The following is a 57671-nucleotide window of genomic DNA, read 5'->3' as shown; positions in this document are numbered from 1 at the left end:
AGGTACTGAGAGATATTTTTGCTGCTATCTTTAACAAAAGCTTGGCTAAGCAAAGTGTTCTCTTTGTAGAATTTGTTCAATTTACCCATAGCGATTTTTTCAATCATCGCTTCAGGCTTACCTTCTGCAAGGGCTTGCTCTTTACCAACAGCAATTTCTCTTTCAACTACAGAAGCATCAACGCCATCTTTGTCAACAGCAACTGGATTCATGGCAGCAATTTGCATAGCTACATCTTTACCAGCTTCTTCAACATCAGCACCGCTAACGTTATTTAGTGCTACAAGTACACCCAATTTACCGTTAGAGTGGATATAAGGAACAACAGCTTCACCTTTAACTACTTCGAAGTTACTGATTTCGATCTTTTCACCGATTTTACCAGTCATTTCGATAATTTTCTCACCTACGGTAATGTTCTCGTATGGCAATGCAAGGATTTCTTCTTTATTAGCAGCTCCTTTTTCAACAGCTAGGTCAAGAATGGCGTTAGCAAAAGCTACGAATTCTTCATTTTTAGCTACGAAGTCAGTTTCGCAAGTAAGGGTGATAAGAACACCTTGAGACTTGTCAGCACTTACACTAGTAACTACTACACCTTCTTTAGTTTCGCGGTCTGCACGGGATGCAGATACTTTTTGTCCTTTTTTTCTTAAAATATCAACCGCTTTTTCAAAATCTCCTTCAGCTTCGGTAAGGGCTTTTTTACAGTCCATCATACCGGCACCAGTGCTTTGTCTTAGTTTGTTTACCTCTTGTGCAGTAATAGCCATTGTTAGATATTTTTAATTATGATAATGATGACGTTTAATTGAATATTTCGTTTCAGAGCGCTCTTGCACTGAAACGAATAGGCAATAACAAAAAAATTGAACATAGGTAATTTACCGTATGTTCAATTTTCTGTTATTATTAAATCATAGTGGATTACTCTTTGGTTTCGGCAGCGTCAGCAGCTTTTTTTGCTTCTTCTTCTTCAGAGAGTTTAGCCTCTTCCTTATCTTTCTTTCTTTCAGAAAGACCTTCTTCGATTGCTGAACCAACGGCTTTCACCAAAAGTGAAATGGATTTGAATGCATCGTCATTGGCTGGGATTGGGAAGTCCACCTCACCAGGGTTAGAGTTTGTATCTACCAATGCGAATACAGGGATACCAAGCTTTTTGGCTTCGGCAATTGCAATGTGTTCTCTTTTGATATCTATCACGAAAAGTGCAGCTGGAAGACGAGTTAGGTCAGCAATACCTCCCAATACATTTTCCAATTTTTGACGCTGTCTAGTGATCATCAAACGCTCTCTCTTAGCCAAGCTAGTATAAGATTCTTCTTTCATCAACTTGTCGATGGAAGACATCTTCTTCAATGACTTACGGATAGTAGCGAAGTTGGTCATCATACCACCTAACCATCTTTCCGTAACGAAAGGCATTTTCAATCTTGCAGCTTCTTCAGCTACCAAGTCCTTAGCTTGTTTCTTAGTCGCTACGAACATCACTTTTTTGCCGGAGCGTACGATTTGCTTGATTGCGTTGGATGCTTCTTCAAGGCAAACGAGCGTTTTGTTTAGATCAATAATGTGGATACCGTTCTTCTCCATGAAGATGTACGGCGCCATTCTAGGATCCCACTTTCTTGTTAAGTGTCCGAAGTGAACACCAGCATCCAGTAAGTCTTTATATTCGATTTTAGCCATTTAAATATGTATGTTTTATATAATATCTGAGTATGATCCAGATTAACGTTTAGAGAACTGGAATCTTCTTCTAGCTTTTCTACGTCCTGGTTTCTTACGTTCAACCATTCTTGGGTCACGAGTAAGGAATCCTTCTTTCTTCAATGCAGGTCTGTGCTCTTCATTGATTTCACAAAGGGCTCTTGAGATAGCCATTCTGGCTGCTTCAGCTTGTCCTTTGATTCCTCCGCCGTCTACATTGATTTTGATATCGTAAGCTTCACCTTCATTAACTAAAGTCAAAGGCTGCTTTACCACAATCTGATGCAGGTCAAACGGGAAATAAGATTCGATGCTTCTGTTATTTACAGTGATTTCACCTTTGCCCGGCTTCATATAGATCCTTGCAACAGATGTTTTTCTTCTACCGATTGTATTAATAACTTCCATGGAATGATCAAATTATAATTTAATTTCTTTTGGTTGTTGTGCTTCATGAGGGTGCTCTGCACCTTCGTACACATAAAGGTTGGTATACAACTTGTTCCCTAGTCTGTTTTTAGGTAGCATACCTTTAACTGCTTTCTCGATAAGGATAGCAGAAGACTTCTCCTTCAAAAGTTTAGGAGTAGAGATTCTTTGACCACCTGGGAAACCTGTGTGACGAACATAAACTTTCTCGTCCCATTTCTTACCGGTTAACCTGATTTTGTCTGCATTGATGACAATTACATTGTCTCCGCAGTCTGCATGAGGAGTATAGCTAGGCTTGTTTTTTCCTCTTAGAATTTTCGCTACCTCACTTGCAAATCTACCTAGTACCATAGATTGGGCATCCACTATTACCCAGTTCTTTTGTACTGTAGCACTGTTTGCTGATACGGTCTTATAGCTTAAAGTATCCACTGTGTAAACGTTTAATTATTAGCTTGTTAAATACATTTCACCCTCAAAAAGGGACACAAAGATAGAAGGTTTTCCATATATATGCAAAATATCTCAAGGTTTACTGCCTAATTTTCACAAGGATAGCTAATTATCTAGTCTAAATCCCTGGGAGTGTCCATGGTAATCAATGATTGACAAATTCCAGTTTTGATCTTTTTTAATCTAGCTGGTCTTTTCCAATTGTTTCATTAATACCGAATAGTCTTTAGGGTAAGGAGCAGTGATGTTGATCGTTTCTCCGTCCAATCCCGTAAAGGCTATGGAGTAGGCGTGTAGTGAAACCCGCTGCATAATTGGAAGCTCTTCAGTGCCTTTTTTAAGGTTAAATCTTCTTTTAAGATCTGATAGGTATAATGGCTTTCCTCCGTACATTACATCTCCACATATCGGTGAATTCAAATAGGATAAATGAATTCTGATTTGATGAAGACGGCCTGTTATGGGCTTGCACTCTATTAATGAGTGCGCATAAAAGGTCTTCAATGTGTTGAAGTGAGTGGTGGCTGGTTTTCCTTTGATACTGATCTTGGCTATCCCCTTATTGGTTGCGATCAGGTTTCTGTCCACAAGTAGATCTTTGTACTCATGGATTCCATCCACTACTGCATGGTAGACTTTTTCTACTTTTCTGTTTTCAAATTGGATCGCAATATTTCTATACGCATCCGGATTTTTTGCAATTACCAAACATCCTGAAGTTTCCTTGTCCAATCTGTGACACACCTGGGCATCTGGAGTGTGACTCTTGGCCAAATGGAGAATGTTTTGTCTTTCATGCCTATCGTCTAAGGTCGATAAGTATGGAGGCTTATTGATGACTATATAGTCTTCGTTTTGAAACAGAATAAGATCATTAAAATCTACTTTTTTCATACAGCCTGGCTTACACCTTCCAAATCAATGTGCAAAATTAGGTAAAAAATGGATAGGTAAAAAATACTGAGCCAAATATTATGCGGTTAAATTTAAGCTTTATTACTTATCTTCCTTTTTCTTCTTCTCTAGGGGGAGTGAAAAACTAAAGTTGGAGCCTTTACCAACTGTAGATGATACGGAAATTTTACTTTTATGCCCTTCTAGGATATGTTTAACAATGGCCAGGCCAAGCCCGGTGCCTCCCATTTCTCTTGAACGGCTTTTGTCCACCCGGTAGAATCTCTCAAATATCCTTTTGATATCCTCAGGGGGAATGCCTAATCCATTGTCCTGAATATCAACAGTGAGATTGTTTTTGGAGGTTTTTAGGGATATGATTGCTTCACCGCCTTCCTTGTTATATTTGATGGCGTTGGAAAGCAGGTTTTGACAGACACGATATATTTTGTCCTGATCTGCTTTGATGATGTATGATTTGTTTTGGTTGTAGAGGAACCGAAGGTTGATATGTCTTTTTTCTGCTTTATGCTCGAGTTCTTCTATTACCTCGTGGATGAGGCTTACCATATCAAATTCTTCAAAATTGAATTTTACTACACCGCTTTCCATATGGCTAAGCGTAAGTAAGTCCTGCACAAGGTTATCCAGCGCATTAAGGCTTTTTGCTGCTCTCTTTAGAAATTTGTCTCTTACCTTAACGTCTTCTACTGCACCATCCATTAAGGTGTGTACATAACCTTGAGCCGCAAATATAGGTGTCTTTAATTCATGGGAAATGTCAGCGATAAATTCTCTCCTGAATGCCTCATTACGTTGCAAGGTCTCAATTTCTTTGTTTTTTGCTATTGCATAAGAATTGATGGTGTTATTAATTTTCCTTAAAGGGGAAATGGAACTTTTTTTAGGCTTTTGGGCAATGCCCGAAAGGTCTTTCTTTTGGATTTTTTCGAGGGCAGCATAGATATTGCTGATTTCCTTGAAAATCAAGAATTCCAAAGTGACATTCATTAATAGGTAAGAGATGGACATGGTTAGTGCCCAAGCAACAGTCAATAACAATAAAGTCGCATCATCCAATAAGGATAAGAATGCGACTGTAAAGACTGAAATAGCAAATGCCAGTAAGAGGGCAATCCCTCTGGAAGTGGTAAGCATATTTTAATTATTGTCGAACTTATATCCAACGCCTTTTACGGTGGTGATATAGTTGTCTCCTATTTTTTCACGAACTTTTCTAATGTGAACATCTACTGTTCGGGCAAGAACGAAAACGTCAGACCCCCAGATGTTTTGAAGTAATTCGTCCCTGCTAAATACCATATTAGGGTTTTTAGCCAAGAAATACAATAACTCGAATTCCTTTTTTGGAAGGGTGATTGTTTTGCCTGACTGATCAATGGTAAAGCTGCTTCTGTCAATGACCAAGTCTTTGATGCGGATCTGTGATACATCTTGTTCCTTCTTTGATTCTCTTCTGAAGAGTGCAGAAATCCTGCTGACCAAAGCCCTAGGTTTAATTGGTTTTGTGATATAATCGTCTGCCCCAACATCAAATGCAGCAACTTCAGAGTATTCTTCAGAGCGGGCTGTTAAGAAGATGATGAAGGTGTTCTTCAGTTCTTCCATGTCCCTGATTTGTCTACAGGTTTCTACTCCGTCTTGATTGGGCATCATGATGTCCAATAGGATCACATCAGGTTTAAACTTAGAGGCTGTTTCTACAGCTTTGATACCATCGTTGGCAGATTTGACATCGTAGCCTTCTTTTTCTAAGTTGTAGGTTAGGATTTCAATAATATCTGGTTCATCATCTACTACCAGAACCTTGATTTTTGGTTTGTCACTCATTTGACTTTGCAAGTTATAATTGCTAAAAACAATGCTAATTTAGAAAAACTATGAAAAGAAATGACATGTGGGGGTGAAAATACCGTTTTGTCCAATACAATATTTTGTAAGAGTACACAAGTGTTAACTTAATGTTATTCAGATGTGATCTATTTGTTACGGAGTCCTTTTATTGATGTTATCTCCATGTTAAGTGCACCAACTACCAAATCTGCTTCAATTTTTACCGGTATTCTGTTTTTGTCATTGGTGATCCAGATTTTTATGGGGTTTTTTCCACTGAAAAGTTTATTGCTTGGCATAATGGGAGAGATGACAAAGGTGCTGAAGTCTCCTATTTTTGTGGAAATTTCATCTTTACCCTTGTATGTTAACTTTAGGTTATAAGTTTTTTCATCGAAGAAGCCTTTGATGCTTATTGTGTCACCTTCCTGGAATTCGTTAAGTTCTAAATGCCTCATATAGTAGAAACCGCTGACGATATCTTGGATACCTGGAACAATATCATGTTCCATTGTTTCTACTATTCTTTTGTTTTCCCTATCGTATAAATTTGTAGTTGCTTTTTCTTTTTCGTGGTCGATGTCAACTACCTCATGTTTTCGGTACCCGCCTTCTTCTATGTGCCGGTATGATCGGTAAGGGATGTTTTTGGTCGTGTCCATATAAGTTCCCCAATTGTCTTTGACTTTGAAGATGCTGAATATGCTTAGTGTTTTTCCATAAACATCTATTTTGTAGGTAGGATGGTCATCAATTTGGTGTATGTTCCTATCTATAATCATTTTTGCTTCGGCAGCATTGAAAAACAGGTACTTCACCTTAAAGGTTAGTTCTTCTCCTTCCTGATAAGGTTTTGTAGGATTATTTTGTCCAATAGCGGAGAAAGCTATCGCAAAAATCAAATAAAAAAAGATTAAAAATAATTTGGGTTTTATAGGCATATTCCATGCTAATTACTTGTGCATACGGTGAAGTTCAAAAGTTATACCAGTTTCACAATGATTGAATTTATGAATTTTCTAATTTATAAAAACGTCATTATAAAACAATGGTTGTTGGGAAAGTTGATATTAAAGCAACGAATGATTACTTTCACGTATTAAATTACACATCAAGTTTCTACCTTTTGATATATGAGTGAAAATACTGAAAAACTAAAAGCACTTCAGCTAACGATTGACAAATTAGAAAAAACCTACGGTAAAGGTACTGTCATGAAGCTGAGTGACAATACGGTCGTTGATATTCCATCGATTTCTACAGGTTCGTTGGGCTTGGATATGGCCTTGGGTATAGGAGGGGTGCCGAAAGGCAGAATTATTGAAGTGTATGGTCCTGAATCCTCTGGTAAGACTACTTTGACCATGCATTGTATTGCTGAGGCGCAAAAGCAAGGAGGCTTGGCCGCTTTCATTGATGCTGAACATGCCTTTGATAAAGTCTATGCTGAAAAATTGGGGATTGATACAGAAAACTTACTGATCTCTCAGCCAGATAATGGTGAGCAGGCCTTGGAGATTGCAGAACATTTAATCCGTTCTGGGGCTATTGATATTATCGTGATTGACTCCGTTGCGGCTTTGGTGCCAAAGGGTGAACTGGAAGGCGAAATGGGCGATAGTAAAATGGGCCTTCAGGCCAGGTTGATGTCCCAGGCTTTGAGAAAGCTGACAGGTGCTATCAATAAGACAGGTTGTTCATGTATCTTTATTAACCAGTTAAGGGATAAGATTGGGGTGATGTTTGGAAGCCCAGAGACTACCACAGGTGGTAATGCGCTTAAATTCTATGCTTCCGTAAGATTGGATATTAGAAGGATAGGTCAGATTAAGGAAAGTGCTGATAATATACTTGGTAACAGAACCAAGGTGAAGGTGGTGAAAAATAAAGTAGCCCCTCCGTTTAAAGTGGTAGAGTTTGATATCATGTATGGTCAGGGGATTTCTAAAGTTGGTGAAATTATTGACTTGGGTGTCGAGTTTGATATAATCAAAAAAGCGGGTTCTTGGTTCTCCTATGAGGGGAATAAACTTGGCCAAGGAAGGGATGCGGTGAAAAAATTGATCTTGGATAATCCTGAATTAATGGAAGAACTTGAAGTGAAAATTAAAACCAAAGCAGGTTTGAACGGAGCTGTAGAAGAAGAACTTGAAGAAAATTAATCGATCTATTTGTATAATTAATGAGAAAAGGAAGCGACAGCTTCCTTTTTTTTGTGCCTAATTTGTTCGGATAGCTTCTACAGGGTCCATTCTGGCGGCCATTGCTGCGGGAATTGAACCGGAAAGCATGCCTATACTTGAAGAAAGTCCAAGGCCTAAAATGATGTTTTTGGCTGATAGGAATACTTCCAGCGATCCCAAGGGCACGAAGGTGATGCCAAATACCAAGATTAATCCTGCCAAACCTCCAAACAAACTCAAAAAGGTGGCCTCGAATAAAAACTGTAAAAGGATGAAGTAATTTTTTGCTCCCAATGATTTTTGGATCCCTATGATATTGGTCCGTTCTCTGACAGATACAAACATGATATTGGCTATTCCAAATCCTCCGACCAAGATGGAGAATCCTCCTATTACCGCACCAGCAATACTGATGACATCAAATATTGCTCCGATGGCATTTTGGATAAATTCAGATTGATTCAAAGCAAAATTATTTTCTTCGATAGGTTTTAGGCCTCTTTTGGCCCTTAATAAGCCTGTCATTTCATTTTCCAATGAAACCAGGTTCCTGTCGCTGTCAAAGCCTTTTGCGGCAATGGTAGGTTCTATTCCCCAGCGCCCCAGGTAAAACATCTTTCCGAAAGCGCCATAGGGAATGAGGCAGGCATCGTCTTTTGAAGGGAGGTCGAATAATCCTTCTCCTTCTTCTTCAAGAATTCCGATGACGGTGAATTTTTCCCCTTTGATTTTTATTTCTTGTCCAATGATGTTTTGACCTTGAAAAAGTGCATCGACTATTTTTGCACCAATTACAGTCACATTCCTTGCTGCGGTAATCTCCATTTCCGTAAAGTAACGTCCCTCTACGACTGGAATATCATATACATTTTGATGTTCGTAAACCACGCCTTGGAGATTAGCGCCTTGAAAAGAACTACTTTCTCTTTTTATGGTGGTATTGGAAGAAGCTGAAATGGTTATTGCCTCTGCATTTTGAAGCCTTTCGTTTAGGAAGACAAACTCTGAATAGTTACCTGGAGGCCTTCTGAAATATTTCCACCATGGGTATTCTTCGCCTCCAGCAGCAAAAGGAAACCTGTCTACTCTTAATACATTTGTTCCCAAAAATGAAAAACTTGACTTGATGTTTTTTTCGAGGGAATCTACCAAGGTGAAGACAGCAATAATGGCAAAAATACCTATTGTAACCCCTAATAGGGATAATACTGTACGGGTTAGGTTCGATTTTAAAGCCTGAATGGCAAACCTGAAACTCTCCCAAATAAGTCGAAAAACTATCACCTGATTAATTTTGTTTAAAAACTATTTGTCAATATAAGTAGATTTAGCTATAATTCTTTATAACTTTGCGGTTTTTACGACTGTATCGTAAATCAAAATATTCATCGTATTTCTAAAATTATATATGAAATTATCAGATTTCAAATTCGAAGTTCCTAAAAAGCTTATTTCTTTATATCCATCAGAAAACAGGGATGAATCCCGTTTAATGGTCGTCCACAAGGATACCGGTGAAATAGAGCACAGGATTTTCAAGGACATCATTGAATATTTTGACGAAGGCGATGTCTTTGTTACTAATAATACTAAAGTATTTCCCGCACGTCTTTATGGTAACAAAGAGAAAACCGGAGCCAAAATTGAGGTATTCTTGCTTAGAGAATTAAACCAAGAGTTGAGGCTTTGGGATGTCTTGGTAGATCCTGCACGTAAAATCCGTGTTGGTAACAAACTTTATTTTGGAGATAGTGATTTGGTAGCTGAGGTTATCGATAATACTACTTCGAGAGGGAGAACAATCCGGTTCTTGTTTGATGGTACGGACGAAGAGTTTTATAAAACCATTGATGCGCTTGGTGAAACTCCAATTCTAAAGGATTTTATTGAGAGAAAAGTAGAAGAGGAAGACAGGGAAAGGTATCAAACCATTTATGCAGAACATGTAGGGGCTGTGGCAGCACCAACGGCTGGTTTACACTTTACTCCTCATTTGTTGAAGCGTTTGGAAATTAAAGGAGTAGAAGTAAGTCCTATCACTTTACATATTGGTTTGGGAACTTTCCGTCAAGTGGATGTGGAAGATTTGACCAAGCACAAAATGGATTCTGAGAATTATGATATTCCAGAACCTACTGTTGATTTGGTAAACAATGCTTTGGATGCGAAGAAAAGAGTGGTAGCAGTGGGGACTACTTCCTTGAAGACCATTGAATCTTCGGTTACTGCCAATAATAGGTTAAAAGCCTCCAGTGGATGGACAGATAAGTTTATCATTCCTCCTTATGATTTTAAAATTGCGAATGCCCTGATCACCAACTTCCATATGCCAGAATCAACCTTGTTGATGACAACAGCTGCTTTTGGAGGTTATGATTTGATCATGAAGGCTTATCAAGAAGCAGTTAAAGAAAAATACAAGTTCTTCTCCTATGGAGATGCCATGCTGATCATTTAAATATTTATAGGCTCTGAAAAGAGCCTTTTTTATTGAGTTTTTTCGTAAAGTAAACATAATCGGTTTCGGAGTTTCTATATTTTTAAAAGCCTTACTTTTGGGCAAAAATAATAAAGTGAATTATGAAAAAAGCAGCCATTATTGTAGCGGGCGGTAAAGGTGCCAGGATGGGGGCTCCTATTCCAAAGCAGTATTTGGAAATTGGAGGAAAGCCTGTTTTGATGCATACCTTGAAGGTTTTTTTTGATTTTGATCCCGAGATGAAATTGGTTCTGGTGATACCCGAAACAGATTTTGATTTTTGGAAAGAATTATGTGAAAAGTTTGATTTTAAAATTCCACATGATTTGGTTGAGGGTGGAATGTCACGTTTTCAATCTGTAAAAAATGGATTGGGAAGTATCGACTGGGCAGAAGGTTTGGTGGCAATTCATGATGGGGTGAGGCCATTTGTTGATGAAGCCGTAATAAGGAATTCATTTCAGGAAGCGGCCAGGAACGGCAGTGGAATAGCGGTGGTACCCTTAAAGGATTCCATTAGGAAGTTGACTGACGGCAACCAGTCATTTTTTCAGGAAAGGGAATACTTTAGATTGGTTCAGACTCCGCAGACTTTTGACTTGGCCAAAATTAAAAAGGCCTTTGATGTGACAGAACTTCATCACTTTACTGATGATGCAACGGTCTATGAACATCAAGGCTGGCAAGTAAGTCTGGTAGCAGGTAATTTGGAAAATATCAAGATTACTACTCCTGAAGATATGGACTATGCCAACTATTTGATTCAGAAAAAGAAGTCATGATCCTTTACCGATGAAAATATGCCGTTTACCGAGAAAATTTAGTGATCGGCCTATTTACTTTCCCATTTGAATATTGACTTTAGTAGTTTTATTTAATTAATAGTAGTAGGATAAAAAAATAAAGCTATGTCAAGAAGAATAGGAAATGCTGATGGAGGTAGGTTCACTACCGGTTTAATTGTGATTTCTGTTGGGCTAATTCTGTTGGTAAGGAAGTTAGGTATTGGGATTCCAGATTGGATTTTTTCCTGGCCGATGATCTTCATAGCTATTGGATTGGTGATCATGGCCAAACATAACTTTAGAAGCGGTTTTGGTGCTTTTATGTTGCTGTTTGGTGGATTTTTCCTTCTAAAAAATGAATTTCACTTCTTCCCAGTCGAGCTAGGGGCTTTTATAGTTCCTGTAGTCCTGATCTTGCTTGGTCTCTTTTTAATGCTTACCAAAAAGCAGTCAAGACTCAATGACTTTTCGAACTTTGGGAATATGAATAAAGAAGGACTAAAAGGGAAAGGAAAAGGTGCTGGAGAAACTTTTATGTCTGATAAGGATTTTAATTTCGGGTCAGGCTCGAGTAGTTTTCATTCGGATGATCTTGACATGTTGAATTCACAAGCATTGTTTTGCGGAATACAGAAACGAGTGCAGTCCAAAAAATTTAAGGGCGGTAAGATTTCTGCTATTTTTGGAGGGACAGAGATTGATCTTACTCAGGCAGACTTGGCTGAAAATGCAGTTTTAAACATTGAAGTTGCATTTGGAGGGGTAAAGTTATTGGTGCCCCCACACTGGGAATTGAGAATGGGAGTGAGTAATATTTTTGCTGGTGTGGAGGATAAGCGGATGTACCCTAAGGGAACAGAAGAGTCAGGTAAGGTGCTTACCATAACTGGGACTGTTGTTTTTGGTGGACTTGAGGTCAAGTCATTCTAGGAATTAAGCTGGAAATTATTAATTAAAATGAGTGGCATCCTATATCGTTTATTGGGGCACTTGGTCTAAAGTGTTGTTTTCATGTATAGCTTAAAAAGCATGTATAGATCTTTCCAAAACCAAGAGGTTAAATGATTGGTAAAATATTGAATTCCTCGCAGTATGGATGGCTAAAGCTATTGCCCCTTTTTTTGTTTTTTTTAGGGGGAGGATCTTTTCTGCTTTATTATTATGGCCAAGGGATTTCTCAGGCGCTGATTGATAGTGGGGTATTTACTGTTTTGTTATTTGTGGGTTTTTTGTTGTTGGAGAATGTCTTTAGGTATTATAAGCCTCAACAAGAAAATTTGTGGTTAGCATTCCTGTTGCCTCTGGTGATGGCTATATTGGTGGTTGTTACTGGAGGGTTTGTTTTGCCCTTTGTGATAGGTGACACGTTGTTTATAAAGCAGTCTATGATGCTGAGGGGCGCCTTGGTATTATTGGCCTTTATGGGCTATGTTCTGGTGTTAATTGTCAATGGAAAATTAGAAGATCAGCTGGAGGTAAGAAATAGGGAGGAGATGATCACAAAGATGGCAAAAGAGGCAGAGCTGTTTTATTTGAGACAACAATTACAGCCTCATTTTCTGTTTAATAGTCTTAATTCCATTAGTGCCTTGGTTAAAAGAAATCCGGACAAGGCAAGAGAAATGATTTTGCAGCTTTCCTCATTTCTACGGGGAACTATCCGGAAGGATGAAAACGAATGGGTAAGTGTAGGGGATGAAACGGAATTATTAAAGCTTTTTCTGGCAATCGAAAAAGTACGATTTGGCCATAGGTTGGATGTTAAATTTGAGGTAGATGAAAATAGTCTGGCCCTTAAGCTACCTCCATTACTTTTACAGCCTTTATTGGAAAATGCCGTTAAGCATGGCCTTTATGGGCTGGTTGAAAATGTGATGATAAGTCTGAAAATTGAAAAAGTTAATAATTACCTTGAAGTGAATATCTCAAATCCCTATGATCCGGAATCAGTAAGTGAGGAAGGTACTGGGTTTGGGCTTGAGTCTGTAAAGCGTAGGCTTTATTTGTTTTTTGGAAGGAACGATCTTTTGGGTTTTGTTAAGTCGGATAATATGTTCCATATAAAATTAAAACTGCCTTTATATAATGATTAAGACGGTTATTATAGATGATGAACCTTTGGCAGCTCAGCTGTTGGAAGAGTACCTCGAAGAGTTTCCTGATTTTCAAGTGTTGGAAATATGTTCGGATGGTTTTCAGGGACTCAAGGCTATTCAGGTTCATGAACCCGATATAATTTTTTTAGATGTTCAAATGCCAAAGATCAATGGCTTTGAAATGTTAGAGCTATTGGATCAACCGCCTGCGGTTGTGTTCACTACCGCTTATGATGAATTTGCCATGAAGGCTTTTGATGCACATGCGCTTGATTACCTTTTGAAGCCATTTTCGAAGGAAAGGTTTTCACAAGCCATCCAAAAGTTTCTTGTGATGGGGAATAGGGGGTATGTGGGTAAATTACAAGTTAAGGATATAATGGGAGGCTTTGCTCGCAGGATTGTTGTTAAAGATAAGGGGGAGATTCAGGTAATACCAGTAGGAGATGTGAGCTATCTGGAGGCTAATGATGATTATGTGAATATCTTCTTTGCAGGGAAGAAATATATGAAAAACAAACCCCTGAAATATTTTGAAGAGGCCCTTGATCCGAAATTCTTTGTTAGGGTTCATCGCTCTTATATTGTAAAAGTGTCGGAGATCTCTAAAATTGAAACCTACGAAAAAGACAGTCAGATACTAAAATTAAGAGACGGAAAATCCATTCCCGTTAGTAAAAACGGGATGCATAGATTGAAGCAAGTGTTGGGAATCTGAAGGCCATTGGCGATCAAAAAGAAAAAAAGGAGCCCTTCAAAAAGGGCTCCTTTTTTTAATATTCATCTTCATTGAAGAAGAAGTCATCCTTTGTTGGATAGTCAGGCCATATCTCTTCAATGTTTTCATACGGCTCGCCATCATCTTCAAGCTCTTGAAGGTTTTCGACTACTTCAAGGGGAGCTCCAGAACGAATAGCATAATCGATTAATTCATCTTTTGTTGCTGGCCACGGAGCATCTTCCAAGTAAGACGCAAGTTCTAAAGTCCAATACATAGTGTCAACATTTTTAGTTTTTCCGCCCAGTGCGGGGTGCAAAAATATAAAATCTTTTAAGTTTTAAAACCTTAACTTAATTTTTGTTTGAAAGTTCTTTTAAGATATGGTTTTTAACATCTAGTTTTCTTTTGTAAGCTCCGAGTTTTCTGTATAACATAGTCTCGAAGTCACTTTCGTGAGAGTGGAATTTTTCTGCGTTTTCTTTTACAGTGTTTAATTCCTTTTCATCACGTCCAATTAGGTCTTTGATGATATTGATCTTTATTTGATTCTTTTCCCTGTCGCTTAGATCATGGAAGTTGTCATACTTCGACCTGGCAAGTTTGTTGAGAAACGATTTTTCAAAAACCACATCAGTAAAGAAGACGAATAAACGCGAATATTGTTGTGCCTCTCTTGGCTTTTTCGGAGGAAGGGTTTTCCAATCGGCCTGTAATCTTTTGGCTTTGGAAATTTTTTCCGGAGTAGAATCCCCCTGAGCAAGATAGCTCATTTCTTCAGCGAGCTTTTCGATTTTCTTGACCACTTCAAATGGCCTTAATCTTGGAGCCCTGTCGTTTTGCATGGTTCTTTTAAAACGACTAAATATCCTGTTGTTCAATTTTGAAAATTCATCCCATAAAGGCTGCCTTCTTTCTGCAGGGACCTTTCCGGATTCTTTCCATTGTTTTTGGATTTTCTTACTGATTTCAAAGGCTTGTTTAGCATCGTGCATGGCAAAGGCTTCCCTTGCTTGAACTACCAATGCTTCATAAACCTTAATGTTTTCATCAGCCTGTAAGGCCAAACCCTCAAAATAATTTTTCCTGTTATCGAAAAATTCATCGGCACAATTCTGAAAAGCACTTTCGATCTCTTCTTTTAATTCAGGCGCGACAGGTCCTGTTTTTATCCATCGCATCTTTAAATCCTTGAATTTTTCTGAGGTCTCCTTCCAGTCGGTGCTGTCCTTTATAGCTTCAGCTTCTTTGATGAGTTCCTTTTTGATTTCGAGGTTTCTCTCCCTGTTGGTGTGGATGATTTCATTGAGGTATTTTTCTAATTGGTTTAGTTCTTCAATTAGAGGGACAAAATCTCCAAGGGCATCGTAAGTCATCAGGGCTTCTCTCAAGTGGATTAACTTCATAAGAAAAGAACCCTTGTTTTGGTTTTCTTCTATATCCTTCTTGAGATCAGCGACCTTTTTCTCCGCCAGAGCAAAGCGATCTTCAAAATATTTGATGGTGGAAGCTTCACTTTCTTTGACTTCACCGATCACTCTGTCTTCCTGATTCAAAAAACCCTTTAGATAAACTTTGCTGTCTTTAATGTATCCGTATGGATGCTCCATTTCGATTCAATAGGTTGGTGGTAAGTAGGCTAATTCTTGTTTTCTGCAAATTAATTAATTAAGATGCATTTATCCTAAGAAAGGCGATTATTTGCCATATTTGTTGATCTATTAAATATAAATCATAAGGTAATTTAAAAAAATATGAGTGACGAGAAAATTATATTTTCAATGGCGGGGGTGTCAAAAGTTTACCCTCCTCAGAAGAAAGTGTTGAAAGATATTTATCTATCGTTTTTTTACGGAGCCAAGATCGGGGTACTAGGTCTTAACGGCTCTGGGAAGAGTTCCTTGTTGAAGATCATTGCAGGGATGGATAAGGAGTTTTTAGGGGAAGTGGTCTGGTCTCCAGGTTATTCCGTGGGTATGCTGGAGCAGGAACCTCAGTTGGATCCCGATAAAACGGTTAAAGAAGTTGTAGAGGAAGCTGTTGCCGATACGGTTGGTTTGCTGAAGGAGTTTGAGGAAATCAATGAAAAATTCATGGACCCAGCCTTGATGGAGGATCCGGATGCTATGAATAAATTAATTGAACGTCAAGGTGAGGTACAAGAAAAGTTGGATGCGGCCAATGCTTGGGAACTGGATGTGATGCTAGACAAGGCGATGGATGCTTTAAGGCTTCCTCCTAGTGATGCCATTGTAAAGAATTTATCCGGTGGTGAAAAAAGAAGGGTGGCGCTATGCCGTTTGTTGCTGCAAGAGCCAGATGTGTTATTGTTGGATGAGCCTACCAACCACTTAGATGCTGAGTCCGTGCTTTGGCTAGAGCAACATCTTAAGCAGTACAAAGGGACAGTGATAGCAGTGACCCACGACAGGTATTTCTTGGATAATGTAGCTGGATGGATTTTGGAGCTTGACAGAGGAGAAGGTATTCCTTGGAAAGGAAATTATAGCAGTTGGTTGGATCAAAAACAAAAGAGATTACAACAAGAAGAAAAGACAGAGTCAAAGCGTCAAAAGACTCTTGAGAGAGAGCTTGATTGGATTAGAATGACTCCCAAGGCAAAGCAGGCCAAGGGCAAGGCCCGTTTGAATGCATATGAGAAACTCGTTGGAGAAGAAGCTAAAGAAAGGGAAGCCAAGTTAGAGCTATATATTCCGCCAGGGCCTAGGCTAGGGGCTAAAGTCATAGAAGTAAATGGTGTTTCGAAATCCTTTGGTGACAAGTTGCTTTTTGAAGATTTAGAGTTTGCTCTTCCACAAGGAGGTATTGTGGGGGTGATCGGTCCAAATGGAGCTGGTAAATCGACTTTGTTTAAATTGATCACAGGAAATGAAAAGCCTGATAATGGGAGTTTTGAAGTAGGAGAGACCGTGCAGCTTGCTTATGTAGATCAAGAACATGATACTTTGGATCCTCAAAAGACTGTTTATCAGACGATATCTGAGGGAAATGAAAATATTAAACTGGGAAATAGGGAAATGAATGCCCGGGCTTATGTGAGTAAGTTCAATTTCTCAGGTTCTGATCAAGAGAAGAAGGTAGGTGTTTTGTCTGGAGGAGAGAGGAACAGGGTGCACTTGGCCTTGACCCTAAAGGAAAATGGAAACCTATTATTGCTCGATGAGCCTACCAATGATTTGGATGTAAATACCTTGAGATCTTTAGAGGAGGCTTTGGAGAATTTTGGTGGATGTGCAGTGGTGATTTCTCACGATAGATGGTTTTTGGACCGTATTTGTACTCATATTTTGGCCTTTGAAGGAGACTCTCAGGTTTATTGGTTTGAAGGAAATTTTAGCGATTACGAGGAAAACAAAAAGAAGAGACTAGGTGATGTGACACCTAAAAGGATTAAGTATAGAAAAATAAAATAACCAAGTGTTTAATAGTTTGTGCTAAGAGAAAATCACCAAATTATATTAGTGGTGAATCAAGGTTGGGGAGTTAATTTTCCCTACCTTTGGCGGAAATTTGAAAATGCATTATTGGTATTGCTATGATCAGACAAATACTGCTTGCTCCGGGTGCTGATGAGTTAAATTATGAGATCAGGGGTATAGTTAAGAAGGCAAAGGTGATTGAAAGCCTAGGGCATGAAATTACTTGGGAAAATATTGGCGATCCTATCCAGAAAAGCAACACTATTCCTGCCTGGATGAAGGAAATCGTACAGGAATTGGTCAGTGATGATAAGACATACGGCTATGCTGATTCCAAGGGTATGTTGAAAACGCGTGAGTTTTTGGCTGGCCTTAATAACCAGCGTGATGGTGTGAAGATTTCTGCCGAGGATATTCTCTTTTTCAATGGATTGGGAGATGCGATAGCAAAACTCTATCAGTTTTTGATTCCTACTGCAAGGATAATTGGTCCTTCTCCGGCCTATTCTACCCATAGTTCTGCTGAAGCTGCTCATGCCAATACTCTTCCGATTACTTATAAATTGGATCCAGATAATAATTGGTATCCGGATATGGATGATCTATATAATAAGGTCAAGTATAATCCGAATATCGTAGGTTTGCTGATTATCAATCCTGATAATCCTACCGGGATGGTTTATCCAAGAGAAGTTTTGGAGCAGTTTGTGGAAATTGCCAGGGAATTTAATCTGCTTTTGATAGCTGATGAGATTTATCAGAACATAACCTATAATGGTTATGAGGCCATTTCCTTGTCGGAGGTAGTTGGAGATCTTCCTGGGATTTCCCTAAAAGGGATCAGTAAGGAGTTCCCTTGGCCAGGTTCAAGATGTGGGTGGATGGAGTTTTATAATAAGAATGCTTCGGTAGAGTTTAATAAGCTTTGTAATACCTTGGAAAATGCCAAAATGATTGAAGTGTGTTCGACCATGCTTCCGCAGTTGGCCATTCCAAAAGTAATGAGCCATCCGGAATATGCACCGTACCGTAAAGAGGCCAATGAAAGAATAGGTATGAGAAGTAGGATCATGGAAGAAGTGTTGTCGGATGTGCCAGGAATTAAATTCAATAAGACTAAAGGAGCCTTCTATAATACCATTGTTTTTGACGAGGAGATGCTCAATGAAAAACAGTATCTGCCTGTAGAAGATGAGAGGGTGAAAGGTTATCTAGACCAGTGGCTAAAAGAGGATGATATGCCAAATGATAAACGATTTGTTTATAATTTATTGGCTTCAGAAGGTATTTGCGTAGTTCCAGTGAGTTCCTTTTGCTCTAATTTAAGAGGGTTTAGGGTAACTTTGTTGGAGGAAAATGAAGATAAGTTTAGAGATACCTTTACAAGAATTGCCAACAGTATTCGCTTTTATCTCAAATCAGCTTAGGGCACGGAAAGTATTTTATTAAAAAAGCTGTCTCTATTTAAAGAGGCAGCTTTTTTAATGTTCATGCTTTCTGTTTTGATCGGTTTGGTGGCTTTGAGAAGGTGGGGACATTTGTTCCAGAGGAATCTTTTGATGGAGGAGAGGGGAGAGGTTCGGTTGGCCAGCGTCTATCCAGGCTGTAAACCAAAAACTAGCCACCATGATTATTGACCTTTTCATTTGGCGTTCAACTTGGCCAGCCAGCAAGTCGTTATAGGCCATGGTGAATTCTTTGGAATAAACCCTGGTGTTGATGGAACCACGTTCCTCAAAACTATATTTTTTGTCTGCCCTGAACTTCTGGCTCAGTGTTTTTTCAAAGGTCAGCACACTGTCCAGTGCAGCGTGGGCATCGATTATAGCTTGCCAAGCCGCCAGTTGAGTGTTTTCGATATAATAGGCCTTGCCTACAAATAGCTCAAAGTCCTCTGCAAGAAGTTCGGGGATCCTACTTTCCCAGAATCCGTGAATGCCATATTGGTCGGTCAGTTGGCCATTGTAGTTTTCTGTAGTATGCAAGGGTACATTTATGTCTCCAATATAATGGCCTAAATCCGCAGAAAGTCTAAGGATAGCTTCAGCATTTTTGTCCTTGAAAGCCTCGGTAAGGCTTTGTTTCACCCAATGCACATTCCAAGGAGCGATCCCATATTTTCTGAGGCTATCCTCACCAATTTGCGCTACTGCTTGATTCCAATATCTAGGGAGTTTGTAGATTGCGCTGTCACCATAAATGTCAGCATCGATATAATGTTTTTCTGCTTCTCCCTTTATGGCATATCTTCTCTTGTCGGGATTAACAGCATTCTCAGTGATATAATGGATGTTCTCCTTGTAGAACCCCAGCATTTCATAGGGCAAAGAAAAGACAGCAAGCTGGTTAATCTTCTTATGAGCATAAAATCCCCAGCTTCCAAAGCTTTGAAAATCAATTAAAAACAAAGTGCAAAAAAATAATAAACGCTTCATATTGAAATTTAGTCAAAAAAAACAAAATAATCGAAGATGAAATTACTTACCTTTGCATGTGATTAGGAGTATAACGAGTAGTTTAGTGTGATTATTTATAAAACTTTCTGATGTATAGTTTCTTATTCCTTTTGGGATTATAAATAAATCAGTTAACTTTGCACTCCTATTTAAGGGAAGAGTAGAAAAAAAGAAATTTAAGTAAAAATAAGATATGGCAAATCACAAATCAGCTCTAAAAAGAATTCGTGCAAACGAAGCCAAGCGTTTGAGAAACAGATATCAGGCTAAAACGACCAGGACATTTATCAAGAAGTTGAGACACACTACTGATAAAGCTGAGGCGCAAGAGCTATTAAAGAAAGTTTCTTCTATGATTGATAAGCTTGCTAAAAAGAACATCATTCATAAAAACAACGCTGCCAACAAGAAGTCTAGCTTGACCAAATTTGTTAACGCTATTGCTTAAGCAAAGTTGTATAAAGATTTTTAAAAGCTTCACCCTTATCGGTGGAGCTTTTTTTATTGCTTTATTTTTAATATTTTAAACGGTAGAGAATTAGCTGTTATTTTTTACCTTATAATATTTTTTCTATGGAAACTTATCAATCCATTAAGATATCCTCCTTGGCAGAAGAGGATAGGCCCAGAGAGAAGCTTTTGTTAAAAGGGAAATTGGCATTGTCTGATGCTGAGTTGATAGCGATTTTGATTGGTTCAGGTACCAAATCCATCAGTGCTGTTGATCTTTCAAAGAATATCCTATCAAGTACAAATTATAATTTGGCAGATTTGGCGCGATTGAGTGTAAAGGATTTGCAAAAGTTTAAGGGTATTGGCGAGGCCAAAGCGATTACAATTGTGAGTGCTATGGAACTAGGAAGGAGAAGAAAGCTGTCTGAGCCGCCTAAAAGAATAAAGATAACCTCATCCAATGACGTGTATGAATTGATGAAACCGGTTCTTATGGATGAACCTGTTGAGTATTTTTATATAATTATTTTGAATAGAGCCAATTATGTGATAAAAAAGCAAATGATCAGTCAAGGAGGAACAAGTGGTACAGTGGCAGATCCAAAGCTGATTTTTAAATATGCTTTAGAAAATAGGGCAGCAGCTATTGTTCTGGTTCATAATCATCCATCAGGAAACCGTAAACCGTCAAGAGCAGATGAGCAATTGACAAAGAAACTGGTGGATTTAGGAAGGAATTTAGAGTTACCTGTAATAGATCATGTGATTTTCACAGATGTTGGCTATTTTAGCTTTGCGGATGAAGCAATGATCTAATATAAAATGAAACAAAAACAGTTGTTCCTGGCACTTGTAGGCTTAGTGGCTTTAGCTACAGTAGTTTATATGTTTGCAGGGGGAGATAGTGAAAGGATCTATCAAGAAAAAATCAGTCAAGAACGAGAAAGGCAGTTTAAGTTTTTGAAATTTAACGAAGAGTCACCCCTCAGCAATGAGCAGAAATCAAAGCTTGATTCCTTGAATTGTTTTCCTATTGATGAAATGTTTAAAGTTCGGGCAAGGTTGATCCCTCTGCAAAATAAACAAACTTTGGAGATTGCCATGTCTGATGGTTCTCAAGAGTTATATACCAAACATTCCATTGCTGAATTTGAATTGGAAGGGAGTACTCATCGATTGCTACTACTTCAGTCTAAGGATGAGATAGATGGTAAGAACTTTTTTCTGACTTTTGCTGATGCGACCAGCGGGGAATCCACTTATGGTGGTGGGAGATATTTGAATTTGAGGCAGGATGGAATGAATTCAATCACCATTGATTTTAACTTGGCTTATAACCCTTATTGTGCTTATAACCCTGATTTTGCCTGCCCTATTCCTCCCAAAGAAAATATTTTACAGATTCCAATTAATGCAGGGGAGAAAAATTACATAGAATAAGCTTTTTGCCATTGGCAATTATCTTAAATTTGCTCCTTAATTCGAGAAAATCAGATTGAATACATGAAAGTTGCTATAAATAGATTAAAAGATTTTATACCCTTTGATGAACCTACCGAAAAAATTTCGGAACTACTTACCCAATCCGGCCTGGAAGTGGAGGGAGTGGAGACTTTTGAGTCCATTCCTGGAGGCCTAAAGGGGATAGTTATTGGTGAAGTGTTGACCTGTGTGCCACATGCCAATGCAGATCGACTAAGTGTTACCACTGTGGACGTTGGTAGCGAAGTGGTTCCTATCGTTTGTGGAGCACCTAATGTAGCTCAAGGACAAAAAGTAGTCGTAGCTACTGTGGGAGCAGAACTTTATCCTGAAGGTGGAGAAGCGTTTACCATCAAAAAAGCAAAAATCCGAGGAGAAGTATCTCAAGGAATGATTTGTGCCGAGGATGAATTGGGTTTGGGGAAGAGTCATGATGGTATCATGGTTTTAGATACTGATTTGCCAAACGGTACACCTGCAAGTGAATATTTTAATATCGATAGTACCGATGTGCTGGAAATAGGATTAACGCCAAACAGGGCAGATGCTGCTTCTCATATTGGTGTGGCAAGGGATCTTAAAGCTTTGTTGAAAAAGGACCTGATTCTTCCTTCTGTGGAAGGTTTTAAAGTAGATAATACTTCCCGCCCAGTTTCTGTTGAGGTGGAGGATGCCAAAGACTGTCCACGATATGCTGGTTTGACCATATCCAATATTAAGGTGGGGCCATCTCCTGAGTGGCTTCAGAATTATCTCAAAGCATTGGGTTTGGAGCCTATTAACAATGTAGTAGATATTACCAATTTCATTTTGCATGATTTGGGACAGCCTTTACATGCATTTGATCTGAACCAAGTTGCCAATGACAAAATCATTGTTAAAAAACTTCCTAAGGATACTGCTTTTGTTACGCTTGACGAAAAAGAAAGGAAGCTGACTGGCGAGGAATTGATGATCTGTGATGAAAATCATGGACTTTGCATGGCTGGTATTTTCGGAGGTCAGGGGTCAGGTGTCACAGAGGAAACTACTTCAATTTTTCTGGAAAGTGCCTATTTCTCTCCTGATGTAGTCAGGAAGGGAAGTCAGGTTCATGGATTAAAAACCGATGCTTCTTTTCGTTTTGAAAGAGGAACTGATCCCAATATGCCTGTATTTGCTTTGAAGAGAGCAGCTATTTTGATTAAGGAAATTGCAGGTGGAGAAGTGAGCTCTGAAATTGTGGATTTGTATCCGGAGCCAATTGCTGATTTTGAGATTGATGTAAAGTATGCCCATATAGATCGATTGATTGGAAAGCATATTCCAAAAGAATTGGTAGATGAGATCTTGGAAAGTCTGGAAATCAAGGTTACTAACAAAACTGATGAAGCTTTTAAAGCCATTGTAAAGCCCTACAGGGTGGATGTGACCAGGGAAGCGGATATTATTGAGGAAGTGCTTAGGATTTATGGTTTTGAGAATGTGTTGTTGTCTGATACCTATCAGGCTGGATTCTTAGCGGAACATCCTGCTAAGGACTCCAATAAACTGCAATACAGGACTTCTGAGTTGCTTTCAGGTATGGGCTTCCATGAGATCATGACCAATTCACTGACTAAGCCCGTTTATGCTGATAAGTCCGGATTCCTGAAAACTGAGGAAAATGTAGAAATTTACAATAAACTTAGTGAAGACCTTGGTGTGATGAGGCAAACCTTACTATTTACTGGTTTGGAGGTATTGGCTCATAATATTAACAGAAGGCAAAAGGACCTTAAACTCTTTGAGTTTGGGGCTACTTATTATAAAGAAGAGGAAGGTTATAGAGAAGAGAAGCATCTTTCATTATTTTTAACAGGGGACAAAGCTGCGGAAAGTTGGTTGGAACCTTCAAAACCTGTAAGCTTTCCTGATCTTTATACTGTGGTAGAGAGGTTGCTGGATAAGTTGAACGTGAGAATGCCAGATGTGGAGATAATCCATGAGGCACCTTTTGATTATGCGCTCAAACTAAGCTTGGGGCAAAAAGAAATTGGAAAAGTGGGGCTTCTATCGTCAAAAATCACCAAATTGTCAGATGTAAAGCAGGATGTGCTGTATGCTGAACTGAGATGGGATATTTTGGTAAAGAAGGCTGCAGGCTTAAAAAAGTATAGCGAGATATCCAAGTTTCCTGAAGTTAGAAGGGATCTTTCTTTGGTGATTGATAAGGAGATTTCTTTTGATGCGGTGAGAAAGGTTGCGGAAAAGTCAGGTGGAAAATTGCTTAAGCATATCGGGGTGTTTGATGTGTACCAAGGGGATAAAATAGACGCAGGAAAGAAAGCTTATGCTTTAAGTTTTTATCTTCAGGATAATACCAAAACTTTGACAGATAAGATCATTGACCAGTCGATGAACAGGCTGATGAAGTCTTTTGAAAAAGAGATTGGAGCATTGATTAGAAAATGATAAAATGATCCACGAAGAACTCCAGAATTTACGTCAATTGACCAATAAGGTCATGAGAAAAATCGAACAGCTTGAGCAAGAAAACCAGTCATTAAAAGATGAACTGGGAGGATTGAAAGCGGAAGTTGACGAGAAGGAGGCTGCCTTGGACCATTTTAAAAATCAAATTAAAATTAGTAAAATTGTAAACAACATACCGGTAGAAAATATAGCTTCTGCAGAATTGAGAAATAGAATCAATAATTATATTAAGGAAATCGATAAGATAATTACTTACCTGTCTGAATAATATGGATACGCTTTCTATCAGAATAAAAATAGGCGATAGGGAATACCCTATGAAGGTGAAAGCAGAGGATGAGGCGAAAATCAGACGGGCTGGTAAATTGATTAATGATAAATTAAAGAGATATAGAGAAGAATTTGGATTGGATGATAGGCAGGACCTGTTGGCTATGGTAGCTTTTGACTGCATGGTTGAGGCCATGGAAGCGAATGAGGTAAGTTCAGAAGACAGCGACCAAATTTCAGAGACCTTGTTGAATATCAATAACCAATTGAAATCAATCTTATAATTATTATTCACCCACTTTTCTGGATGAGTTATCCATGCCGGTAGGTCTTTTATTAACCTAAAAAACCTATGGGAGAATCACTATACATTATCGTAGCAGGCATAGTAGGCCTTATTCTAGGAGCAACTTTGGTTGGAATCTTTTTGAAGAAAAACAACCAAAAGCTAGAAGAAGAAGCCCAGGATAAGGCAAAGAGCCTTGTTAGAGAAGCAGAATTAACTGCTGAATCCATTAAAAAGGATAAGATACTGGAGGCTAAGGAGAAGTACCTTAAGCTGAAATCTGAATTTGAGGATGAAGTAAATAAGAAGAAGAATATCCTTATTACCAATGAGGGTAAACTGAAGCAAAGAGAGCAGATCCTTTCTAAGGAAATGGAGCAGATCAAGCGTAAAGAAGCTGAGCTTGATAGTAAGAAGGAAAACCTTAATGCCCAGCTACATTCTGTACAAGTTAAGAAGGAAGAGCTGGATAGGGTAACCAACCAACGAATCGCCGACCTTGAGAAAGTAGCTTTATTAACCAAGGAAGAAGCTAGGGATCAATTGGTGGTTATGTTGAAAGATGAAGCTCATACCAAGGCGTCTTCGCATATCAAGGATATTTTGGATCAGGCCAAATTGAGTGCCACCAAACAAGCTAAAAAGATTGTTCTTGATACTATTCAGCGAACTGCAACAGAACATGCTATAGAAAACTGTGTGTCGATCTTTAATATAGAAAGTGATGATATTAAGGGTAAGATTATCGGTAGGGAAGGACGTAATATCCGTGCACTGGAATCAGCTACAGGAGTAGAGATTGTGGTAGATGATACTCCGGAAGCAATTATTATTTCTGGATTTGATCCAGTAAGGAGAGAAATAGCAAGATTATCCCTGCACAGGTTGGTGCAGGATGGGAGGATTCACCCAGCTCGAATAGAAGAGGTAGTTGCTAAGACGGAGAAAAATATTGAAGAAGAGATCGTAGAAATCGGCGAAAGAACTTGTATCGATTTGGGCGTTCACGGTTTGCATCCTGAATTAATCAGGATGGTTGGAAGAATGAGGTTCCGTTCTTCATATGGTCAGAACTTATTACAACACTCTAGGGAAGTGGCGAAGCTTTGTGCTACCATGGCCGCTGAGATGGGGCTTAATGCTAAGTTGGCCAAGAGAGCAGGTTTGCTTCATGATATCGGAAAAGTATATCCTGAAGAGGCTGAATTACCTCATGCTATTTTGGGTATGGAGTTGGCCAAAAAATACAAAGAGCATCCTGAAGTTTGTAATGCCATCGGAGCTCACCATGATGAGATTGAGATGACATCAATGATCTCCCCAATCATCCAGGCCTCTGATGCTATTTCGGGTTCTAGGCCAGGTGCTAGGAGGGAAATCATGGACAGCTATATCAAGCGTCTCAAAGACCTTGAAGATTTAGCATTGAGTTTTGATGGTGTCAATAAATGTTTTGCCATGCAAGCCGGCCGTGAGTTGAGAGTGATGGTGGATGCGGAAAATGTCGATGATAATACAGCGGGTAAGCTTTCATTTGATATCTCTCAAAAGATTGAAAAAGAAATGCAGTATCCAGGACAAATCAAGGTTACTGTAATTAGAGAGATGAGGGCTGTAAATTACGCTAAGTAAGAAATACAGATCCGAATAGAATTAATGCACGGTAGTTCAATTAAAGGTTCCACTTTTAATTGAACTACCGTTTTTTTTATGCTTTTAGCGACAATGTTCGTTCTGATTTTTCTTTTTTATGTATTAATTACTTTTTGTGAATATCCGTAGACGTACCAGTTAAGATTAAATGAGGTTTTAAACGATTGTTTAAACTAATACAACACATGCGTCATGCTTAGGTCTTCAATCTTCTGTCTGCCGACCACTTCATCAAAGGGTTTCAGGTTACTGGCATCATAGCGGATAAACAGATTACTTTTTATGATAGTTAATGTTTGGGTTTAATTTCAAAGTAATTTGTTGAAAAATACCACTTTTTGAGTATTGTTCACTACTGTTTGTTTACGTAGTATTGTTGTTGGTTTTAAACTATGCGATCGATCCAGAGATTTGATTTTTGTAGTTTATGTTTTTAGTTAATTAAAAGATTGTAGTTCTCATGAAAAAATTATTTACCATTCTTTCATTGTTTGTATTGTCAATGGCTACCTCTCATGCCTTTGACAAGAAAGTTAAAATTTCGGCTTCCGAGCAAGATGCCAATATTTATATAGATGGGCAACTTGCAGGAGCAGGAAGTATTGAATTGAAAATCGAGAAAGGAACTTGTGTAAATGTAAGGGTTGAAAAGGTGGGGTTTGTAATCGAGGAAAGATCCTTTTGTGATCAAAAGAACCAACCTAAACCGGAAAAGAGTGAATATATTAGGATGTCAGTAGATGAGGCTTATACCGCATCTTCTAGCTCTGACATTGCTAATGTGGATATCAGTCTAAAACCAGGTGGCGATGAGCTGGAAACATGGAAGTTGTTGTCAAGAATAATTACTTCCTATTTTGATGTAATTGAAACCACGGATAGGGAAACAGGGTATTTACGGACTGCTTGGGTAGCTCAGAATTTCAATGGTTCTATGGTTAGGTCGAGATGTATTGTAAAATTGGGTAATACCAGTCCTTTGGAATATAAGGTCAAATTGGTAAGTGAATATACCAACGCAAATGGCGCCTCAGTAAAAACTGATGAAGTATTCAGGGAGTGGGATAGGATCCTAAGAAAATATGAAGGTATTATTCCTGAGATGCAATCTAGGGTAGGACGATAAAAAGAAAGGCGGCTAACATTAGCCGCCTTATTTATTTTAGAATAATAAATTGCTTTTGGAGAGATTAAATTTGATCGAGCTGTCCATTTTCAGCCTTTTCAACCAATTCATCCGTGGCTGTAATGGCCACTTCTACTCTTCTGTTTTGTGCTCTACCTGAATCAGTATCATTGGTTGCTACTGGCATAGTTTCACCGTGACCTACTGTGGTTAATCTGAAGTTAGTGATACCCTGCATTTTTAGATAATTAGCGACAGAATTTGCTCTTTTTTCAGAAAGTTCTTGATTATACTGATCACTGCCCTTACTGTCGGTATGGCCATTAATCATGATATTGGTATCGGGATAGTCATTTAAGATTTTAGCCAGTTTCATAACATTTTCTTGTGCGCTAGGAGTTAGCTGGTAGGAGTCAAATCCAAATAGGATTCCAGAATCAAATGTCACTTGTATTCCTTCTCCTACTCTTTCCACTTCAGCATCCTCAATTGCTTCCATTTCCTCGGCTTGCTTGTCCATATATTTGCCAATAGCTGCCCCTGCTGCTCCACCTACAGCAGCGCCGATTACAGCTCCTGCTGCGGTATTGCCTTTTTTCGAACCAATTAGTCCACCAAGAGCTCCACCTGCGCCACCACCAATGGCAGCCCCTTTACCAGTATTGCTCCAATCTGCACAACTGAATAGTATGGCAGAACTCAAAATAATGCCTAGTAATGATTTAAAAGTTTTCATAATAATATTAAAGTTGGTTTAAATTTTCAAAGCCTTTTTGGATCAATGATATTGCATCAAATGAATCGTCAAGGTTACTTACACCTTTGCCAAATTTGTGCCAAAGTCCATCTCCACAATCTATATATTCGCCTCTTTTCTTAGGGGTTGACTCTGAGGCTATTTCATAATCATAGTCTGGAAGATATATGTTGGAGAGCAATTCTCTGCTTTCTTCCCAATCCATTTCCTTTAATTCATTATTTATTTCAACGATTACTTTTCTTACTGAAAATTTAACGGTAAGTGTGTAATCGAGGGTGTTTTCTTTGGTGACCTTTCTATATCGGATAGTTAGGGGGGCTTCTTTTTTCGTGATTTCAAAAATGGCCTGAATATATTCCTGTGAAAGCATATGCCATTCATCTTGGTTAGAAGGAATGCTTCGGGCTATTTTGCCATGGATATCTTTTGCAAATATTTTGATACCGCCGTTGTCATCTAGGTCTTTTTTATTAGACCATTTGCTGTTGGCGTATAATTCTTTGAATGGTTGTTCCCAAATGGGGGCTACTTCACCAATGAAATCAAAATCATCATCTATGTTAAATCCTTCGGCAATGATTTCCTCTTCCGAAAGTTCTTCACGGTCCGTATAAAGGATATTGAATTGGGTATTAATAAAGTCTTTTTCAAAGCCAAGCTTTATTTTAAATACGTGGCTGAAGGGTGGGGGAACTACTCCTGAATTAAAATCTATTTCAAGTCTTTTTATATCGTCTGTTTTTAGGGACATTTTAGCTACTCTTGATGAATGTTTTATTTGAGTAATTATTTATGAATTATTTCAGTACAAAATTATGCATTTCTGGAAAATTATTGATGTATTTTTGCTGGCAAAAAACATCAAGTATGGAAAACCTGTTTGAGACCATTGTAAATGGTCTTTATGATAAAGGCTGGTATATAGCTGAAGATTTTATTTCTGACGAATTCAGAAAAGAATTGTTGCATGAACAGCAGGAAATTTTGTTGCATGGCCAGTTTAGGCATGCAGGAATAGGTAAGGGAGATGCTTTTAGGATTCAGCCTGAAATTAGGAGTGATAAAGTCTTTTGGTTGGACCCATTAAACTTAACCAAATTACAAGAGGTTTATTGGGATAAGATAGAAACATTGCGACGGGAGATTAACCAAAGGTGCTTTTTAGGACTTCGTTCATTTGAGGCTCATTTTTCAATGTACCCTCCAGGTTCTTTTTATCTAAGGCATTTGGATCAGTTTCAAAATGTAAAATATAGGGTTGTTACAGTAATATTATATTTGAATGATTCATGGTCTAATGAAGATGGTGGGGCTTTGAGAATGTACCTTCCGAGTGAGGGTGGAAATGAAGAAATTATGGATGTTTATCCAGAAGGAGGTAAGTTGGTGGTTTTTATGAGTGGAGAGATCCCTCATGAAGTTTTGACCACAAATAAGACTAGGATTAGTATTACAGGTTGGATTAGAGATATTGAGTATTGATAATTAAAAAAGGCGCAAAGTTTTAAACTTTAGCGCCTTTTTTAATTATTGTTATTATGTGTTATGCCTTTACATTTAATGCTTTGGCCATTACTTCGCCAATTTCAGCAGGAGATTCGGCTACATTAATACCGTTTTCTCTCATGATTCTCATTTTGGCAGCAGCAGTATCATCGGCACCACCGATAATTGCACCGGCATGTCCCATTCTTCTACCTGGAGGTGCTGTTTGGCCAGCGATAAATCCTACAACTGGTTTTTTATTTCCATCAGCCTTGATCCATTTCGCTGCTTCAGCTTCATAGTTCCCTCCGATTTCTCCGATCATTACGATAGCGTCTGTTTCAGAATCTTCCATTAATAATTTTACAGCATCTTTAGTAGAAGTCCCAATGATAGGATCACCACCGATACCAATAGCTGTAGAGACACCTAAACCTGCCTTGGCGATTTGATCTGCAGCCTCATAGGTAAGGGTTCCTGATTTTGATACGATGCCGATACGGCCTTGTTTGAAAACAAAACCAGGCATGATGCCTACCTTTGCTTCTCCTGGAGTGATCACACCTGGACAGTTAGGACCAATCAAAGTTGCTCCTCTTTCCTTGATATATGGTTTAGCAACCATCATATCTTTAACAGGTATCCCCTCAGTAATGGCAATGATTACTTTAATACCAGCATCAGCTGCTTCCATGATAGCGTCTGCAGCAAAAGCAGGTGGGACAAAAATAATGGATGTATCTGCACCAGTCTTTTCTACGGCCTCAGCTACTGAATTGAATACTGGTTTACCTAAGTGTGTGTTTCCGCCTTTGCCTGGGGTGACACCGCCTACTAGGTTAGTGCCATACTCTATCATTTGTTGTGCATGGAATGAACCTTCCGATCCAGTAAAACCTTGCACGATTACTTTAGAATCTTTATTTACTAAAACACTCATGTGATGCTATTTTTAAAGTTCGAATACAAAAATATAAGATTAAGGCCTAGTACAAAAAGAAATGAGGAAACAATGTTAAATTTAATTCAATCGAATGAATTCTTTTTCTAATTTAGTTATTGGCTATGATGAAAAATAAGATCCTAATTCTGCTGATGTCATTGGTTTGTGGTATGGCATTTTCACAATCCTTTCAGGTTAACAAGCAAATAAAGAACCTGAAATTACCCACAGAAAATATATATGAGGTTGCTCAGGATTTTGAAGGAAGGATATGGTTTGCTACCAATAGGGGTGTTTTTTATTCGGATGGGATAAATACCTATTCGTTGCCAGAAGAGGTGAAAGAAAGTCTTGGCAATGATTTAGGTGTGAAGGTAGATGAAGATGGGCTTGTTTGGGTTTATAATCGTGCAGGGATCCCAAAAGTGTTTTATTTCGAGCAGCAGGAATGGCATAATTACGACTTACCCGCGGAAGTTCGAAATGGTAGCAGGGCCAATTATATAAAATTAACAATATTAGGGGCCAAGGCAGATAAACAACTTTTTATTTATAAGGAGGATTTGCTAGGGGTAACTTATGTCTCAGATGATGACTGGGAATATTATTTTTTTGAAACTGAAACAAGAGGGGAGTTGATGTCAGTCTATCAATATGAAGAGGGACGGTTTATTTTATATTTTAAACATGCCGCCTATTCTTTTATAAATGGAGACCTTTCCCTTATTCAGCTCAATTATGAAATGCTGCCTAGTGCCATAAGTCAAATGGCCTATAATAAGGATGAGGGCCAATATTATTTTTTGGGCAAGGATTTTTTGGCTAGGGGTGATAGTCCGTTTGAACCACAAGAAATCATATATCAAGGTTTTTCGAAATTTAATTATGCGCCTCAAAAACGCTTTGGTTTACAGGTGAAAAATGGCCAAGTATATTTTTTCTATTCCTCACAGCTATTCAAGTATAATCCCAAAAATGACGGCATTTTAGAAATCACCTCTTTTGATGCATTGAAGGCTTATTATATCAATACGGCTTTGGTAGATCGGGAAAATATCATTTGGATAGGAACACTTAGAGGAATCGTTAATCTTCCCAACCTGAGGTTTCAAAATTTTGGTTTGTTGGATGGTTTTATGGAACAAGAGGTCTCTGCTATTGAGAAATTAGGGGAGAATGCGTTCTTGTATGGGTTTAATAATGGCATTCAGTATTGGAAGGATAATGAGTTAATATATGAATCTAAAGGGGATGGAGAGCTTGGCGAACCTAAAAATAGGGTGACAAGCTTTCATAAGGATGATAGAGGGATTGTTTGGATAGCTTCTTCAGGAAGAGGTGTGGGAAGGTTTGATCCTGAAAAAAGGGAAGCGGTTTTTTATAGCAGTCCAGGAGACAGGATTGTGGCGAATATTTTTATTAATGATGAGGATTTGTACATAGTTGCAGGTTGGAAAGTATATAAATCGAATATTTATGCAAAAGGTGCTGATCTTTTTAAGCATGAAATTACCGATGCATTCTTTCAAGAACTGACAGGGAATGCTCCCTTAGGTTTGCGCAAAATCAATATGGACAAGGAGGGGCGATTTGTTCTTATGACTTTGGGCGCCGTCTATGAAGAACTACAAGTTATTGAAAGTGAGAAGCTATTGATGTTTAAAGGGTATGATTGGAGTTATTTTGAGGGAGAAATGATACTAGGTACCCCTGAAGGTTTAAAAGTACTTAGAGATGGGGAGGTAAAAGATTATACTGTAAAGGGGCAGAAAATTACGCGACCTGTTTATGCCTTACTGAATGATGAGCGGGGACATTTATGGGTAGGTACTGATCAGGGAGTGATACTCCTGAATGGAGAAAATATCAGGTTCTTTGATGCTCAAAATGGGCTCTCAGGGAATGAAATTAACAGAGGGGCATTGATATCAGGGGATGATGGTCAGGTAATGATCGGCACGCAAAATGGACTATCCATATTTATGGCTCAGGAGGATGAAAATTATGTGGCCAACCCTTTGGTTTCCGTAGGGGATATCAAAGTTTTGGGGGCAACTGATGGAGATATTAGCCTTGACAAAATCCCCTATGCCTTTAATAATGTTTCCATAGATTATAGTGCAATCAGTTTTTTAGAATTGGATAATTTCACGGTAAGCTACAAACTCTTGGGCTTGCACGATGAGTGGCAAACATCTATCAATCCGCGAACCAACGATATTCAGTTTAATAATTTGCCTCCAGGGGATTATCAGCTGGTTCTCAAAGCAAGTTTAGGTGGTCAGTTTGAGTCTGAGCAAGCTTATTCTGACAGTTTTTCAGTAGTAAAGCCTGTTTATTTGCAATTCTGGTTTATTGGTCTTTTGATGTTTTTCTTTTTGATGATTGGCTTTGGTTTGAATATGATCGTAAACCAATTCAAAGAACAGGGATTGCTTAAGAAAAGTATTGATGAGAAAAATTTAGTGATCAAAACGGCGGAAGACCAGTTTAGAAATGTGTGGGAGAGTTCTCAGGATGGTCTGGTGTTAACGCACACTGATGGGACTGTATTGGCCTTGAATCCTTCCATTGTTTCAATGGCAGGCATAAGATTGGAGGATGCCAAAAATATATTCCATGTAAAAGAGCTTTTTAAAGACAAAAGGTACTTTTATAAAAATAAGAGGGAAATTGTCCGTATTCTCAAACGGACAGATGGGGAGGGTGGAAGTTTTGAAGTGGATATTCCTTTTCACAATGGATTAAAGTCCGTTGAGCTCTTTGTTACAAGAGTTAATCCTAAGAATGAGGAACAGGAAGTAATATTGATAGTTTTTAGGGATGTTACTGACAAAAAGATATACGAGAAAGGATTAAAAGAGGCAAAAGAAAAGGCTGAAGAGGCCAATCGTGTAAAAACTAATTTCCTTTCAAGTATGAGCCATGAAATCAGGACCCCTTTAAATGGAATTCTTGGAAGTACGGAAAATATAATCATCCAAAATTCAGATAATCAGGCTTTGGTAGAGCAGCTGGAGATCATCATGCAAAGTGGGGAGCGTTTGTTGAATACGATTAATAGTATTTTGGATATGTCCAAGATTGAGGCAAATAAAATGGTGGTAGTTTATGAGGAAACCAATATAAATGATTTTCTCGCAAAAATTTTATTGCCGCTAAAAACCCTTGCTATAAAGAAAAACTTATTGCTCACAGCAAAGTTCGAGACCAAGCCTTTGGTGGTAAAAGTGGATAAGCGCTATTTTGAGATGATTGTGAACAATGTTGTGGGCAATGCCATAAAATATTCCAATGAGGGGTTGATTCAAATAAACGTGAAAAGGGAAAATAAGCACCTATGCCTGTGTGTAAAAGATATGGGGATAGGAATGAGTGAGGAATTTATAAAAAATATTTATAAGCCTTTTGAGCAGGAAAGTGGAGGGTATAACAGGAAATTTGAGGGCACAGGTTTAGGTTTGTCCATTACAAAAAGTCTTGTTGATATCCTCGGAGGAACCATTGATATTGAAAGCGTCAAGAAAGAAGGTACCACAGTTAGGGTTAAATTGCCAATCAATTAATTTATATTGTTAATATTGTGGGAAATTGACCTATTCAATTGCTTTTTGAAACAAACGAGAATCTATGCTAGCACTTAAGATTTTAATAGTAGAGGATGATAATGTTTCAGCACTTCTACTAAAAAAGGCGCTGGAAAAGAACCACCATGAAATAATCGGTATAGCTGCCACCGGTGAAGAAGCCTTAGATGTACTTGGAGAAAACGATGTGAGCTTGGTGATGATGGATATCAATCTTGGGGGGGAGCTTGACGGAATCAAAACAACGGAAATTATCAATGAGAAATATGATATTCCGGTGGTGTACCTCACTGCAAGTTCTGATGAAGAAACCTTACACAAGATTGCTGGTACCAATCCAAGTGCTTATGTCATAAAGCCTTTTAATATCCGGGAGCTCAATATGATGATTGAATTGGCTATTTTCAAGGATAAGAAGGAAAAAGAGCTTCAGAAGCTCAATAATGAACTTGAAGAAAAAGTCCGGAAGCGTACAGCAGACTTAAATGAGGCCAATAAGGAACTTAAAAAGGCACTTGAAAAGGAGCGTGAGATAGGGGAGCTAAAGTCCAGGATTGTCCAAAATGTATCCCATGGCTTCAAAACGCCTTTGACCTCTATTTTAAGTTCGGCCCAGTTGTTACAAATATATGCAGAGAAGGAGCATCCGTTGAAGCAAAAGCTGGTAAAGCATTCCAAGAAAATAGAGAATTCCGTAAGAAGTTTGAACAGCTTACTTACATCAGTGCTGTTTTTTGGAAAAGCTGATGCAAATAAAATTGATTATAAACCTTCCCGTTTTTTTACAGCAGCATTTTTCAATGAAGTATTGGATGTGGTAAAAGCCAATAATGATAATGAAGTTACTATCAGGACTTCATTTAATAATGTGCCCAAGACGGTTAAGTCAGATACCGAATTGCTTTATCAGGTTTTTGAAAATTTGCTTTCCAATGCCGTGAAGTACTCCAAGGAGAAAGGCAATGTAGATTTCAGCGTTTCTGTTGAGGATGGAATTATGTCTGCAGAAATCATTGATGATGGTATTGGTATTCCCGAGAAGGAACAGGCGCAATTATTCGAAAGGTTTTTTAGGGCGAAGAATGTAGGTATTACAGAAGGTTCAGGATTGGGGCTTTCCATAGTGAAAAAATGCGTGGATGTTTTAAAAGGTGAAATATCGGTTGAAAGTGAAGCAGGTAAGGGATCGAAATTTAATGTAAAAATTCCTATTGGATAAGTTATATGATTTTAGCTCGAGATATTTCCTTTAGTTATAAGGAGACTGAACAAATTCACATACCGGATATTGAGCTGGGGGAACATGATGAGTTATTGGTGATAGGGAAATCGGGAAGTGGTAAAACAACTTTACTTAATATTCTTGGAGGCTTATTGAAACCTCAACAAGGAACGGTGAAAATAAACCAAACTGATATTTATCAATTAAAAGGAGCCAAATTGGATAAGTTTCGAGGCGCTAATATTGGGATGGTTTTTCAGAAACCACATATTCTAGCACCACTTACTGTGGAGGAAAATTTAGCTTTGGCGCAGTTTTTTTCTGGAAAGGCGAAACAATCAAGCATTGATAAAATCCTTCACGACCTTGGTATTTCAAAGAAAAAGCAATCCAAAGTGAATGCTTTAAGTGAAGGAGAAGCACAAAGGGTTTCAATAGCGAGGGCTTTGGTAAACAATCCAAAGGTTATATTGGCTGATGAACCTACCGCAAGTTTGGATGATGAAAATGCTGAGACTGTAGTCAAGATGCTAAAGGAGCAAGCGCACAATATGGGGGCTGCTTTGATTATCGTTACACACGACCAGCGGGTAAAAGAGCATGTTGCTAATCAAATAATCATGGGAGGTCAGTTATGAACATGGTTCGATTAAGTTGGAAATACCTGGTCGCAAAGCCCATGAATACGGGGCTGAACATTTTGTTACTTGCATTGGGTTTGGCTATTATTACGGTTTTGATTCTTATTCAAGATCAATTCGAAAATCAGATGAGCAGGGATGCCAAAGGCGTCGACTTGGTAGTTGGGGCAAAAGGAAGTCCTTTGCAGCTCATCCTATCCAGCGTATACCATATTGATTTTCCTACTGGCAATATAGATTTGAAAGAAGCTAAGGGAGTTTCCCGAAACAGATTGGTAAAGAAAACTATCCCTTTGAGCTTAGGGGATAATTATGGAGGATATAGAATTGTAGGTACCAATCATGATTATTTGGATCTTTATGAAGTTTCTTTTGCTTCAGGAGGAGCTTGGGAAAAGCCTTTTGAAGTGGTACTGGGAAGTGCCGTGGCAGAGAAATTAAATCTTAAAGTGGGAGATACTTTTATGGGCTCCCATGGGATAGGAAGTAGCAGTCATGAGCATGACCATCATGATTATAGGGTGACTGGTGTTCTTGCTCCTTCGGGGAAGGTGGTGGATAAACTTATTCTAACTAGTTTGGAATCGGTTTGGTTTACCCATGGCAAGGAAGGAGAGCATGATCATGACAAAATGGAAAATGCGGTAGCTAAGAGAGGCTTTCCAGAAACAGAAGAAGATAGACAGATCACTACCCTTCTGATTCAGTATAGAAGTCCTATGGCGGCAGTGCAGCTGCCCAGGTTTATCAATAGTAGAAGCTCTTTGCAAGCGGCATCCCCAACTTTTGAGATTTCAAGATTATTTGAACTTTTGGGAGTTGGGATAAAGCTTATTAAAGGGCTGGCTTTTGTTATAATTTTTATAGCTGGTTTAGGCATCTTTATTGCACTTTATAATTCACTAAAGGAAAGAAGGTACGATTTGGCTGTAATGCGCACTATAGGAGCTTCCAAAGGGCAATTGTTTGTTCATATCGTTTTGGAAGGGATTATCTTGACAAGCTTAGGTGCGATAGTCGGGATACTCATGGGGCACCTTTTTCTATCATTTTTGGTTATGGGGCAGGAACAAGGTGCATTAAGCAATATTTCTGCTTGGATATTCCTTAAAGCAGAAGTTTGGATCCTAGTTTACGCAATTACCGTTGGGGTTTTTGCTTCCTTAATTCCTGCTTTGGGAGCTTATAAGACAGATATAGCAAAACAGTTGACTAAATAGAGAAGAATAAGAAAATGAGATTAAAGTTGAGTTTGTTAGTGGTATTGATGTTGGGCTTTTTAGGCCTTGGTCATGCCCAATCAGAAAAAAGTGTTTGGAAGGACCTTTCTGAGGTTACTTATGAAATAGGTAATGATGAATATGGGGAGTTGTATTTGCCTGTTTTCAGTGATAAGATAAAATCCCTAGAAGGGAAAGAAGTTGCTGCTGATGGTTATATTATTCCTTTTGAAGGAATGTTTAAGCCAGAGCATATTATATTGTCCTCTTTACCGATTGCAGAATGTTTTTTCTGTGGTTCTGGGGGACCTGAAACCGTGATGGAAGTGATGTTAAGTACACCAATTGAATATACCTCCAAGCGGGTAAAGGTTAAAGGGACCTTAAAACTGAACAAAAAGGATCCCGAAAAACTAATGTATATCCTAACAGATGCGGAATTAGTTTTATAAAAACAAAGAAAAAAGCGCTTTGTTAAAGGGCGCTTTTTTCTTCTAAAGACAAGAATTGTTTATAGATCTTTTTAGTGATGTCACCGGGAGTTCCAGCGCCAATATTTTTACCATCAATTTGAGTGACAGGAAGCATTCTTTTTGTCGTACTACTTATAAATACTTCGTCTGCGTCCAAGACCTCTTGTAATGAAATGTCCCGTATTTGGATAGAGGGTTCGATTTCAAGAATTCTTTTTCTAGTGATCCCTAATAAAATATTTTCCTTTGGAGTACTGAGCTTTCCATTTTTCACTATGAAAATATTGCTTCTAGAGCTTTCTGATATAATGCCATCGGAATGGTAAAGCACATCTTCTGCACCTTTTGATTTCCAGTCAGCGCTGAGGTAAACCGGTAACGCGTAATTGGTCGTTTTAATTTCTGGGATAGGCCTGATATAATCTACTGTTAATAGGTTTACTCCTTTGTTGTACTTTTCTTGGGAGGGCAATAACAATTCCTCACAGAAAATATACAAACTTCCTTTGTCAGGAGAAAAATGATTATCCGAGACTCCACCTGACAATACCATTCTTATTCCGCCTGATTTTAGATCATTTTTTTTGATGAGGTCAAGAATAACAGCTTCTAACTGTTTGATATCTAGATTTAAGTTGAGGTGGGTTTTTTCGGCTGAGCGGATAAATCTATTGAGATAGTCTTTTAAAAACAGGGGTTTGTAGTTCACAGTTCTGAAAAAATCAAATACAGCATAGCCACGGATTAAGCCAATGTCCATTGGGTGCATACTCGCCTTTTCACTATTAATTATTTGATCTACAGCAAAACAAAATGGTTTCATAGTAATGATTTAATTGGATAATTTTCTAATGCTAAAACAATAAGTACTTGATATTTATAACGGGATTCAACTGTTCCGTATTTTCTGGTAAACATGGACGAAGCATGTCTAAGACAGAAAAGTATATGAAAATCTAAAAATAGCTTTTTGGATAATGGATTACTATAAATTTGACATCTTAATTTACCAGTACTCTTGGAATGAAGAATGATTTAATTGTAGTTTTATTTCATTCTCATGATTGAATTGGGGAAATTTGGGGAAAATGATTTTAGATATGAAAATGACCAAAAGAGCAGTTTTAGTGATTATTTGTTTGGCAATTATGGTGTCTTGTGGTGGAGCGTCAGAGCAGGAAGTTTTAAAGGATGAGGTAATTAAGATTCATGATGAAGTTATGCCAAAAATGGGAGAGCTTAAGTCTGAAGAGAAAAGGTTAATTGATTTGGCTGAACAATATCATCTTGAAGACAGTGTCAATAATAACAATAAGGTAGAAGAGCTAAGAGGATTAGCCAGTCATTTAGAAAAAGCTTATGATGGAATGTTTGTTTGGATGAGACAATTTAAAGCTGATTTAAGCGAAATGGAGGAAGAAGAGGCAATTAATTATTTAAATGAACAAAAAGAGAAGGTTTCGAAGGTCAATGAAGATATCAAAAAGGCATTGGAGGCGGCCAAGAAAATAGAGGAGTAAGATTTACTCCTCTAAAAATGATTTAACTTCCTTCACTCCTATGATTTTTTCTTCCCCTGTGAAGACGGTGTAGATATATGTGGTGATTTCTGCAATTTCCAAGTTAGTCAAGGCAGGGTTTGCAGGCATTTCTTTATTGTATTCTTTTCCATTTACAATAATTTTGCCTTTAATGCCATGTTTGATCAGTCTTACTGTCCTTCCGATATCAGCTTTTAGGTAATCGGCATCTTTAAGGGGAGGGATCAATCTGCCCAGCCCGGAGCCATCTGATTGGTGACAGTTGGCACAGTGATTTTCATATAATACTTGCCCCTCTATGGCATATTGCCGGGTTTTGAGGTCTTTTATACTATTTAGTGAAAAATGGTCTTTTTTGTTTTCTTGACAGCCCCCAATAAGTAGAGATAAGAAAAATCCGGTAAAGAATAGGTTAAGCCCCTTTATCATTATTATTCAGAATTTTTGGAATATCCTTTATTAATTTATCGACCTGATCCCCTTTGGTGCCGTCATATACCCCTCTAATATGACCTTCTTGGTCAATTAAGATAAAAGCTCCACTGTGTAAAAAACCTCCAGGTTCATTTTTGTCTTCCATGGCTGTTGCCAAATAGCTGGTTTGGCCGATTTCAAAAATTCTTTCTTGATCTCCGGTGAGAAAATGCCAAGTGCGGGCATCCTCTATACCTAATCTTTCGGCATAATCTTTTAGCACTTCTACAGTGTCATAAGTGGGGTCTATAGAGTGGCTTAAAATTTTGAAGTTGGGATTGTCTTTGAATTTTTCATAGACCCTAAGCATTTGGGATTTCATTACAGGACAAATGGTCGGGCACGAGGTGAAGAAAAAATCAGCGACATATACTTTACCTTTGACTTCCTCATTGGTGATGGTATTGCCTTGTTGGTCGGTAAATGAAAAAGGAGCAATGGTATGATAAACTGTATCAGCAATTGTTTTGCCATTGGCATTCTTTTCCTCCGTGTACTTGTGTCCCAAAAAAGGTAATTGCTCATTATTATCTGTTTTCGAAGTACAGTTCCAAATAAATAATATAGATGCAAGTAAGGTGAATATGGTGAGATTGTGTCTGAACATTTTTTTTGTTAATCTACAATTTAAAATATTGATTAGTTCCTTTCACGAGATCTTTTGTAAAGCTTGATGCCCAGCATCAGCAAAGCGCTCAATAGTAGCAATCCTATGATCCCCCAAAGCATGTTTATTAGGCTTTTCATGACGATTAAGAAGACTACAGCGAAGAGGATGATTGTGGCTACCTCATTCCAGATTCTTAGCTGCGTAGAGGTCCACTTGGCGTTTCCTTTTTGAAGGTCTTTATAAATTCTATGGCAAATAAAATGATAAACATATAGGAAAAAAACGAAGCCAAGTTTGGCCTGCATAAAGCCCAATTCTAAATAACCCCAACGGTAATAAAGCGTCCAAAAACCAAAAATCAGGGTTAAAATGGCAGAAGGCCAAGTAATACCTAGCCAAAGCCTTTTAGCCATTAAGTCCAATTGAGGTCTAAGAAATTTTTGTTCTTCTGTTGGCCTCTCAAGGGTTTCAACTTGATAAATAAATAGTCTGACGATGTAAAATAAGCCTGCAAACCATGTGACAATAAAGATTATATGCAGTGCTTTGATATATTCAAACCCCATATTCGAATTTTTCCCCTAAATTAATGTTTTAAGAGAGAAGAACCTTAGATTATAATGAAAACTAAAAAAGTGTTTTACTTGATCTTGCTTGTAGTTTTTGGCTTATTGACCTGGATACTGGCAGATACTTTTACGCAACCAAGTATAAAGGATTTAAAGATGGATTTTAAAGAGATCAGTAAATATAGGAACCCTAATAATACTGGTCCCATAAAAAGGGTATATGTAGTTACAGTGTCTGACACCTTATGGCAAGAGATGGAAACGTATGGTAAGATGATGCCTCATACTAAATATGGTAATACGAAAGTTTATTTCTTTTCTGATAAAGAGGGATATCCCCAAAAAGTGGTAGGTACTGAACCTTATTTTGATTTTAAATATAATGATGATTGCCTTGGAAAATTTGAGAAAAAGGCGATGGGGGAAGAAGGTTTTATCAGGTATCCGTTTCAATAATTTAAGTTTCAAAAAGTAAGCACACTTTTATGTCAAATTCCAATCGAAACAGATTGAATTTATCAGCGTATGAGCAAGGGCTGCTGGCACAAGATACGCTTATTCTAAGCAGGGCTATTACCTTATTGGAAAGTAAATTGGAGTCGGATCAATTACTGGGCGATCAACTGCTAGATAGGGTTATGAAATACACTGGTAATTCTATTAGAATAGGTGTTACAGGTGCTGGAGGGGTAGGGAAAAGTACTTTCATAGAGTATTTTGGGCAATTGCTTGTGAAGAAAGGGAAGCGGCTGGCTGTGCTCACCATAGATCCAAGTAGTCAAAAATCAAGGGGGAGTATTTTAGGTGATAAGACCCGGATGGAGTCACTTTCAAAAGACCAAAATGTATTTATTAGGCCATCCCCAAATGCACAAAGCTTAGGTGGTGTTGGAATGAGGACAAGGGAGAGTATTTTGCTCTGTGAGGCCGCAGGTTATGATGTGGTGCTTGTCGAAACGGTGGGGGTGGGACAGTCCGAGTTTATCGTGAATGAAATGGTAGATTTCTTTTTACTTTTGGTACAACCTGATTCTGGAGATGAGTTACAAGGAATCAAACGTGGAATCATGGAAATGGCAGATGCGATTGTTATGACAAAAGTGGATGGAGGTCTAGAGTCCAAAGCTGAAGAAACTAAAATTGCTTTGCAAAATGCCAGTCAACTTTTGGGTGTAAGGGGAGATGGATGGATACCGAAAGTCTTGCTTTGTTCTTCCAAGAATAAGAGAGGATTGGAGGAAATATGGCAGCTGATAAGGGATTTTGAACAAAAAATGAAGGCTTCTGGCTATTTCAATGAAAATCGAATTCATCAGCGAGAATATTGGTTTTATGCCTATGTGCAGCAAATATTAGAAGCTAGATTTTATCAAAACAAGGATGTTAAGAACAAAATACAAGATATTTTACCTGCTATTAAAGAAGGGGATTTTTCACCGCAATCTATGGCAAGAAATTTGGTAAATGATTTTTTAAACCAAATAGTTAGAGACTAGAAAAAATGAGATTAAAAACTGTTCAATGGCCTTTCCTGTTAAGCGGGTTTATTTTGTTGGCCTGTAATTCTTCAAAACAGGAAGCGACTGTGGATCCATTATCATATGAAATTGAAGAATTTGAGAAATCAATCTGTCTTGACGGAGAAGCGTCCTGTGCGGAAGTGAAAATGAATTATCCAATATTCAGTGGAGGAGAGGATACATTGAGGGTATTGCTGAATATCCATGTTCTTGAGCAATTGAAGATGTATTTAGACTGGGGCGAAAAAGACAGTGACTTGCCTTCATTGGATGATATGGCAAATGATATTTTGGAGGAGTACAATTCTTTTAAAAAGGATTTTCCAGAGTCCAGTCAGTCTTGGTTTACCGAAACCGAAGCTATGGTAGAATTGATGGGCAGTGATTTGGTTTCAATTAAATTTTTCAACAGTTCATATACAGGAGGAGCTCACCCCAATTACGTGAGTCAATACATGAATTTTGATGTGGAAGCGCTGTCCCTGCTAAAAAATGAAGATATTGTTTTGGATGAAGAGAAATTGATGGAACTGGCCGAACAGGCTTTTCGAAAATATCATGAGGTGAAAGAGGGGATAAGCCTTGAGGAAGACGGCAGGTTTTTCCTAGAGAAAGGAGCGTTTTTCCTTCCAGCTGCCATGGGCTATGAAGGGGAGGAATTTGTTTTGCTTTATAATACTTATGAAATCGCTCCTTACTCTATGGGACAAACAGAACTGAGGCTACCTTTAGCGAATTTGAATGGGGTGGTTAAGCAATAAAAAAAGGGGCAGCGCCCCTTTTTTTAGTATGATCTCATTTTGAATTTTTTCCTTTGTTCATTGATAGCATTCTTAAATGCCGTGTCCGTCTCAATGAGGTCGTTGACTGTTTGTACAGCGTGAATGACAGTACTGTGGTCTCTTCCTCCAAAATGGTAACCTATGGATTTCAATGAATGATTGGTAAACTCCTTGGAGAAATACATGGCCACTTGTCTTGCAACTACAATTTCCTTTTTCCGCGTTTTGGCCTTTAAATCATCCAGTTTTATTCCGTAATAATCGGATACAGTTTTTTGGATAAAGTCTATACCCACTTCTGTTTCAATGTCTTTTACAATATTCTTCATGATGGTCTTGGCCAAACCAAGATCAATTTCTACCCTATTTAGGGAAGCATGGGCGATCAATGAAATTAGTACTCCCTCAAGTTCTCGAATATTGGTGTCTACGGTGTAGGCCAAATATTCAATGACATCATCAGGAATATAAATTCCCTCAGTTTGCATTTTTCTTTTGATAATGGCTACCCTGGTTTCAAAATCAGGCATATGCAAATCTGCTGTCAGCCCCCATTTAAACCTGGACAACAACCTTTCTTCCAAGCCTTTTAGGTCCTTAGGAGGACAGTCGGAAGTCATGATGATTTGCTTCTTGTTTTGGTGGAGGTGATTGAAAATGTGGAAGAACATTTCTTGAGTTCTGTCCTTTCCTGCCAAAAATTGAATATCATCAATAATCAGCACATCCACCTGCATATAGAAATTAGTAAAGCTTTTCATATTTCCATCTTTAATGGAATCCATGAATTGATTTACAAACTTTTCGGAGGATACATAGAGGACAAACTTTTCTTCTGGGCCATTTTTTATTTCATTTCCAATGGCTTGAATCAAGTGGGTTTTTCCCAGTCCCACTCCACCATAAATCATCAAGGGGTTAAAGGAAGTTACTCCCGGTTTGGTAGCTACAGCATAACCAGCAGACCTTGCCAAACGATTACAGTCTCCTTCTATATAAGAGTTGAAGCTGTAATTTGGGTTTAGGTTGGATTGTAAGAGCGCATTACTGTCCAAAGACTTCATATCAAAAGGACTTCTGCTCTGCTCTTTTTCCAGTTTTTCAGCGGCTTTCTTTTTGTTAGGGCTGATATTTCCTTGAGGATAGCTGACTACATAAGGCTGATTTTGTGAATTGCCTCTATCTACAACTACAGCATATTCAAGTTTCCCATTTGGACCAAGAACATTCTTAATAGCTAGTTTTAGTACTTGAACATAGTTGTCCTCAAGCCATTCATAAAAAAATTGGCTAGGTACTTGAATGGTAAGTATTGAACTGTCCAATCTCACCGGGTTTATCGGTTTAAACCAGGTGGAAAAACTTTGGTCATTTACGTGATCTTCAATGACACGCAAACACTCGTCCCATACTGCTTTGGCCTCTGAACTCATTTAAAATTGGTTACAAGAAAGAATTAAAGATGCTCCACTTCACCCTTGAAGGGCAACAAATTTGCGGAAAATAAATCTAAATTAAAAATCAAAATTTGCTTGACTTAACTGCTGTTTAGTATTAAGGTCATGTTGATTATTATTAGTTTTTGGTTTATGAATATAATAAAATAACCCCATGAATAGATAGGGATATGTTTTGAAAGGCTAAAATATTTTAGCTGTAATCAACTTGGTTGAGACCACCGTAGTAGGTGTGTGTTGGCATTGGTCTTTTCTGATCGAAAAGTAGGATAGTTGGCGGCTTCCAATTTGGAATATACAAAAAAAATAATTGAATTAGAACAAATAAATGTAAAGTAAACAATACTTGATAAGTCCTTCGGTAAAGCTGGTATTTTAAGTACAAAATCTTATTTTTAATGAAATGATATTTCATAATATTCTATAGGTAAATATTTTCTTGTTTTGGAAATAGCATATAGAGGGTGATGTATCATGATACATAATAGACCCGGATATGATAGACCTATCTTTTTATGGATTTCCTTATTCAAATAAAAAAGAATGGATAGCTCAGGCCTTAAAGGAAACAGGGCTTAAGTCAGCAAATGATTTATTTACTTTTGATGAGATTGAGGGAATTTCTATTCCTACATTTTTTGCCAGGGCAGAGAATTTAGCCCAGTACCATGTTTGGGCAGGGATACCTAGGATTTCTGGCGGTGCTTGGGAGAATATAAGCAGTTTCGATTTAGATCATGAAACTCAAAATGATCTCAAACAAACACTGGCATTGGGAATTGATGGGCTGGTTTTACAATGGTCAGGGGAGGGAGATCTAAGACAAAAACTGGAAGGATTAGACACCGAATACCTTAGCCTCTGGTTGGTTCCAAAAAAGGATGGGATGGCTGTTTTGAAGTCTTTTTTGGACTGGGCAAATGACCGACCAAAAGAAAAGATTAAGGGTGGCTTTTTATGGGATCCCATTACCCAAATGCTTGATGATGGAGCTGAAAATCAAGGACTGAGAGTACAGATAGAAGAAATTCATCAATTGACTAAAGAATACTCTCATTTTCGGGGAATTTGTGTAGACATAGGTGTCTATTTGGATAGTGGGGGTAATGCTGTTCAACAATTGTCCTATGGAATATTGGGATTGTCAGAAGTGCTTAAAATTCTTTCCAGTAAGGAGGGCGTTTTTGAAAATTTAACGGTTAAGACAGGTGTTGGAGGAGACTATTTTCTGAATATAGCCAAGCTAAAACTTATTAGGGTATTAGCTGATCAGGTGGCAGGATTATTTGATAATAGTTTTGCGGCTGATAAATTAAAAATCTTTTCCAAAACTTCTTTATGGTCCAAATCCCATAAGGATAAATATGGCAATTTGGTTCGTAGTACCGTCGAAAGTCTTATGGCACTAAATGGGGATAGCGACATATTGTTTGTTAGTAAGAATGATTTGTCACATGCCTTTCCTGATATTTCTTCCAAGCGACAAGCTGCCAATATTTCCAATCTGTTGAAATTGGAATCTCATCTGTCTTTTAGCAAGGATTCATTTTCAGGAGCTTTTTATTTGAATTTTTTAATGGACAGACTATTTGATATGGTAAGAGATAAGTTAATTGAGCTAGAGGAAAATGGTGGCTGGTTGGCATGCTTCAATTCTGGGTTGATACAAAAAGAAATTAGGGTGACCAGAAATTTGCAAGTGGAAGCATTGAAGGATAAAAGTCAATTGATGGTTGGTGTAAATGCCTATGAGGATCAAGTTTTCCCTGATGCAGTTGATAATTGGAAGCACTGGAGAGAGTCAGAATTACAATTAAGAGGCATCCCAAAAAGCGTTTTGTTTGATAAACTTAATCCCAATTCCAAATGAAACTTGATTTCCGTCGGTTAAAAAAAGAATTTTCAAACCAAACTTCAAGGCCTGGAGATACATCCGAAATGCCTGCTCATTCTGGATATGTCTCAGGGATTCCTCCTTTTTTGAAGGGACCATATAGTACCATGTATTTTACAAGGCCTTGGACGATCCGGCAATATGCTGGGTTTTCAACAGCAGAGGCTTCCAACGAATTTTACAGGAAAAACTTAGCAGCGGGGCAGAAAGGTTTGTCAGTTGCATTTGATTTGGCTACCCATCGAGGTTATGATTCTGATCACCCAAGAGTACAGGGAGATGTGGGCATGGCAGGAGTAGCGGTTGATTCAGTATTGGATATGAAGCGCTTGTTTGATCAAATTCCTCTGGATAGGATGTCAGTTTCGATGACCATGAATGGAGCGGTTATTCCTATCATGGCTTTCTATATTGTGGCTGCTGAAGAACAAGGAGTAAAGCCAGAAAAGCTAAAGGGGACTATTCAGAATGATATATTGAAAGAATTCATGGTGAGGAACACTTATATTTATCCTCCTAAGCCTTCCATGAAAATTGTGGCAGATATCTTTGAATATACCGCCAAATACATGCCCCAATTTAATTCCATTTCTATCTCTGGTTATCATATGCATGAGGCAGGAGCCACTGCTGAGTTAGAACTCGCCTATACTTTAACAGATGGTTTGGAATATATTAGGACTGGTCTTTCCAAAGGTTTAAAGATAGATGAGTTTGCTCCTAGGTTATCCTTTTTTTGGGGCATTGGCATGGATCACTATAGAGAGATAGCTAAGTTGAGAGCAGGACGACTATTATGGGCTAAGTTGATGAAGGAATTTAAGCCCAAGAATCCAAAATCCCTTATGTTACGTGCCCATTGCCAAACCTCCGGTTGGTCATTGACTGAACAGGATCCCATGAATAATATCGCTAGGACGACCATCGAAGCGATGTCTGCCATATTGGGACAAACGCAATCATTACATACGAATGCCTTTGATGAGGCGATTTCCCTGCCTTCAGTATTTTCTGCAAGTGTTGCTAGGAATACTCAATTGATATTAAAGGAGGAGGTAGGCTTAACAAGGGTAGTGGACCCTTTAGGAGGAAGTTTGTATTTAGAGCAGCTTACTGAAGAATTGGTTGAAAAGGCTTGGGAGCATATAGAGGAAGTTGAAAAAGTAGGAGGGATGGCAGAGGCCCTGCAATCAGGTATTCCCAAAATGAGAATAGAGGAAGCAGCTACTAGGAAACAGGCAAGGATTGACAATGGCTCTGAAGCCATAGTTGGGGTCAATAGATTTAAAACTGGACAAGATGAGAATTTTGATATATTGGAGGTGGACAATTCGGAGGTAATAAAGAAGCAATTGGCCCGCTTGAATACTTTGAAATCAGAAAGGAATCCAGAAGAGGTATGGCAGGCACTGAGTGATATTACTCAGTCAGCAAATAATGGAAAGGGGAATTTATTGGAGCTAGCCATCATTGCTGCCCGAAAAAGAGCTACATTAGGAGAGATATCAATGGCCATGGAAAAGGCATTTGGAAGACATAAAGCAGTGAATAAAACACTTTCAGGAGTTTATTCTAGGGAAGCAGCTCAGGATAATCTGTTTAAGGAAGCACAGTCTCTGGCGGATGAATTTGAAAGCATAGAAGGTCGAAGGCCAAGAATATTAATCGCTAAGATGGGGCAAGATGGCCATGATCGGGGAGCAAAAATAATAGGGACGGGCTTTGCTGATATTGGTTTTGATGTAGATATTGGACCTTTATTTGAAACCCCAGAGGAGGTAGCGCGGCATGCTGCAGAAAATGATGTTCACCTGGTAGGGGTATCATCCTTGGCTGGTGGACATAAAGTTTTGGTGCCAGCATTAATTGGTGCCTTGAAGGATCTTGGTAGGGGGGATATTGCCGTTGTAGCGGGAGGTGTGATCCCCAAAAAAGATTATGATTTTTTAACTGATGCAGGAGTGATGGATGTTTTTGGGCCTGGTACAGTGCTGCCCGCTGCTGCTATAAAAATACTCAAACGATTGATTGGATCTTGATACTTTGAAATAGGGAATATGAAGGGCATTACCTTATTGTATGCGGATGAATCTATTAAAGAGGTAGAGGAAAATATACTCCTTCAGTTAACGGATGCCCTTAAAATTGCTGTTCCTTTTAGTCGGTTGGAAGGTTTGGATTTAAGCGAAGAGGATTTCGTTTTGTGTTATTTGTCAGATGAACAGTTGAAGGAGTTCTTGCCAATTGCAGAAGGACAGGGTTGGGGGATTGGTTTCTTGCCACATCCAGAAATGATTTATGGACGTCAGGGCTTGGGTGTGGGGAAAAGTATAGATAAATCCCTGGCTCATGTGTTGGAGGCGGAAAAGCTTAAGTCTTTTGATTTACTTACTGTCAATGGTCAAATCGTATTTGACTCGGTGTCTTTAGGGGATTCCATGGGGTTAATGTACGGGCAAGCAGAAAGTACTTGGCTAAAGCAATTTTCTGGAAGGCTAAAGAGTTTTTTTGGACTTTTTAAAAGGGTGAAGTTGCATCCTTTTACACTTTCTATCCCTAAGGGAAGTGACGAGAATGAAAATGAAAATCCTAATCAGGAGGAGATTAATACTGCTGCTCTGGGGATGGTTATGGTGTCCCATGGGAAAAGTACCTTGCTTTCAAGAAGGGTGCTGGAGGATAGCTTTGTTAATGATGGTATGCTGCATGCATTGATATTGGCACCGCAAAGCATTATTGGCTTGGTAAGCTTTGGGATAAATGGATTGTTGAGTAGGAAGGTACAGACTTCATTGCCCCCTTTTACTGCACATATTAGGACTTCAAGATTGTTTGTGAAGAGCGAGGAGCCTATCAATATGAGCATTGATGGTAAGCAGGAAAGTGCTCATGAGGTAGAATTAAAGATTCTGTCGAAAGCTTTAAAAATCGTCCCCGGAAGATTTTTGGAGACTGAGGAGGAGGCCAATAACAGGGAGTTTTTTAAAACCCAGGTGCTTCCTAGAGGAGAGCTCAGGGATGAGTTATTGAGTGGACCCTTACCTTATATTTATCATGCGACCACAGAGGAGTTCAAAGATTTGTTCAGTCTCTTAAGGGAGAATTCTAGACCTAAGTCTACTTTTTTAGTGCTCATGGTGCTGTCGACCATCATTGCGACTTTTGGTTTATTTGCCAATTCTTCTCCAGTCATTATTGGAGCCATGGTGCTAGCACCGCTGATGTCTCCAATTATATCATTGAGTATGGGCGTGCTGAGGCAGGACAGGAAATTAGCTTTTAACAGTCTTAAAACCTTAGGGCTAGGTTTGCTTTTAGGATATCTTTTCGCGGTTATCTTGACCTGGTTAACTCCTTTAAACGCCCTAAATGGTGAAATTACTGCCAGAATAAGGCCTAATCTATTGGACCTTGGTGTTGCGGCGGCTTCGGGTGCTGCTGGAGCTTATGCTCATTCAAAAAAGGAAATAGCCAAAACCCTGGCAGGAGTAGCCATTGCAGTTGCTTTGGTTCCTCCTATGGCTGTTTCAGGAATTGGATTGGGCTGGGCAGACTGGGCTGTATTTTCTGGTTCATTATTGCTCTTAATAACCAATTTGGCCGGTATGGTGTTGTCAGCGGCTTTTACTTTTTTGCTTTTGGGTTTTAGTCCTTTTCATCTAGCAAAAAAGGGGCTTGTATGGTCTTTGATCTTGGTGTTTTTTGTAAGCGCTCCTTTAACTTTTGGTTTTAGTAATTTGGTCCGTGAAAATAAATTGCTTCAGGAATTAAGTGGGTATACCGTAAAAGGAGGGATAACATTGCGGAATGTGGAAGTCAGGAGTTTGAGTCCGATTATTATTTCTATCAAGGCCGTTTCCGATAGGGATCTATCTGAGGAAGATTTTAAAGAGATTAAAAAGGAAATTGAAGAAATGATCGGTGAGGAGGTGGTTCTTGAAGTCACCGTTGGGTTAAAAATATAGAAGGTTGGCAAAACAAATTACCAACCTTCCTATCATTGTATTACACAGGAAATTTTAATTTTCTTCTCCTCTTAGTTTGAAAATTGCACCTTCAAGCTCTTCACTAATTCTGATTTGACAAGCTAAGCGACTTGTGGGGAATAATTCAGGGAGGGTTTCCAATTGGTCAAGTTCTACATCAGTAGCATCTCCTAATCCATCTTTACCATCCAAAACTTCCACATGGCAAGTAGCACAAAGTGCCATACCTCCACAGGTTGCCAATACAGGGTATTCGGAAGCTTTAAGTACTTCCATTAGGCTTAAGCCCATATCTCCTGGGGCTTCTATTGATTGACGGTTTCCGTCGTGATCTTCTACTTCAAATGTTACCATAACGCAAAAGTATAATTAAAATGCATTAACACCATTAACGGTAGTGTATTTAAAGCTTAATTTTTGATCTGGATAAACATATTTGAAGGCACTGTGACACATCAAGGCAGCTTCATGGAAACCACAAAGGATCAATTTAAGCTTGTTTTCATAGGTGTTGATATCACCCACTGCATAAATTCTATCTACATTGGTAGAATAGTCAGTGGTATCCACCTCAATGGCGTTTTTATCAATATTTAATCCCCAGTCTGCTATTGGTCCAAGCTTAGGGCTTAAGCCGAATAATGGGATCAGATAATCAGTATCTACTATAATTTCTTCTTTGGCCTTGTTTTTCATGGTGACACTTTGAAGGTGTCCATTCCCTGAAATTTTAGTCAAATTAGAGCTAAGGATCAAGTCAATTTTTCCATTATTGGCAAGGTCAAATACCTTGGCTGCAGAATCAGGTGCTCCTCTAAAAGTCTCATTTCTGTGCACCAAAGTTACTTTTTCAGCAACATCTGCCAAGAAGATGGTCCAATCAAGAGCAGAGTCACCACCACCCGCTAGAATCACTTTTTTATCTCTGAATTGCTCAGGGTCTTTCACCATATAAGTGATACCTTTTCCTTCAAAGTTTTCAAGGTTTTCCAGAACTGGTTTTCTAGGCTCGAAACATCCAAGGCCACCAGCAATAACGATTACCTGTGCATGGATTTTTGTTTTGTCACTAGTGGTCAATACAAAAGAACCATCGTCCTGCTTGGTCAAATGATCCACTCTTTCCCCAAGGGTAAAAGTTGGGTCAAAAGGTTCAATTTGTTTCATTAGGTTGTCCACCAACTCCTGAGCTTTAACTTCAGGATAACCAGGAATGTCATAAATAGGTTTTTGCGGATATATCTCTGAGAGCTGTCCACCTACCTGAGGTAATGCGTCGACCAGGTGACAACGCATTTTTAGCAAGCCTGCTTCAAATACTGTGAATAATCCTACTGGTCCGGCTCCGATGATGCAAATGTCAGTTGTTATCATGGTATGAATTAATATTTACTTGCATGCTGCAAGGTGAATTGTCCGATTTTTCGTGCAAATATAAATAGGAAATCAGCCAATTCCATGAGTTATTTAAAACTATTCTAAATTGGTGTATATCGTATTGAGAATTCTTTTGAATTCCTCAAAATCATTCTCGTTTAATTTTTCCCAAGCCTTTTCCCTGATCAATGAGATTTTTGGCTTGAGCTCCTCCACTTTTTCCTGTCCTTCCTTGGTGAGTACTATTTGGAAACTCCTTCTGTCGGCAGGATTTGGGCGCCTTTCTGTATATCCTTTTTTACAAAGGATGTCAATAATTCTAGTTAAAGTTGGTTGATCCTTGAAGACCAAACTAGCCAATTCCGTTTGACTTAAGGACTCATGGTCTGCAAGTCGCTTGAGTATGAGCCATTGGTCAACCGTTACGTCAAAATCACCACTTTTAAATTTTTGCTGAGCATATTGTTTTACCCGTCTGGCTGTTCTGTCCAGCAAAAATGAATATTGACTAAATTGTTCTTTTGTCATCGCAATTATTAGTATGACAAATATAATGGAAAAATGTTTTAGGAAAAACAAAACCCTATAAAAAAGATAGGGTTTATGGTTTGAGTTTTTTCTCCTTGGCTCTTAGGGCTGTTAGGCCTGTTTTTATAAAATCAAATTAAATGAGTTGCTGAATCAACTGTATGGTTTTTTCTATATTATCGGCCACCTGTGTAGATTGATTTTTGGTAAGGTTGAAGGTTAAAGGGGATACTTTGATTTCAATCTTCAGATCATCGGGGAGTTGGATATGATTTTTTTGAAGCGCCAGTTTTAACCATTGTTTGATATGGTCTGGTCCTTGAATATTGGGGTAGGAAGAGATTTGGGTAGGTCTGATTTTTCCAAGCCCTGGATCATAAATAAGTTGTTCATTAGGCAATAATTGGTTGATGCCACCAGATAGGATTAAATCCTCAGGTGTTCCACAAAGCAGGGGAGAACCGCATTGCATGATCCAAAGCTCATCGGCTGTTTCGATGGCTATGTCCAGGTCATGGGTGACAATTAGGATGGATTTTCCTTGTTCTTGAGTAATGTCTCTAAGTAAGTGCATGATTTCGTAGCGGTTCACCAAATCCAAATGAGCAGTAGGCTCATCCAAAATAATTAGATTGCCGTCCTGAGCAAGTGCCCTCGCAATCATGACTTTTTGCAACTGTCCATCGCTAATTTCAGAAATGAATTGATCTTTCAGGTAATAGGTTTTGGTCGCTTTTAAGGCATCTAGGATAATTTTGTTGTCTTCCGGGGTAAGCTTGCCTAACCAGTTGGTGAATGGCGTTCTTCCAAGACTTACCAGTTGCTGAACGGTCAAGTTCCCTCCGGTAATCTTGTCAGTGAGTACTACACTGATATTTTGAGCCAATGATTTGGCAGGATAATGGTTGATGTTTTTATTTAAAAATGAAATGTCGCCACTTAGACTGGGGATTTGGCCCAGTATGGTTTTGACCAAGGTGGATTTGCCCACCCCATTGGGGCCAAGTAAGCAAGTGAGTTTTCCTTTTTTTAGCTGGAAGGATAGTGATTCTGCTAAAATATTGGTGCTGTTACTTTTGGTATAACCGATACTTACCAGTTTTCCCTCTAATATGGTTGATTCAGCCTTCATTAAAATTCATTGCTAAAGTTTCTCTTCAAAATTAACCAAATAACCAAAGGGGCTCCAAAAAGTGAAGTAATCACATTGATTGGAAGGGTTTCAGCAGATCCAGGTAATTGACTAATGGCGTCACTTGCCAGTAAAAAGGCAGCACCGATCAAAGCTGATGCTGGAAACAGTATTTTGTGATCTCCTGTTCTAAAAACCATTCTCGCCAAATGGGGGACCGCAATTCCAATGAATGCAATAGGCCCACAGAAAGCTGTTGCGCTTCCAGCTAATAGTCCCGTGCTGATGATCATTGTCCATCTTAGTGTCTTAATGTTTACTCCCATGCTTATAGCATACCTTTCACCCATCAGCATAGCATTATAAGATTTGACCATAAGTAAAACAGGAATGGTTCCTGCCAGGCAAACCATACATAATATATATAGTTGTATACCACTAATTCCTCCTAAGCTTCCCATAGACCAGATGGTGAAGAGTTTTAGATCTTCGGCATTTCCGAAATAGGATAGGACACTTACAATTGCTCCAGAGGCACTCCCAAACATCAATCCAATGATGAGCAAGGTCATGCTGTCCTTGATTTTCCAAGCTGTCAGACTCATTAATAATAGTATCGCAATGGCCCCTAAGCTTCCAGATATAATAACTCCCCAAATACCCCATGTGAGGTAGTTTCCCGCATTGTTGGCTACGTTCCAGCCAAAGGCACTGCCTCCCAAAATTAAGATGGCGACTCCTAAGCCTGCTCCAGAACTAATGCCGAGAACATACGGGCCAGCCAATGGATTTCGAAAAAATGTTTGCATTTGTAGTCCGCTAAGAGAGAGCGATATACCTATGATGATAGCTGTTAAGGCTTTTGGGATTCTATATTCAAAGAGAATCGTATTCCAGCTTGTTTTAGCCATAGGGTTTCCTAAAAGTGCTCCTAATAATTCATTGAATGGAATATGAACTGAACCAACAGCGATATTGATCAGAAATAGGCAAAGGACGAGGAAAGATCCAGAGAAAATTAATAGACTGGTATGTTTTTTTGAAGCTTGCAAGCTCAGGGACTAGTTTAGTTTTTGGTAAAAATAAGGTTTGTAGTCAGGTAATTGCTCAGGGTGAAAGATTTTTATCAAATCCTTTAAAATAATGTCAGGCCTTGAATATCCTAGCTCAAAATATTCCAGTCCTCCAGTAGCTCCGCGGGTGAGGGAGAACGTATATACCTGAGCTTCTTGGAAAGATCTGAACTGGGTATAGCGTTGGTCAGCATTTTTCATGCTTTCGAGGTTAGTGAATTCCCCGGTGCTGATCCATATATCTGCATTGATGCCTTTGTCCAATACATATTCATAACTGAGTTGAAGGCTTCCTGAATTTTTCTCTTCCTTGAATATATAATCGCTGCCCGCATCTTCAAAGAAAATAGCTCCCCAGTTATTTCCTGCTGGTGCATACCAAATGTCCTTGTACATATTGCCACTTAATACGCTAGGTAAGTAGTCAAGATTTGCTGTCTGAATGCTTTCCCGGAGGTTTACGTAATTGTTTTTCACTTCATTATATAATTCAGTGGCTTCTTCCAGTTTCCCTGTGAGTGCCCCTGTAAACTTTATCCATTCAGCTCTGCCGAGAGGATGTTGTTCCAAATAGTCTCCATTTATTACATAGGGTATCTGGGCTTTGTTGAGTAGTTGAAGGTCTTTTAGGTTGTCTCCTAGGGTGGAGATGACCACTAAATCTGGATTGATATCCAATATTTTTTCGATATTGAATTTTGCGCCACCGCCCAATTCTTCAACTTTTCCATTAGTGATCAGCTGTCTGATTTCTTTTGAAGAAATTAAATCAAGATTGGGAAATGCAATGAGTTTATCGCTTATGTCCAGCCTGTCCAAATGAGGGATTTGGGTAGTTGAAGTTAATATGATCTTTTGAACATCAGCATCGATGACAGCATTGTATTGGTTTTTGTTGACTTGAATATCTTCAGCCTCTTTTACCAAATAACTGAATGGCTCATGTTCCCCAGGGAATCCATGTTGGACCTTGACCAATTTGAAGCCCTCCCCCTGAAAAATTTTGAACCCAACTGCATGGTCTAGTTTGATTTCTTTTAAGGAAGTGACTTCGTTTTTATTTGATTTTGTGGAGCAGGCAAAAGCAAATAAAAGAATAAAAATAAGAGACAAATTTGATCTTAACATGTACTAGGACCCTAAGAATAATGATTGGTTAACTTTGAATTGAGGCTTGTGCCCCTTGAAAATTAAGCTCAAAAATACATCTATGGTTTTTATCTAGCAACTTATCAGAAAAATACTCCCAATCGAATAGATGCACGATTATAAATGAATGTTTCCTTAAAGATGGATCGGTAGCCGGGAGGAAGTCCATTGTCTCCATTCGTATTTCCAGGGTCCAAAGTGCCTTCAGACTTCGAGATCACTTGTCTTTTATATCCTAAGCTTAAGCTAAATTGGCCTTTGCCTTTTGTTTTTATTAGCATACCGATGATAGGGTTAAGTAGGAAGCCACCTTCTGTCCAATTGGTACGACTGTCTTTTTCGAATGGTGTAGTTCCTACTCCTGTATCTAGGCCTCCTAAAAAAGAAAGCTTCCCCTCGGAGGGCAGTACAGCCCTGGCACCCAAAGCAAAAGGTATGATAAGAGTTTTGTTATAATTGTCCAAGCCTGTGGTGAAGCCAATGTTCAACCAGTTATTGGCTTTTACTCCATTGAAAGTTTGGAAGGTGAAAGATGTGTTGGGCCCTAATGATTGATTGTTTTGTAAAATGCCTATTTCCGTATGGTTGGTGAAAGGAAGTGCCTGAGCCAAGACACTTCCTCTTGAAAAAAGAGTTATCACCAGAGTTAAAACAATCCAACTAAATGTTTTATTAACGAATGTCATGCAGTTTAAATTAGTACAGTTCCTGTTTTTCAATTTCCATGCAGCTGAGCTTAACAAGTTTGCTCGGTGTACTGTAATCATATTGGCAAATCACATTGTTTCCAATAACAATAAGAGATTTGGGACCGGGGATTAGATCAATTGCGTTAAGGTTTTTCAAGTGCTCCATTTGATTTTCATCAATTTTCATGACATCATTTACCTTAAAGCTTTTCAAACCGAACTGCCCTTCACAGACAAAAAGGTTTTCACCGGATAATCCAAGTCCATGAGGGTTTTGCATTGGGTATGATTTCAATAAATTGGGTTGGGAAGGATTAGAGATATCCAAAACCTCTAATAGGTTTACTCCCTGTTGGCAAAAATTCCCACTTCTAAGGGTGACAAAAGCATAATCATCATTGGCTACTACTGGATCACAGCTGGTAATGTGGGCATATACGGATAGTTGTTCCGGGGATGCAGGTGCTGAAATATCGTAAATATGCATACCAGTGGTGGAGCCAATAAATAATTTGTCCTTGAATGGATAAATGGTTTCAATTCCCCACCCCAGCTGAATTTGTTTTACAAATTCAGGGTTTTCTTTTTCGCTTATGTCAAATAATCTCAAGTCTTGCTCGTCCACTGCATACAAATGGCCATTGGCTAAAGTGAACCTTGCCATGGAGCCTCCCTGACCATAATTGCCTCCATCACTATTATTGGCAAAACTTAATACATCGGCTTCAAAAAAGAATGGTCCGTTCCAAGGTCTAAAGGGCTTTTCTGAAGTGAGGACTGTGTCCTTCCAAATGGTGAACTCTCCTGTTTCTATAGCGCTATAGTGATTTCTGAAAACATCTTCTTCCCTGTCAATAAGTTTGATATTAAAAGGGTTACTGATATCAAATGATAAAAGGTCAATATAGCTATCAGCATATAAAATATTGTCATTGATGGCTAGGTCGGCTGTTCCTGGGATTTCAAGAAATAGAAGGTTCCTTGGAGCGCTGGGATCAGTATTGTCTATGACATGGATTCCTTCATTGGGTTCGCTGATGAATAAATAGTTTCCAAAAATATAGATTTTGCCAGTCTTATTAATCGTACGCGGTTCGGTTTGTCCGACGTTCATCGCTCTAAAAGTACTTGTTTTAATAGAGACAGGGTATGTTGTTTCGTAGGTGTAGGTGCTTTCTACTTGATCTTGACAGGCAGAAAAAGCAAGCACTACTGTTAATATCAAGAGCCAATTGGGCAATAAACTATGAGCTGGTAAAGTTAGATTCATGGCTAGAGTTTTTTTAATTAAAAATTCTTTTACCTAAGACGCAGAATATAACAGAAGTGCTA

General features: G+C 38.6%; 57 protein-coding genes (1 of these 57 only partly in view). 29 read left to right on the top strand and 28 right to left on the bottom strand.

Annotated elements, in window-relative coordinates:
* The 8 genes from tsf to H7U17_RS19130 form a co-directional block, all read right to left on the bottom strand.
* A protein-coding gene (gene tsf, locus H7U17_RS19165) for a translation elongation factor Ts (protein WP_186758464.1) crosses the window boundary here: on the bottom strand, nt 1–773 show its 5' portion. It extends 58 nt beyond the left edge of the window; 773 of the gene's 831 nt are visible here — the first part of the coding sequence; it begins with the start codon at nt 771–773; the stop codon falls past the left edge of the window.
* 154 nt (nt 774–927) lie between these two features.
* On the bottom strand, nt 928–1692 hold the full coding sequence (gene rpsB / locus H7U17_RS19160; protein WP_186758463.1) for a 30S ribosomal protein S2: 765 nt from the start codon (nt 1690–1692) through the stop codon (nt 928–930).
* Between the two features lie 42 nt (nt 1693–1734).
* Nucleotides 1735–2121, bottom strand: a complete 387-nt coding sequence (gene rpsI, locus H7U17_RS19155) for a 30S ribosomal protein S9 (protein WP_186758462.1) — start codon at nt 2119–2121, stop codon at nt 1735–1737.
* Between the two features lie 12 nt (nt 2122–2133).
* On the bottom strand, nt 2134–2577 hold the full coding sequence (rplM, locus tag H7U17_RS19150; protein WP_186758461.1) for a 50S ribosomal protein L13: 444 nt from the start codon (nt 2575–2577) through the stop codon (nt 2134–2136).
* Nucleotides 2578–2781: 204 nt separating this feature from the next.
* The gene (locus H7U17_RS19145) at nt 2782–3492 is read right to left on the bottom strand and encodes an RluA family pseudouridine synthase (RefSeq protein WP_186758460.1); all 711 of its coding nucleotides are present in this window, start codon (nt 3490–3492) and stop codon (nt 2782–2784) included.
* 102 nt (nt 3493–3594) lie between these two features.
* Nucleotides 3595–4650 carry a sensor histidine kinase gene (locus tag H7U17_RS19140; RefSeq protein ID WP_186758459.1) on the bottom strand — a complete coding sequence of 352 codons (1056 nt, stop codon included), beginning with the start codon at nt 4648–4650 and terminating at the stop codon, nt 3595–3597.
* Between the two features lie 3 nt (nt 4651–4653).
* Nucleotides 4654–5343 carry a response regulator transcription factor gene (locus H7U17_RS19135; RefSeq protein ID WP_186758458.1) on the bottom strand — a complete coding sequence of 230 codons (690 nt, stop codon included), beginning with the start codon at nt 5341–5343 and terminating at the stop codon, nt 4654–4656.
* A 149-nt stretch (nt 5344–5492) separates the two neighbouring features.
* Complete coding sequence (locus H7U17_RS19130; RefSeq protein ID WP_230981497.1) at nt 5493–6248, bottom strand: DUF3108 domain-containing protein; 756 nt, start codon at nt 6246–6248, stop codon at nt 5493–5495.
* 231 nt (nt 6249–6479) lie between these two features.
* On the opposite strand from H7U17_RS19130, the gene recA reads away from it, so the two are divergent.
* Complete coding sequence (recA, locus tag H7U17_RS19125; protein WP_186758456.1) at nt 6480–7508, top strand: recombinase RecA; 1029 nt, start codon at nt 6480–6482, stop codon at nt 7506–7508.
* A 57-nt stretch (nt 7509–7565) separates the two neighbouring features.
* Here recA and H7U17_RS19120 read toward each other — a convergent pair whose 3' ends face one another.
* The gene (locus H7U17_RS19120; RefSeq protein WP_186758455.1) at nt 7566–8813 is read right to left on the bottom strand and encodes an ABC transporter permease; all 1248 of its coding nucleotides are present in this window, start codon (nt 8811–8813) and stop codon (nt 7566–7568) included.
* A gap of 124 nt (nt 8814–8937) precedes the next feature.
* Between H7U17_RS19120 and queA the strand changes: the two genes are divergently transcribed.
* From queA to H7U17_RS19095, 5 genes are all read left to right on the top strand, one after another.
* On the top strand, nt 8938–9987 hold the full coding sequence (queA, locus tag H7U17_RS19115; protein ID WP_186758454.1) for a tRNA preQ1(34) S-adenosylmethionine ribosyltransferase-isomerase QueA: 1050 nt from the start codon (nt 8938–8940) through the stop codon (nt 9985–9987).
* Between the two features lie 122 nt (nt 9988–10109).
* Nucleotides 10110–10790 (top strand): 2-C-methyl-D-erythritol 4-phosphate cytidylyltransferase, encoded by a 681-nt coding sequence (locus H7U17_RS19110; RefSeq protein WP_186758453.1) that lies wholly within the window; start codon nt 10110–10112, stop codon nt 10788–10790.
* A 126-nt stretch (nt 10791–10916) separates the two neighbouring features.
* On the top strand, nt 10917–11723 hold the full coding sequence (locus H7U17_RS19105) for a LiaF transmembrane domain-containing protein (protein ID WP_186758452.1): 807 nt from the start codon (nt 10917–10919) through the stop codon (nt 11721–11723).
* 131 nt (nt 11724–11854) lie between these two features.
* Nucleotides 11855–12886 (top strand): sensor histidine kinase, encoded by a 1032-nt coding sequence (locus tag H7U17_RS19100; protein ID WP_186758451.1) that lies wholly within the window; start codon nt 11855–11857, stop codon nt 12884–12886.
* Nucleotides 12879–13607, top strand: a complete 729-nt coding sequence (locus tag H7U17_RS19095) for a LytR/AlgR family response regulator transcription factor (protein WP_186758450.1) — start codon at nt 12879–12881, stop codon at nt 13605–13607. Before H7U17_RS19100 ends, H7U17_RS19095 begins: the two co-directional genes overlap by 8 nt.
* Before the next feature lie 55 nt (nt 13608–13662).
* Here H7U17_RS19095 and H7U17_RS19090 read toward each other — a convergent pair whose 3' ends face one another.
* Together H7U17_RS19090 and H7U17_RS19085 are read right to left on the bottom strand one after the other, a co-directional pair.
* On the bottom strand, nt 13663–13884 hold the full coding sequence (locus tag H7U17_RS19090) for a DUF2795 domain-containing protein (protein ID WP_008625540.1): 222 nt from the start codon (nt 13882–13884) through the stop codon (nt 13663–13665).
* A 76-nt stretch (nt 13885–13960) separates the two neighbouring features.
* Nucleotides 13961–15217 carry a DUF349 domain-containing protein gene (locus H7U17_RS19085; protein WP_186758449.1) on the bottom strand — a complete coding sequence of 419 codons (1257 nt, stop codon included), beginning with the start codon at nt 15215–15217 and terminating at the stop codon, nt 13961–13963.
* Between the two features lie 144 nt (nt 15218–15361).
* On the opposite strand from H7U17_RS19085, the gene ettA reads away from it, so the two are divergent.
* A complete protein-coding gene (gene ettA / locus H7U17_RS19080) occupies nt 15362–17041 on the top strand; it encodes an energy-dependent translational throttle protein EttA (RefSeq protein WP_186758448.1) in 1680 nt (559 codons plus the stop codon).
* Nucleotides 17042–17166: 125 nt separating this feature from the next.
* Nucleotides 17167–18474: a pyridoxal phosphate-dependent aminotransferase gene (locus H7U17_RS19075; RefSeq protein WP_186758478.1), complete on the top strand. Its 1308-nt coding sequence runs from the start codon at nt 17167–17169 to the stop codon at nt 18472–18474.
* 54 nt (nt 18475–18528) lie between these two features.
* On the opposite strand, the gene H7U17_RS19070 is transcribed toward H7U17_RS19075, so the two are convergent.
* Nucleotides 18529–19482, bottom strand: coding sequence for a zinc dependent phospholipase C family protein (locus tag H7U17_RS19070; protein ID WP_186758447.1), 954 nt, complete (start codon nt 19480–19482; stop codon nt 18529–18531).
* Nucleotides 19483–19696: 214 nt separating this feature from the next.
* Here H7U17_RS19070 and rpsT point away from each other — a divergent pair, with 214 nt between their 5' ends.
* From rpsT to H7U17_RS19030, 8 genes are all read left to right on the top strand, one after another.
* Complete coding sequence (gene rpsT, locus H7U17_RS19065; protein ID WP_186758446.1) at nt 19697–19951, top strand: 30S ribosomal protein S20; 255 nt, start codon at nt 19697–19699, stop codon at nt 19949–19951.
* Between the two features lie 125 nt (nt 19952–20076).
* Complete coding sequence (radC, locus tag H7U17_RS19060; protein ID WP_186758445.1) at nt 20077–20772, top strand: RadC family protein; 696 nt, start codon at nt 20077–20079, stop codon at nt 20770–20772.
* A 6-nt stretch (nt 20773–20778) separates the two neighbouring features.
* The gene (locus H7U17_RS19055) at nt 20779–21396 is read left to right on the top strand and encodes a DUF1684 domain-containing protein (RefSeq protein ID WP_186758444.1); all 618 of its coding nucleotides are present in this window, start codon (nt 20779–20781) and stop codon (nt 21394–21396) included.
* A 63-nt stretch (nt 21397–21459) separates the two neighbouring features.
* Complete coding sequence (gene pheT / locus H7U17_RS19050) at nt 21460–23871, top strand: phenylalanine--tRNA ligase subunit beta (RefSeq protein WP_186758443.1); 2412 nt, start codon at nt 21460–21462, stop codon at nt 23869–23871.
* Nucleotides 23872–23875: 4 nt separating this feature from the next.
* Nucleotides 23876–24160, top strand: coding sequence for a hypothetical protein (locus H7U17_RS19045; RefSeq protein ID WP_186758442.1), 285 nt, complete (start codon nt 23876–23878; stop codon nt 24158–24160).
* 1 nt (nt 24161) lies between these two features.
* The gene (locus H7U17_RS19040) at nt 24162–24446 is read left to right on the top strand and encodes a cell division protein ZapA (RefSeq protein WP_186758441.1); all 285 of its coding nucleotides are present in this window, start codon (nt 24162–24164) and stop codon (nt 24444–24446) included.
* Between the two features lie 68 nt (nt 24447–24514).
* Nucleotides 24515–26080, top strand: coding sequence for a ribonuclease Y (rny, locus tag H7U17_RS19035; RefSeq protein ID WP_186758440.1), 1566 nt, complete (start codon nt 24515–24517; stop codon nt 26078–26080).
* 481 nt (nt 26081–26561) lie between these two features.
* The gene (locus tag H7U17_RS19030) at nt 26562–27227 is read left to right on the top strand and encodes a hypothetical protein (RefSeq protein ID WP_186758439.1); all 666 of its coding nucleotides are present in this window, start codon (nt 26562–26564) and stop codon (nt 27225–27227) included.
* 64 nt (nt 27228–27291) lie between these two features.
* Here H7U17_RS19030 and H7U17_RS19025 read toward each other — a convergent pair whose 3' ends face one another.
* Both H7U17_RS19025 and H7U17_RS19020 read right to left on the bottom strand, forming a co-directional pair.
* Nucleotides 27292–27963: an OmpA family protein gene (locus H7U17_RS19025; RefSeq protein ID WP_186758438.1), complete on the bottom strand. Its 672-nt coding sequence runs from the start codon at nt 27961–27963 to the stop codon at nt 27292–27294.
* A 7-nt stretch (nt 27964–27970) separates the two neighbouring features.
* Nucleotides 27971–28738, bottom strand: a complete 768-nt coding sequence (locus H7U17_RS19020; protein WP_186758437.1) for a hypothetical protein — start codon at nt 28736–28738, stop codon at nt 27971–27973.
* A 116-nt stretch (nt 28739–28854) separates the two neighbouring features.
* Between H7U17_RS19020 and H7U17_RS19015 the strand changes: the two genes are divergently transcribed.
* Nucleotides 28855–29469 (top strand): 2OG-Fe(II) oxygenase, encoded by a 615-nt coding sequence (locus tag H7U17_RS19015; protein WP_186758436.1) that lies wholly within the window; start codon nt 28855–28857, stop codon nt 29467–29469.
* A gap of 61 nt (nt 29470–29530) precedes the next feature.
* Here H7U17_RS19015 and sucD read toward each other — a convergent pair whose 3' ends face one another.
* Complete coding sequence (gene sucD, locus H7U17_RS19010; protein WP_186758435.1) at nt 29531–30412, bottom strand: succinate--CoA ligase subunit alpha; 882 nt, start codon at nt 30410–30412, stop codon at nt 29531–29533.
* 125 nt (nt 30413–30537) lie between these two features.
* On the opposite strand from sucD, the gene H7U17_RS19005 reads away from it, so the two are divergent.
* The 5 genes from H7U17_RS19005 (at nt 30538) to H7U17_RS18985 (ending at nt 37537) form a co-directional block, all read left to right on the top strand.
* Nucleotides 30538–33981, top strand: coding sequence for a sensor histidine kinase (locus H7U17_RS19005; RefSeq protein WP_186758434.1), 3444 nt, complete (start codon nt 30538–30540; stop codon nt 33979–33981).
* A gap of 64 nt (nt 33982–34045) precedes the next feature.
* Nucleotides 34046–35221 carry a hybrid sensor histidine kinase/response regulator gene (locus H7U17_RS19000; RefSeq protein ID WP_186758433.1) on the top strand — a complete coding sequence of 392 codons (1176 nt, stop codon included), beginning with the start codon at nt 34046–34048 and terminating at the stop codon, nt 35219–35221.
* Between the two features lie 5 nt (nt 35222–35226).
* Entirely contained in the window at nt 35227–35862 is a 636-nt protein-coding gene (locus H7U17_RS18995; protein ID WP_186758432.1) for an ABC transporter ATP-binding protein, read from the top strand.
* Nucleotides 35859–37085, top strand: coding sequence for an ABC transporter permease (locus tag H7U17_RS18990; RefSeq protein WP_186758431.1), 1227 nt, complete (start codon nt 35859–35861; stop codon nt 37083–37085). The genes H7U17_RS18995 and H7U17_RS18990 overlap by 4 nt, the downstream gene beginning before the upstream one ends.
* Before the next feature lie 14 nt (nt 37086–37099).
* On the top strand, nt 37100–37537 hold the full coding sequence (locus H7U17_RS18985) for a hypothetical protein (protein ID WP_186758430.1): 438 nt from the start codon (nt 37100–37102) through the stop codon (nt 37535–37537).
* 22 nt (nt 37538–37559) lie between these two features.
* Here H7U17_RS18985 and H7U17_RS18980 read toward each other — a convergent pair whose 3' ends face one another.
* Nucleotides 37560–38381: an aminotransferase class IV gene (locus H7U17_RS18980; protein WP_186758429.1), complete on the bottom strand. Its 822-nt coding sequence runs from the start codon at nt 38379–38381 to the stop codon at nt 37560–37562.
* A gap of 277 nt (nt 38382–38658) precedes the next feature.
* Here H7U17_RS18980 and H7U17_RS18975 point away from each other — a divergent pair, with 277 nt between their 5' ends.
* Nucleotides 38659–39078, top strand: a complete 420-nt coding sequence (locus H7U17_RS18975) for a hypothetical protein (protein WP_230981496.1) — start codon at nt 38659–38661, stop codon at nt 39076–39078.
* 3 nt (nt 39079–39081) lie between these two features.
* Here the strand turns inward: H7U17_RS18975 and H7U17_RS18970 are convergent, their stop codons facing one another.
* Genes H7U17_RS18970 through H7U17_RS18960 form a run of 3 tightly spaced genes read right to left on the bottom strand, consistent with a single transcriptional unit; the run spans nt 39082 to nt 40749 of the window.
* Entirely contained in the window at nt 39082–39528 is a 447-nt protein-coding gene (locus tag H7U17_RS18970; RefSeq protein ID WP_186758428.1) for a c-type cytochrome, read from the bottom strand.
* The gene (locus H7U17_RS18965; protein ID WP_186758427.1) at nt 39512–40180 is read right to left on the bottom strand and encodes an SCO family protein; all 669 of its coding nucleotides are present in this window, start codon (nt 40178–40180) and stop codon (nt 39512–39514) included. The genes H7U17_RS18970 and H7U17_RS18965 overlap by 17 nt, the downstream gene beginning before the upstream one ends.
* Before the next feature lie 32 nt (nt 40181–40212).
* Nucleotides 40213–40749, bottom strand: a complete 537-nt coding sequence (locus H7U17_RS18960) for a CopD family protein (protein ID WP_186758426.1) — start codon at nt 40747–40749, stop codon at nt 40213–40215.
* A gap of 54 nt (nt 40750–40803) precedes the next feature.
* Between H7U17_RS18960 and H7U17_RS18955 the strand changes: the two genes are divergently transcribed.
* Genes H7U17_RS18955 through H7U17_RS18945 form a run of 3 tightly spaced genes read left to right on the top strand, consistent with a single transcriptional unit; the run spans nt 40804 to nt 43033 of the window.
* Nucleotides 40804–41208 carry a hypothetical protein gene (locus tag H7U17_RS18955; protein WP_186758425.1) on the top strand — a complete coding sequence of 135 codons (405 nt, stop codon included), beginning with the start codon at nt 40804–40806 and terminating at the stop codon, nt 41206–41208.
* Nucleotides 41209–41237: 29 nt separating this feature from the next.
* The gene (gene meaB, locus H7U17_RS18950; RefSeq protein WP_186758424.1) at nt 41238–42248 is read left to right on the top strand and encodes a methylmalonyl Co-A mutase-associated GTPase MeaB; all 1011 of its coding nucleotides are present in this window, start codon (nt 41238–41240) and stop codon (nt 42246–42248) included.
* A gap of 5 nt (nt 42249–42253) precedes the next feature.
* Entirely contained in the window at nt 42254–43033 is a 780-nt protein-coding gene (locus tag H7U17_RS18945; protein WP_186758423.1) for a DUF3298 and DUF4163 domain-containing protein, read from the top strand.
* A gap of 23 nt (nt 43034–43056) precedes the next feature.
* Here H7U17_RS18945 and dnaA read toward each other — a convergent pair whose 3' ends face one another.
* Nucleotides 43057–44487: a chromosomal replication initiator protein DnaA gene (gene dnaA / locus H7U17_RS18940; protein ID WP_186758422.1), complete on the bottom strand. Its 1431-nt coding sequence runs from the start codon at nt 44485–44487 to the stop codon at nt 43057–43059.
* Between the two features lie 520 nt (nt 44488–45007).
* Here dnaA and H7U17_RS18935 point away from each other — a divergent pair.
* From H7U17_RS18935 to H7U17_RS18925, 3 genes are read left to right on the top strand one after another with little or no spacing between them, the layout of a single operon-like run.
* Nucleotides 45008–46381, top strand: a complete 1374-nt coding sequence (locus tag H7U17_RS18935; protein WP_186758421.1) for a methylmalonyl-CoA mutase family protein — start codon at nt 45008–45010, stop codon at nt 46379–46381.
* Nucleotides 46378–48444, top strand: a complete 2067-nt coding sequence (gene scpA / locus H7U17_RS18930) for a methylmalonyl-CoA mutase (RefSeq protein WP_186758420.1) — start codon at nt 46378–46380, stop codon at nt 48442–48444. Before H7U17_RS18935 ends, scpA begins: the two co-directional genes overlap by 4 nt.
* 18 nt (nt 48445–48462) lie before the next feature.
* Nucleotides 48463–50370, top strand: coding sequence for a TIGR00341 family protein (locus tag H7U17_RS18925; protein ID WP_186758419.1), 1908 nt, complete (start codon nt 48463–48465; stop codon nt 50368–50370).
* 54 nt (nt 50371–50424) lie between these two features.
* Here H7U17_RS18925 and H7U17_RS18920 read toward each other — a convergent pair whose 3' ends face one another.
* The 8 genes from H7U17_RS18920 to H7U17_RS18885 form a co-directional block, all read right to left on the bottom strand.
* Nucleotides 50425–50745, bottom strand: coding sequence for a 2Fe-2S iron-sulfur cluster-binding protein (locus H7U17_RS18920; RefSeq protein WP_186758418.1), 321 nt, complete (start codon nt 50743–50745; stop codon nt 50425–50427).
* Between the two features lie 15 nt (nt 50746–50760).
* On the bottom strand, nt 50761–51765 hold the full coding sequence (locus H7U17_RS18915) for an NAD(P)/FAD-dependent oxidoreductase (protein ID WP_186758417.1): 1005 nt from the start codon (nt 51763–51765) through the stop codon (nt 50761–50763).
* 99 nt (nt 51766–51864) lie between these two features.
* Nucleotides 51865–52296, bottom strand: coding sequence for a MarR family winged helix-turn-helix transcriptional regulator (locus H7U17_RS18910; protein WP_186758416.1), 432 nt, complete (start codon nt 52294–52296; stop codon nt 51865–51867).
* Nucleotides 52297–52432: 136 nt separating this feature from the next.
* Complete coding sequence (locus H7U17_RS18905) at nt 52433–53428, bottom strand: ABC transporter ATP-binding protein (RefSeq protein WP_186758415.1); 996 nt, start codon at nt 53426–53428, stop codon at nt 52433–52435.
* The gene (locus H7U17_RS18900) at nt 53428–54480 is read right to left on the bottom strand and encodes an iron ABC transporter permease (protein ID WP_186758414.1); all 1053 of its coding nucleotides are present in this window, start codon (nt 54478–54480) and stop codon (nt 53428–53430) included. The genes H7U17_RS18905 and H7U17_RS18900 overlap by 1 nt, the downstream gene beginning before the upstream one ends.
* Nucleotides 54481–54489: 9 nt before the next feature.
* Nucleotides 54490–55629 (bottom strand): ABC transporter substrate-binding protein, encoded by a 1140-nt coding sequence (locus H7U17_RS18895; protein WP_186758413.1) that lies wholly within the window; start codon nt 55627–55629, stop codon nt 54490–54492.
* Nucleotides 55630–55733: 104 nt separating this feature from the next.
* Nucleotides 55734–56291 (bottom strand): hypothetical protein, encoded by a 558-nt coding sequence (locus H7U17_RS18890; RefSeq protein ID WP_186758412.1) that lies wholly within the window; start codon nt 56289–56291, stop codon nt 55734–55736.
* Nucleotides 56292–56346: 55 nt separating this feature from the next.
* Nucleotides 56347–57609, bottom strand: a complete 1263-nt coding sequence (locus H7U17_RS18885) for an LVIVD repeat-containing protein (protein ID WP_186758411.1) — start codon at nt 57607–57609, stop codon at nt 56347–56349.
* Nucleotides 57610–57671 lie beyond the last annotated feature (62 nt).

It is taken from the genome of Echinicola salinicaeni, from assembly GCF_014280965.1.
GTDB lineage: Bacteria > Bacteroidota > Bacteroidia > Cytophagales > Cyclobacteriaceae > Echinicola > Echinicola salinicaeni.
This window is presented reverse-complemented; position numbering and strand designations above follow the sequence as displayed.

Coding starts and splice junctions, on each gene's coding strand:
- rpsB (WP_186758463.1), bottom strand. CDS start 1,692: ATGGCTAAAATCGAATATAAAGACTTACTGGATGCTGGTGTTCACTTC.
- rpsI (WP_186758462.1), bottom strand. CDS start 2,121: ATGGAAGTTATTAATACAATCGGTAGAAGAAAAACATCTGTTGCAAGG.
- H7U17_RS19145 (WP_186758460.1), bottom strand. CDS start 3,492: ATGAAAAAAGTAGATTTTAATGATCTTATTCTGTTTCAAAACGAAGAC.
- H7U17_RS19140 (WP_186758459.1), bottom strand. CDS start 4,650: ATGCTTACCACTTCCAGAGGGATTGCCCTCTTACTGGCATTTGCTATT.
- H7U17_RS19135 (WP_186758458.1), bottom strand. CDS start 5,343: ATGAGTGACAAACCAAAAATCAAGGTTCTGGTAGTAGATGATGAACCA.
- recA (WP_186758456.1), top strand. CDS start 6,480: ATGAGTGAAAATACTGAAAAACTAAAAGCACTTCAGCTAACGATTGAC.
- queA (WP_186758454.1), top strand. CDS start 8,938: ATGAAATTATCAGATTTCAAATTCGAAGTTCCTAAAAAGCTTATTTCT.
- H7U17_RS19110 (WP_186758453.1), top strand. CDS start 10,110: ATGAAAAAAGCAGCCATTATTGTAGCGGGCGGTAAAGGTGCCAGGATG.
- H7U17_RS19105 (WP_186758452.1), top strand. CDS start 10,917: ATGTCAAGAAGAATAGGAAATGCTGATGGAGGTAGGTTCACTACCGGT.
- H7U17_RS19100 (WP_186758451.1), top strand. CDS start 11,855: ATGATTGGTAAAATATTGAATTCCTCGCAGTATGGATGGCTAAAGCTA.
- H7U17_RS19095 (WP_186758450.1), top strand. CDS start 12,879: ATGATTAAGACGGTTATTATAGATGATGAACCTTTGGCAGCTCAGCTG.
- H7U17_RS19090 (WP_008625540.1), bottom strand. CDS start 13,884: ATGTATTGGACTTTAGAACTTGCGTCTTACTTGGAAGATGCTCCGTGG.
- H7U17_RS19085 (WP_186758449.1), bottom strand. CDS start 15,217: ATGGAGCATCCATACGGATACATTAAAGACAGCAAAGTTTATCTAAAG.
- ettA (WP_186758448.1), top strand. CDS start 15,362: ATGAGTGACGAGAAAATTATATTTTCAATGGCGGGGGTGTCAAAAGTT.
- H7U17_RS19070 (WP_186758447.1), bottom strand. CDS start 19,482: ATGAAGCGTTTATTATTTTTTTGCACTTTGTTTTTAATTGATTTTCAA.
- rpsT (WP_186758446.1), top strand. CDS start 19,697: ATGGCAAATCACAAATCAGCTCTAAAAAGAATTCGTGCAAACGAAGCC.
- radC (WP_186758445.1), top strand. CDS start 20,077: ATGGAAACTTATCAATCCATTAAGATATCCTCCTTGGCAGAAGAGGAT.
- H7U17_RS19055 (WP_186758444.1), top strand. CDS start 20,779: ATGAAACAAAAACAGTTGTTCCTGGCACTTGTAGGCTTAGTGGCTTTA.
- pheT (WP_186758443.1), top strand. CDS start 21,460: ATGAAAGTTGCTATAAATAGATTAAAAGATTTTATACCCTTTGATGAA.
- H7U17_RS19045 (WP_186758442.1), top strand. CDS start 23,876: ATGATCCACGAAGAACTCCAGAATTTACGTCAATTGACCAATAAGGTC.
- H7U17_RS19040 (WP_186758441.1), top strand. CDS start 24,162: ATGGATACGCTTTCTATCAGAATAAAAATAGGCGATAGGGAATACCCT.
- rny (WP_186758440.1), top strand. CDS start 24,515: ATGGGAGAATCACTATACATTATCGTAGCAGGCATAGTAGGCCTTATT.
- H7U17_RS19030 (WP_186758439.1), top strand. CDS start 26,562: ATGAAAAAATTATTTACCATTCTTTCATTGTTTGTATTGTCAATGGCT.
- H7U17_RS19025 (WP_186758438.1), bottom strand. CDS start 27,963: ATGAAAACTTTTAAATCATTACTAGGCATTATTTTGAGTTCTGCCATA.
- H7U17_RS19020 (WP_186758437.1), bottom strand. CDS start 28,738: ATGTCCCTAAAAACAGACGATATAAAAAGACTTGAAATAGATTTTAAT.
- H7U17_RS19015 (WP_186758436.1), top strand. CDS start 28,855: ATGGAAAACCTGTTTGAGACCATTGTAAATGGTCTTTATGATAAAGGC.
- sucD (WP_186758435.1), bottom strand. CDS start 30,412: ATGAGTGTTTTAGTAAATAAAGATTCTAAAGTAATCGTGCAAGGTTTT.
- H7U17_RS19005 (WP_186758434.1), top strand. CDS start 30,538: ATGATGAAAAATAAGATCCTAATTCTGCTGATGTCATTGGTTTGTGGT.
- H7U17_RS19000 (WP_186758433.1), top strand. CDS start 34,046: ATGCTAGCACTTAAGATTTTAATAGTAGAGGATGATAATGTTTCAGCA.
- H7U17_RS18995 (WP_186758432.1), top strand. CDS start 35,227: ATGATTTTAGCTCGAGATATTTCCTTTAGTTATAAGGAGACTGAACAA.
- H7U17_RS18990 (WP_186758431.1), top strand. CDS start 35,859: ATGAACATGGTTCGATTAAGTTGGAAATACCTGGTCGCAAAGCCCATG.
- H7U17_RS18985 (WP_186758430.1), top strand. CDS start 37,100: ATGAGATTAAAGTTGAGTTTGTTAGTGGTATTGATGTTGGGCTTTTTA.
- H7U17_RS18980 (WP_186758429.1), bottom strand. CDS start 38,381: ATGAAACCATTTTGTTTTGCTGTAGATCAAATAATTAATAGTGAAAAG.
- H7U17_RS18975 (WP_230981496.1), top strand. CDS start 38,659: ATGAAAATGACCAAAAGAGCAGTTTTAGTGATTATTTGTTTGGCAATT.
- H7U17_RS18970 (WP_186758428.1), bottom strand. CDS start 39,528: ATGATAAAGGGGCTTAACCTATTCTTTACCGGATTTTTCTTATCTCTA.
- H7U17_RS18965 (WP_186758427.1), bottom strand. CDS start 40,180: ATGTTCAGACACAATCTCACCATATTCACCTTACTTGCATCTATATTA.
- H7U17_RS18960 (WP_186758426.1), bottom strand. CDS start 40,749: ATGGGGTTTGAATATATCAAAGCACTGCATATAATCTTTATTGTCACA.
- H7U17_RS18955 (WP_186758425.1), top strand. CDS start 40,804: ATGAAAACTAAAAAAGTGTTTTACTTGATCTTGCTTGTAGTTTTTGGC.
- meaB (WP_186758424.1), top strand. CDS start 41,238: ATGTCAAATTCCAATCGAAACAGATTGAATTTATCAGCGTATGAGCAA.
- H7U17_RS18945 (WP_186758423.1), top strand. CDS start 42,254: ATGAGATTAAAAACTGTTCAATGGCCTTTCCTGTTAAGCGGGTTTATT.
- dnaA (WP_186758422.1), bottom strand. CDS start 44,487: ATGAGTTCAGAGGCCAAAGCAGTATGGGACGAGTGTTTGCGTGTCATT.
- H7U17_RS18935 (WP_186758421.1), top strand. CDS start 45,008: ATGATAGACCTATCTTTTTATGGATTTCCTTATTCAAATAAAAAAGAA.
- scpA (WP_186758420.1), top strand. CDS start 46,378: ATGAAACTTGATTTCCGTCGGTTAAAAAAAGAATTTTCAAACCAAACT.
- H7U17_RS18925 (WP_186758419.1), top strand. CDS start 48,463: ATGAAGGGCATTACCTTATTGTATGCGGATGAATCTATTAAAGAGGTA.
- H7U17_RS18920 (WP_186758418.1), bottom strand. CDS start 50,745: ATGGTAACATTTGAAGTAGAAGATCACGACGGAAACCGTCAATCAATA.
- H7U17_RS18915 (WP_186758417.1), bottom strand. CDS start 51,765: ATGATAACAACTGACATTTGCATCATCGGAGCCGGACCAGTAGGATTA.
- H7U17_RS18910 (WP_186758416.1), bottom strand. CDS start 52,296: ATGACAAAAGAACAATTTAGTCAATATTCATTTTTGCTGGACAGAACA.
- H7U17_RS18905 (WP_186758415.1), bottom strand. CDS start 53,428: ATGAAGGCTGAATCAACCATATTAGAGGGAAAACTGGTAAGTATCGGT.
- H7U17_RS18895 (WP_186758413.1), bottom strand. CDS start 55,629: ATGTTAAGATCAAATTTGTCTCTTATTTTTATTCTTTTATTTGCTTTT.
- H7U17_RS18885 (WP_186758411.1), bottom strand. CDS start 57,609: ATGAATCTAACTTTACCAGCTCATAGTTTATTGCCCAATTGGCTCTTG.